53 protein-coding genes and 2 pseudogenes (1 of these 55 running past the window's edge) are annotated in these 57671 nt (G+C 46.4%); 37 read left to right on the top strand and 18 right to left on the bottom strand.

The genetic code is table 11. From position 1 onward, the window contains the following. The 13 genes from infB to ACYVR3_RS09445 form a co-directional block, all read left to right on the top strand. A protein-coding gene (gene infB, locus ACYVR3_RS09505; RefSeq protein ID WP_461244042.1) for a translation initiation factor IF-2 crosses the window boundary here: on the top strand, nt 1-1176 show its 3' portion. It extends 1263 nt beyond the left edge of the window; only the last 1176 of its 2439 coding nucleotides appear in the window; the start codon falls outside the window, past its left edge; it ends in the stop codon at nt 1174-1176. A gap of 34 nt (nt 1177-1210) precedes the next feature. Further along, a complete protein-coding gene (rbfA, locus tag ACYVR3_RS09500; protein ID WP_461244041.1) occupies nt 1211-1570 on the top strand; it encodes a 30S ribosome-binding factor RbfA in 360 nt (119 codons plus the stop codon). Between the two features lie 110 nt (nt 1571-1680). Then, nucleotides 1681-2580, top strand: coding sequence for a tRNA pseudouridine(55) synthase TruB (gene truB / locus ACYVR3_RS09495; protein WP_461244047.1), 900 nt, complete (start codon nt 1681-1683; stop codon nt 2578-2580). 17 nt (nt 2581-2597) lie between these two features. After that, complete coding sequence (gene ribF, locus ACYVR3_RS09490) at nt 2598-3563, top strand: riboflavin biosynthesis protein RibF (protein ID WP_461244040.1); 966 nt, start codon at nt 2598-2600, stop codon at nt 3561-3563. Between the two features lie 106 nt (nt 3564-3669). Further along, nucleotides 3670-4713 carry a heat-inducible transcriptional repressor HrcA gene (gene hrcA, locus ACYVR3_RS09485; protein ID WP_054733588.1) on the top strand — a complete coding sequence of 348 codons (1044 nt, stop codon included), beginning with the start codon at nt 3670-3672 and terminating at the stop codon, nt 4711-4713. Nucleotides 4714-4729: 16 nt separating this feature from the next. Continuing rightward, the gene (grpE, locus tag ACYVR3_RS09480; RefSeq protein ID WP_054733591.1) at nt 4730-5365 is read left to right on the top strand and encodes a nucleotide exchange factor GrpE; all 636 of its coding nucleotides are present in this window, start codon (nt 4730-4732) and stop codon (nt 5363-5365) included. A gap of 46 nt (nt 5366-5411) precedes the next feature. Beyond that, nucleotides 5412-7292: a molecular chaperone DnaK gene (dnaK, locus tag ACYVR3_RS09475; protein ID WP_054733593.1), complete on the top strand. Its 1881-nt coding sequence runs from the start codon at nt 5412-5414 to the stop codon at nt 7290-7292. A gap of 137 nt (nt 7293-7429) precedes the next feature. Next, nucleotides 7430-8584: a molecular chaperone DnaJ gene (gene dnaJ, locus ACYVR3_RS09470; RefSeq protein ID WP_054733596.1), complete on the top strand. Its 1155-nt coding sequence runs from the start codon at nt 7430-7432 to the stop codon at nt 8582-8584. A 435-nt stretch (nt 8585-9019) separates the two neighbouring features. Next, nucleotides 9020-10858, top strand: coding sequence for a translation elongation factor 4 (lepA, locus tag ACYVR3_RS09465; RefSeq protein ID WP_461244039.1), 1839 nt, complete (start codon nt 9020-9022; stop codon nt 10856-10858). Nucleotides 10859-11139: 281 nt separating this feature from the next. Then, nucleotides 11140-12510 carry an APC family permease gene (locus ACYVR3_RS09460; RefSeq protein WP_461244038.1) on the top strand — a complete coding sequence of 457 codons (1371 nt, stop codon included), beginning with the start codon at nt 11140-11142 and terminating at the stop codon, nt 12508-12510. Nucleotides 12511-12714: 204 nt separating this feature from the next. Next, nucleotides 12715-13686, top strand: a complete 972-nt coding sequence (locus ACYVR3_RS09455; RefSeq protein WP_461244037.1) for an alcohol dehydrogenase catalytic domain-containing protein — start codon at nt 12715-12717, stop codon at nt 13684-13686. A gap of 226 nt (nt 13687-13912) precedes the next feature. Continuing rightward, entirely contained in the window at nt 13913-14452 is a 540-nt protein-coding gene (locus tag ACYVR3_RS09450) for a hypothetical protein (protein WP_461244036.1), read from the top strand. A gap of 44 nt (nt 14453-14496) precedes the next feature. Beyond that, nucleotides 14497-15036 carry a hypothetical protein gene (locus tag ACYVR3_RS09445; protein ID WP_461244035.1) on the top strand — a complete coding sequence of 180 codons (540 nt, stop codon included), beginning with the start codon at nt 14497-14499 and terminating at the stop codon, nt 15034-15036. 145 nt (nt 15037-15181) lie between these two features. Here ACYVR3_RS09445 and ACYVR3_RS09440 read toward each other — a convergent pair whose 3' ends face one another. The 4 genes from ACYVR3_RS09440 to ACYVR3_RS09425 form a co-directional block, all read right to left on the bottom strand. Next, nucleotides 15182-15538: a hypothetical protein gene (locus ACYVR3_RS09440; protein WP_461244034.1), complete on the bottom strand. Its 357-nt coding sequence runs from the start codon at nt 15536-15538 to the stop codon at nt 15182-15184. 501 nt (nt 15539-16039) lie between these two features. Next, complete coding sequence (locus ACYVR3_RS09435; RefSeq protein ID WP_461244033.1) at nt 16040-16483, bottom strand: hypothetical protein; 444 nt, start codon at nt 16481-16483, stop codon at nt 16040-16042. A gap of 75 nt (nt 16484-16558) precedes the next feature. Beyond that, a complete protein-coding gene (locus ACYVR3_RS09430; protein WP_054736637.1) occupies nt 16559-16810 on the bottom strand; it encodes a hypothetical protein in 252 nt (83 codons plus the stop codon). Nucleotides 16811-16846: 36 nt separating this feature from the next. Beyond that, nucleotides 16847-18160: a DNA/RNA non-specific endonuclease gene (locus ACYVR3_RS09425; RefSeq protein WP_461244032.1), complete on the bottom strand. Its 1314-nt coding sequence runs from the start codon at nt 18158-18160 to the stop codon at nt 16847-16849. Nucleotides 18161-18616: 456 nt separating this feature from the next. On the opposite strand from ACYVR3_RS09425, the gene ACYVR3_RS09420 reads away from it, so the two are divergent. Beyond that, nucleotides 18617-19912: an LPXTG cell wall anchor domain-containing protein gene (locus ACYVR3_RS09420; protein WP_461244031.1), complete on the top strand. Its 1296-nt coding sequence runs from the start codon at nt 18617-18619 to the stop codon at nt 19910-19912. Between the two features lie 52 nt (nt 19913-19964). Here the strand turns inward: ACYVR3_RS09420 and ACYVR3_RS09415 are convergent, their stop codons facing one another. The 3 genes from ACYVR3_RS09415 to ACYVR3_RS09405 all read right to left on the bottom strand — a co-directional run bounded on the left by ACYVR3_RS09415 (nt 19965) and on the right by ACYVR3_RS09405 (nt 21800). Further along, a complete protein-coding gene (locus ACYVR3_RS09415) occupies nt 19965-20165 on the bottom strand; it encodes a hypothetical protein (RefSeq protein ID WP_461244030.1) in 201 nt (66 codons plus the stop codon). 26 nt (nt 20166-20191) lie between these two features. Further along, the gene (locus tag ACYVR3_RS09410; RefSeq protein WP_461244029.1) at nt 20192-21067 is read right to left on the bottom strand and encodes a DegV family protein; all 876 of its coding nucleotides are present in this window, start codon (nt 21065-21067) and stop codon (nt 20192-20194) included. Between the two features lie 145 nt (nt 21068-21212). Continuing rightward, nucleotides 21213-21800 carry a TetR/AcrR family transcriptional regulator gene (locus ACYVR3_RS09405; RefSeq protein WP_461244028.1) on the bottom strand — a complete coding sequence of 196 codons (588 nt, stop codon included), beginning with the start codon at nt 21798-21800 and terminating at the stop codon, nt 21213-21215. A gap of 348 nt (nt 21801-22148) precedes the next feature. Here ACYVR3_RS09405 and ACYVR3_RS09400 point away from each other — a divergent pair, with 348 nt between their 5' ends. Further along, entirely contained in the window at nt 22149-23099 is a 951-nt protein-coding gene (locus ACYVR3_RS09400) for a zinc-binding dehydrogenase (RefSeq protein WP_461244027.1), read from the top strand. A gap of 170 nt (nt 23100-23269) precedes the next feature. On the opposite strand, the gene ACYVR3_RS09395 is transcribed toward ACYVR3_RS09400, so the two are convergent. Then, on the bottom strand, nt 23270-24214 hold the full coding sequence (locus ACYVR3_RS09395; RefSeq protein WP_461244026.1) for a LysR family transcriptional regulator: 945 nt from the start codon (nt 24212-24214) through the stop codon (nt 23270-23272). Nucleotides 24215-24355: 141 nt separating this feature from the next. Here ACYVR3_RS09395 and ACYVR3_RS09390 point away from each other — a divergent pair, with 141 nt between their 5' ends. Continuing rightward, on the top strand, nt 24356-25321 hold the full coding sequence (locus tag ACYVR3_RS09390) for an NAD(P)H-dependent flavin oxidoreductase (protein ID WP_461244025.1): 966 nt from the start codon (nt 24356-24358) through the stop codon (nt 25319-25321). Between the two features lie 184 nt (nt 25322-25505). Here ACYVR3_RS09390 and ACYVR3_RS09385 read toward each other — a convergent pair whose 3' ends face one another. From ACYVR3_RS09385 to ACYVR3_RS09375, 3 genes are all read right to left on the bottom strand, one after another. After that, nucleotides 25506-25766 carry a hypothetical protein gene (locus ACYVR3_RS09385; protein ID WP_461244024.1) on the bottom strand — a complete coding sequence of 87 codons (261 nt, stop codon included), beginning with the start codon at nt 25764-25766 and terminating at the stop codon, nt 25506-25508. Nucleotides 25767-25810: 44 nt separating this feature from the next. Beyond that, nucleotides 25811-26872, bottom strand: a complete 1062-nt coding sequence (locus ACYVR3_RS09380) for a baeRF6 domain-containing protein (RefSeq protein ID WP_461244023.1) — start codon at nt 26870-26872, stop codon at nt 25811-25813. A gap of 101 nt (nt 26873-26973) precedes the next feature. Further along, entirely contained in the window at nt 26974-27885 is a 912-nt protein-coding gene (locus ACYVR3_RS09375; RefSeq protein ID WP_057151750.1) for a magnesium transporter CorA family protein, read from the bottom strand. 322 nt (nt 27886-28207) lie between these two features. Between ACYVR3_RS09375 and ACYVR3_RS09370 the strand changes: the two genes are divergently transcribed. From ACYVR3_RS09370 to ACYVR3_RS09340, 7 genes are all read left to right on the top strand, one after another. Further along, the gene (locus tag ACYVR3_RS09370) at nt 28208-28528 is read left to right on the top strand and encodes a hypothetical protein (RefSeq protein WP_082405095.1); all 321 of its coding nucleotides are present in this window, start codon (nt 28208-28210) and stop codon (nt 28526-28528) included. 43 nt (nt 28529-28571) lie between these two features. Beyond that, nucleotides 28572-29531, top strand: coding sequence for a 50S ribosomal protein L11 methyltransferase (gene prmA / locus ACYVR3_RS09365; protein ID WP_057151751.1), 960 nt, complete (start codon nt 28572-28574; stop codon nt 29529-29531). Then, nucleotides 29531-30265, top strand: coding sequence for a 16S rRNA (uracil(1498)-N(3))-methyltransferase (locus ACYVR3_RS09360; protein WP_461244022.1), 735 nt, complete (start codon nt 29531-29533; stop codon nt 30263-30265). The genes prmA and ACYVR3_RS09360 overlap by 1 nt, the downstream gene beginning before the upstream one ends. A 341-nt stretch (nt 30266-30606) precedes the next feature. After that, on the top strand, nt 30607-30921 hold the full coding sequence (locus ACYVR3_RS09355; RefSeq protein ID WP_461244021.1) for a hypothetical protein: 315 nt from the start codon (nt 30607-30609) through the stop codon (nt 30919-30921). Nucleotides 30922-30951: 30 nt separating this feature from the next. Further along, nucleotides 30952-33189, top strand: coding sequence for a RelA/SpoT family protein (locus ACYVR3_RS09350; protein WP_461244020.1), 2238 nt, complete (start codon nt 30952-30954; stop codon nt 33187-33189). Between the two features lie 86 nt (nt 33190-33275). Further along, nucleotides 33276-33722, top strand: coding sequence for a D-aminoacyl-tRNA deacylase (gene dtd / locus ACYVR3_RS09345; protein ID WP_054736660.1), 447 nt, complete (start codon nt 33276-33278; stop codon nt 33720-33722). A 16-nt stretch (nt 33723-33738) separates the two neighbouring features. Beyond that, nucleotides 33739-34386, top strand: coding sequence for an HAD-IA family hydrolase (locus ACYVR3_RS09340; protein ID WP_461244019.1), 648 nt, complete (start codon nt 33739-33741; stop codon nt 34384-34386). Here ACYVR3_RS09340 and ACYVR3_RS09335 read toward each other — a convergent pair. Continuing rightward, nucleotides 34383-35219: a fructosamine kinase family protein gene (locus tag ACYVR3_RS09335; protein WP_461244018.1), complete on the bottom strand. Its 837-nt coding sequence runs from the start codon at nt 35217-35219 to the stop codon at nt 34383-34385. The two genes, ACYVR3_RS09340 and ACYVR3_RS09335, sit on opposite strands and share 4 nt — an antisense overlap. A 179-nt stretch (nt 35220-35398) precedes the next feature. Here ACYVR3_RS09335 and ACYVR3_RS09330 point away from each other — a divergent pair, with 179 nt between their 5' ends. The 12 genes and pseudogenes from ACYVR3_RS09330 (at nt 35399) to pbp4 (ending at nt 51305) form a co-directional block, all read left to right on the top strand. Beyond that, complete coding sequence (locus ACYVR3_RS09330) at nt 35399-36106, top strand: DUF1281 family ferredoxin-like fold protein (RefSeq protein WP_461244017.1); 708 nt, start codon at nt 35399-35401, stop codon at nt 36104-36106. A 1006-nt stretch (nt 36107-37112) separates the two neighbouring features. Next, nucleotides 37113-37961: an N-acetylmuramoyl-L-alanine amidase gene (locus tag ACYVR3_RS09325; RefSeq protein WP_461244016.1), complete on the top strand. Its 849-nt coding sequence runs from the start codon at nt 37113-37115 to the stop codon at nt 37959-37961. A 305-nt stretch (nt 37962-38266) separates the two neighbouring features. Continuing rightward, nucleotides 38267-39553, top strand: coding sequence for a histidine--tRNA ligase (gene hisS, locus ACYVR3_RS09320; RefSeq protein WP_461244015.1), 1287 nt, complete (start codon nt 38267-38269; stop codon nt 39551-39553). Nucleotides 39554-39580: 27 nt separating this feature from the next. Continuing rightward, nucleotides 39581-41362, top strand: coding sequence for an aspartate--tRNA ligase (gene aspS / locus ACYVR3_RS09315; protein ID WP_057152203.1), 1782 nt, complete (start codon nt 39581-39583; stop codon nt 41360-41362). Between the two features lie 544 nt (nt 41363-41906). Next, nucleotides 41907-43115 (top strand): hydantoinase/carbamoylase family amidase, encoded by a 1209-nt coding sequence (locus tag ACYVR3_RS09310; RefSeq protein ID WP_461244014.1) that lies wholly within the window; start codon nt 41907-41909, stop codon nt 43113-43115. A gap of 68 nt (nt 43116-43183) precedes the next feature. Beyond that, complete coding sequence (gene msrA / locus ACYVR3_RS09305; RefSeq protein WP_461244013.1) at nt 43184-43708, top strand: peptide-methionine (S)-S-oxide reductase MsrA; 525 nt, start codon at nt 43184-43186, stop codon at nt 43706-43708. Nucleotides 43709-43843: 135 nt separating this feature from the next. Further along, nucleotides 43844-44719 (top strand): YitT family protein, encoded by an 876-nt coding sequence (locus ACYVR3_RS09300; protein WP_054732974.1) that lies wholly within the window; start codon nt 43844-43846, stop codon nt 44717-44719. 298 nt (nt 44720-45017) lie between these two features. Further along, nucleotides 45018-46139: a CDP-glycerol glycerophosphotransferase family protein gene (locus ACYVR3_RS09295; RefSeq protein ID WP_461244046.1), complete on the top strand. Its 1122-nt coding sequence runs from the start codon at nt 45018-45020 to the stop codon at nt 46137-46139. Between the two features lie 23 nt (nt 46140-46162). Continuing rightward, nucleotides 46163-46969 (top strand): annotated as a pseudogene (locus tag ACYVR3_RS09290) (ABC transporter permease). Between the two features lie 15 nt (nt 46970-46984). Next, complete coding sequence (locus ACYVR3_RS09285) at nt 46985-48211, top strand: CDP-glycerol glycerophosphotransferase family protein (RefSeq protein ID WP_461244012.1); 1227 nt, start codon at nt 46985-46987, stop codon at nt 48209-48211. Further along, nucleotides 48208-49137: a deoxyribonuclease IV gene (locus ACYVR3_RS09280; RefSeq protein WP_461244011.1), complete on the top strand. Its 930-nt coding sequence runs from the start codon at nt 48208-48210 to the stop codon at nt 49135-49137. Before ACYVR3_RS09285 ends, ACYVR3_RS09280 begins: the two co-directional genes overlap by 4 nt. A gap of 206 nt (nt 49138-49343) precedes the next feature. Beyond that, on the top strand, nt 49344-51305 hold the full coding sequence (gene pbp4 / locus ACYVR3_RS09275; RefSeq protein ID WP_461244010.1) for a penicillin-binding protein PBP4(5): 1962 nt from the start codon (nt 49344-49346) through the stop codon (nt 51303-51305). 92 nt (nt 51306-51397) lie between these two features. Here the strand turns inward: pbp4 and ACYVR3_RS09270 are convergent, their stop codons facing one another. The 3 genes and pseudogenes from ACYVR3_RS09270 to ACYVR3_RS09260 form a co-directional block, all read right to left on the bottom strand. After that, on the bottom strand, nt 51398-51691 hold the full coding sequence (locus ACYVR3_RS09270) for a GNAT family N-acetyltransferase (protein ID WP_461244045.1): 294 nt from the start codon (nt 51689-51691) through the stop codon (nt 51398-51400). 45 nt (nt 51692-51736) lie between these two features. Next, nucleotides 51737-52261, bottom strand: a pseudogene (locus ACYVR3_RS09265) (NADPH-dependent FMN reductase); the annotation flags it as partial. Nucleotides 52262-52441: 180 nt separating this feature from the next. Continuing rightward, nucleotides 52442-53281 carry a pyruvate, water dikinase regulatory protein gene (locus ACYVR3_RS09260; RefSeq protein WP_054732977.1) on the bottom strand — a complete coding sequence of 280 codons (840 nt, stop codon included), beginning with the start codon at nt 53279-53281 and terminating at the stop codon, nt 52442-52444. Nucleotides 53282-53553: 272 nt separating this feature from the next. Between ACYVR3_RS09260 and rpsU the strand changes: the two genes are divergently transcribed. Next, nucleotides 53554-53739, top strand: a complete 186-nt coding sequence (gene rpsU, locus ACYVR3_RS09255; protein WP_054655423.1) for a 30S ribosomal protein S21 — start codon at nt 53554-53556, stop codon at nt 53737-53739. 140 nt (nt 53740-53879) lie between these two features. Next, nucleotides 53880-54326: a GatB/YqeY domain-containing protein gene (locus ACYVR3_RS09250; RefSeq protein ID WP_054732980.1), complete on the top strand. Its 447-nt coding sequence runs from the start codon at nt 53880-53882 to the stop codon at nt 54324-54326. A gap of 65 nt (nt 54327-54391) precedes the next feature. Here the strand turns inward: ACYVR3_RS09250 and ACYVR3_RS09245 are convergent, their stop codons facing one another. The 3 genes from ACYVR3_RS09245 to ACYVR3_RS09235 all read right to left on the bottom strand — a co-directional run bounded on the left by ACYVR3_RS09245 (nt 54392) and on the right by ACYVR3_RS09235 (nt 57393). Beyond that, complete coding sequence (locus ACYVR3_RS09245) at nt 54392-54832, bottom strand: hypothetical protein (RefSeq protein WP_461244009.1); 441 nt, start codon at nt 54830-54832, stop codon at nt 54392-54394. Between the two features lie 248 nt (nt 54833-55080). Continuing rightward, complete coding sequence (locus ACYVR3_RS09240) at nt 55081-56100, bottom strand: lactonase family protein (protein WP_461244008.1); 1020 nt, start codon at nt 56098-56100, stop codon at nt 55081-55083. A gap of 12 nt (nt 56101-56112) precedes the next feature. Beyond that, on the bottom strand, nt 56113-57393 hold the full coding sequence (locus ACYVR3_RS09235; RefSeq protein WP_461244007.1) for an SLC13 family permease: 1281 nt from the start codon (nt 57391-57393) through the stop codon (nt 56113-56115). Between the last annotated feature and the right edge of the window lie 278 nt (nt 57394-57671).

Below are 57671 nucleotides of genomic sequence, written 5' to 3'. Positions count from 1 at the left end.
AACAAGATCGATAAACCAGGGGCTAACCCGAACCACGTTATGGAACAATTGACCGAATACGGTTTGATTCCTGAAGACTGGGGCGGCGACACCATCTTCGTTCAGATTTCGGCGAAGTTTGGCAAGAACATCGATGAACTGCTCGACATGATCTTACTTCAATCCGAAGTGTTGGAATTGAAGGCTAACCCACAACAAAACGCTGCTGGGTCAGTCATCGAAGCCAAGTTGGATCAAGGTAAGGGTTCCGTTGCAACCTTGTTAGTCCAACAAGGGACGATGCACGTTGGGGATCCAATCGTGGTTGGGAACACCTTCGGGAAAGTCCGGACCATGGAAAACGAACTTGGTAAAGAAATCAAGGTCGCAACGCCATCAACCCCAGTTGAAATTACCGGGTTAAGTGACGTGCCAGAAGCCGGCGATCGGTTCGTGGTCTTTGACGACGAAAAGACGGCGCGGGCAGCTGGTGAAGAACGGGCTAAGAACGCCTTAATGGAAGAACGACGCTCAAAGAACACCGTTACGCTGGACAACCTCTTTGATACCATGAAAGAGGGCGAAATCAAGGAAGTTGAAGTTATTATCAAGGCTGACGTCCAAGGTTCCGTTGAAGCATTGGCTAACAGTTTGAACAAGATCGAAGTTGAAGGCGTTCGGGTGAACATCATCCATACTGCCGTTGGGGCCATTAACGAAAGTGATGTGACCTTGGCCGAAGCAAGTAACGCCATCATCATCGGGTTCAACGTTCGCCCAACGCCACAAGCTAAAGCGCAAGCCGAACAAGACCAAGTCGACATTCGGTTGCACCGGGTCATTTACAACGCAATTGATGAAATCGAACACGCGATGAAGGGTAAGTTGGAACCAACTTACGAAGAAGAAGTGATCGGTCAAGTTGAAGTTCGTGAAATCTTCAAGGCATCTAAGATTGGGACGATTGCCGGTGGGATGGTCATTGAAGGCCACGTTTCCAACGACAGTGACGTTCGTTTGATCCGCGATAGCGTCGTGATTTATGAAGGTAAGCTCGGTAGCTTGAAGCGGTTCAAGGATGACGTTAAGGATGTTAAGCAAGGCCATGAGCTTGGGTTAACAATCGAAAACTACAACGACATCAAGGTAGGCGACGTGATCGAAGCCTACGTCATGAAAGAAGTGCCAATCGAGTAAGCCGGTTGGTTATTAAACTGAAGGTGGTGAAACCATGGCACATTATCGTGTAGGACGACTGGAACAAGAGATTCAAAGGGAAGTTAACGATATCTTATTGAAGCGGGTTCGTGATCCTCGAGTTCAAGGTATCACAGTTACCGGGGTCACTGTCACTGGTGACCTTCAGCAGGCAACGATTTACTACAGTATCTTATCTGATCTCGCTTCGGATGGTGAAAAGGCCGAAGCTGGCTTAACTAAGGCAACTGGCCTGATTCGAAGTGAATTAGGGTCGCGTTTAAACATTTACAAGGCACCTGAACTATTCTTCGAACGAGACGAATCAGTTAAATACGGGAGTCACATTGACGAGTTGTTGAACAAGTTACATCAACAAGAATCAGATCGTTAATTAATCATCAGGGCTGAGGACAAGACGCAAGTTTTGACTCAGCCTTTTTGTGTTCAAGCTATGATATACTTGAGCGTGAGACTTTAATCAGAATGGAGCGGTTAGTCATGATGGATGGCATTATCCCACTATATAAAGAACGTGGACTTTCAAGTCACGACTGTGTGAACCACTTGCGCAAATTATTGCACATGAAAAAAATTGGACACTCGGGGACGCTGGATCCGACCGTTGACGGGGTCTTGCCGATCTGTGTTGGCAGTGCCACGAAAGTCGTTGATTATTTAATGACGCACCGAAAAGTGTATCGGGGGAGTGTGACGTTAGGCTACGCCACTGAAACGGAAGATCTGGAAGGTGCAGAAGTGGCCCGAAAAGCTATCGAAGAGCCGTTTACGGATGATCAGATCGATGCGGTGCTCCAGAGCATGGTTGGCGAATTAAAGCAGATTCCGCCAATGTTTTCGGCCGTTAAGGTTAATGGCCGGAAGTTGTACCAGTATGCCTTGGCCGGTGAAGAAGTTGAACGACCAGTTCGGGTTGTTCAAATCAACGATTTTCGGCGGTTAGGGGCCAGTCGTTACGATGCAGCTGCTCAAACTCAGACGGTCGATTTTGAAGTGAGTTGTTCGAAGGGGACTTACGTACGGACCTTGGCAGTCGAAGTTGGGGAGCAACTCGGGGTGCCTGCAGTAATGTCGTCACTAACGCGCCACGAAAGCGGGGGCTTTACCCTCGAGGAAGCCTTTTCTCTAGACCAAGTTCGGGAAATGTATGCTAACGATGATTTTAGCTTTTTGTATCCGCTGGATCGCGCACTCCCCGATTATCCGCAGGTTGAGTTGACCGATGAGGTTTGGGAAGTTGTCCAGCATGGTGTCTGGCTATTGCAAGACGAAGTGGGCTTGGATGCGCCAATCATTGCGTTACGTTATCAGAATCAAACCAAGTGTTTGTATAAGTTAGTGGATCATAAATACAAACCACTCAAAATGTTTAGTACAAAGTAGAAAGTTGGGACGAGATTATGCAAGTCATTCAGATTCACCATCCGATGGCGCCGGACCAACCCTTGGACCAACCAGTCGTGTTGGCCATGGGCTTCTTTGACGGCGTTCACCGGGGGCATCAAGCCGTGATTAACCGGGCGAGAGCCATTGCGCAGGAACGGGGCATCGCGTTAGCTGTGTTAACGTACGACCACCATCCAGCGCTCGTATATCAACCGATGACGGCAACGAGTAACCGCTATTTAACGGTAAACACGCGTAAAATGGCGTTGTTTGAACAGTTAGGCGTTGAAATCGTCTATCAGGTCAGCTTTACTAGCCAGTTTGCGGCTTTAAAACCACAGGAATTCGTTGACCAGTATTTGGTTAAATTCCACCCAGAAGTTGTTGTGGCTGGGTTCGACCACACTTATGGGCCGAAGGATGTTGCCACGATGGACCGGTTAGCAGAATTTGCTCAGGGCCGGTTTGAAATCGAAACCGTGGGTAAGGCTGAGGATCAGGATAAAAAGATCAGTTCAACTCGCATTCGTCGGAATTTGGACGACGGTGACATTCAAACGGTTAATGAGTTATTGGGGTACCGGTACCGGACTAGTGGCACCGTGATGCATGGTGAGGCCCGTGGGCGGACATTAGGGTTCCCAACGGCCAATGTGAGTCAGGAACCGCATTATTGGTTGCCAGGTATCGGCGTGTACGTTACCCGGCTAAAAATTGGTGATAAGTGGCATTTGGCGATGACCTCGGTTGGCCACAACGTAACGTTTGGTGAAGGCCGTCCCGTGACGGTGGAGGCTAATCTGCTTAATTTTCATGAAGCCATTTATGGTGAAGTCGTGGATGTTGAGTGGTTGTATAAGCTACGTGGCGAAGTTAAATTTGAATCAGTTGAGGACTTAATTGCGCAACTTAAGCAGGATGCGATGGCAACACAACGGTATTTTGACGCCCATAAAAACGACAAATTAGCACTCGATTAATTTAATTGCTAAAAATTGCGGCGGAATACTTGACTTAAAAAACCGACTTTGATACATTATATATGTGTCTTAGCACTTGGATAACATGAGTGCTAAAAAAGAGGTGATGATCACGTTAACGGATAGACAGAAGATGATTTTAAAGGCGATTGTCCGCGACTACACGAGTAGCGGGGTACCGGTAGGGTCTAAGGCCCTAGCTAGTCAACTCCCAATGCGCGTGAGTTCGGCGACCGTCCGGAATGAAATGGCGGCATTGGAAGAACTCGGTTTGATTACCAAGACGCACTCTTCTTCTGGTCGGATCCCTTCAGTGAAGGGGTATCGTTACTATGTCGATCATTTAGTTCAACCAGATCCAATCAAGTCTAACGATATTGATTTAATCAAGTCATCGTTAGACGGCCAGTTCCTCAAAATTGATGAGATCATTGAAACATCGGCTAAGATTTTGTCCAACCTGACTTCCTATACAGCCTTTACGTTGAAACCAGAACTAAAGGAGAGCCGCTTAAGCGGATTTCGGTTAGTGCCGCTGGGACAACGCCAAGTGATGGCAGTGCTGGTGACGGATAACGGCGACGTTGAGTCACAGACGTTCAACATTACGCCGGATGTTACCGGAGAGCAGTTGGAGTCGGTGGTTCGGCTCATTAATGATCAACTGGTGGGCAAGCCACTGAACGAAGTGCTACAGGATCTTCAAACGAAGATTCCGTTGCAGGTCGTTCAGTATCTTCAAAGTCCAGATGGCTTCTTGAAGATTTTTGGCAACGTCCTTACCAAAGCCGCGCAGGAGCGTTTCTACGTTGGCGGACGGTTGAATCTATTGAACTTTTCGGATAGTAGCGACGTTGATGAACTCAAATCGCTGTATACGTTGATGGATCGAACGGATGACATGGCCAGTGTGCTGGGTCAGCCGTCGGATCACATTCAAGTGAAGATCGGCAATGAGATCACAAACGACATCTTGAAGGATTACAGTTTAATTACTGCAACCTACGAGGTTGGCCCGCATGGTAAGGGTGTTATCGCCCTGCTTGGACCGACCCGGATGCCGTACTCACGAATGATCGGGTTAGTAGGGGCCTTTCGACAGGAACTTGCGAAGCGGTTAATTGATTATTATCGATATTTTGATCAGTAGTAAAGGGGTGTTATGTGTGGCTCAAGACGAAGCAAACAAACAGTCGAAAGAAGCAGCAAAGGCCAGTGATTCAGCCGCAACTGAAGCTGAATCAACTGCAAAAGCTGATGCAACTCAAGCGGATCCTTCAGCACAAGCAACGGCGTCAGATTCGACGACCGATGCCACTAAACCGGCTGATGATGCGCTTCAAGCAGCGTTAACTCAAGTAGCTGATTTGAAGCAACAGTTAGACAAAACTTCAGATCAGTACTTGCGAGCAGAAGCTGAGATCAAGAACATCCAGGCGCGTAACAAGAAGGATCAAGCGGCGTTATCAAAGTATGATGGGCAACAATTAGCTCATGATATTTTGCCAGTCCTTGATAACCTTGAACGCGCAATGGCAATCTCCGTTGAAGGTGAACAGGGCGAATCCCTCAAGAAGGGGATCGAGATGGTGCAACAGCATTTGACCGAAGCCCTCACCCGCAACGGTGTCAGTGAGATCAAGGCTGAAGGCGAGAAGTTCGATCCGAACTTCCACCAAGCTGTTCAAACTGTTCCGGCCGAAAACGATGACCAACAAGACCACGTTGCACAGGTCTTGCAAAAGGGTTATCAGTTTAAGGATCGGGTATTGCGGCCAGCAATGGTCGTTGTTGCCCAGTAGCAACCAATCAAAAAAGCATAAATTCTAAGAAGAAGGTAAATCATACATGGCAAGTAATAAGATTATCGGTATTGACTTAGGGACGACGAACTCTGCAGTAGCTGTTCTTGAAGGTAGCGAACCTAAAATCATTCCAAACCCAGAAGGTGGTCGGACAACGCCATCAGTTGTTGCATTTAAAGATGGCAAACCATCAGTTGGTGAAGTTGCTAAGCGTCAAGCAATCACGAACCCGAACACGGTTTCTTCAATTAAGAGTCACATGGGCGAAGCCGGTTACAAGGTTAACATTGAAGGCAAGGATTACACGCCACAACAAATCTCAGCAATGATCTTACAGTACATCAAAGGTTTCGCTGAAGATTACATTGGCGACGAAGTCACCCAAGCGGTTATCACCGTGCCAGCTTACTTTGATGACGCTCAACGTCAAGCGACTAAGGATGCCGGTAAGATTGCTGGTTTGGACGTTAAGCGGATCATCAACGAACCAACTGCTTCATCATTAGCATACGGCTTGGACAAGCAAGATTCTGACGAAAAGATCTTGGTTTATGACCTTGGTGGTGGGACCTTTGACGTTTCCGTTCTTGACTTAGGCGACGGCGTCTTCGAAGTGCTCTCAACCAACGGTGATACGCACCTTGGTGGGGATGACTTTGATAAGACCATCATGAACTGGTTGATCGATCAATTTAAGTCAGCTAACGGCATCGACTTGTCAAAGGACAAGATGGCGATGCAACGGTTGAAGGAAGCTGCTGAAAAGGCCAAGAAGGACTTGTCAGGGGTTACCGAAGCCCAAATCAGCTTGCCATTTATCTCTGCTGGTGAAGCCGGCCCATTGCATTTGGAAGAAACGTTAACGCGTGCCAAATTCAACGAATTGACTTCTGACTTAGTTGAACGTACTCGGATCCCAGTTGAAAACGCCTTGAAGGATGCCGGCTTATCAGCTAGCGACTTAGACGTTGTCATCTTAAACGGTGGTTCAACTCGGATTCCAGCCGTTCAAGAAGCCGTTAAGAAGTGGACTGGTAAGGAACCAAGCCACTCAATCAACCCTGATGAAGCCGTTGCCTTAGGTGCCGCTGTTCAAGGTGGGGTCTTAACTGGTGATGTGAAGGACGTTGTGCTCTTGGACGTTACCCCATTGTCATTGGGTATCGAAACCATGGGTGGTGTCTTCACTAAGTTGATTGATCGCAACACGACGATTCCAACCAGCAAGTCACAAGTCTTCAGTACGGCTGCTGATAACCAACCAGCCGTTGATATCCACGTCTTGCAAGGTGAACGGCCAATGGCTGCTGACAACAAGACTTTGGGTAACTTCCAATTAACTGACATTCCTGCCGCACCTCGTGGGGTTCCTCAAATCGAAGTGACCTTCGACATTGACCGGAACGGGATCGTTAACGTTTCCGCTAAGGACAAGGGGACTGGTAAGGAACAAAAGATTACCATCGAAAACAAGGGCTTATCCGACGAAGAAATCGATAAGATGATGAAGGAAGCTCAAGCCAACGAAGAAGCCGACAAGGAACGTAAAGAAGCGGCCGATTTGAAGAACGAAGTTGACCAATTGTTATTCACGGTTGATAAGACCTTGGACGAAGTTAAGGGCAAAGTTTCCGACGACGAAATCCAAAAGGCTAAGGATGCTCGTGATGCCTTGAAGAAGGCCCAAGAGGACAACAACGTTGAAGAAATGAAGACGAAGAAGGACGATTTGAACAAGATCGTTCAAGACCTTTCCGTTAAGCTCTATCAACAAGCGCAACAAGAACAAGCTGCTAACGGCGCTGACGGTGCCGCTGCTGGGGCCGATGGCCAAGCAACTGGTGACAGCAAAGATAGCAAGGATGACGGTCAAACCTTTGACGGTGATTTCTCAGAAGTAGACGACGATAAGGACAAGAAGTAATCGTCCCTACGAATCAACGAACAGGAAGTCAAGGCTCAATCGTGGGCTTTGGCTTTTTGTTTCAGGAAATTTATGCTATCCTAATTAAGACTTGCAACGATTAAAATAAATGGCGTCAAGCGCAATGGAGGTTGAATATGGCTGGCAAGGATTATTATGAAGTGTTAGGGATCGCGAAAGACGCCTCCCAAGCCGACATCAAGAAGGCCTACCGGAAGTTATCAAAGAAGTATCACCCCGATATCAACAAAGCACCCGGGGCGGAAGCGAAGTTTAAGGAAGTTACGGAAGCTTATGAAGTCCTAAGTGACGAACAGAAGCGGTCAAACTACGACCAATACGGTTCTGCCGATGGCCCAGCCGGCTTTGGTGGCGGCGGTGCCGGTGGTGGTTACAGTGACTTTGGTGGCGGCGGTGGCTTCGGCGGTGGTTTCGAAGACATCTTCAGTCAATTCTTCGGTGGCGGAGGCGGCGGTGGCCGTCAGAACCCAAACGCGCCACGGCCTGGACGTGATCTGCAATACCAGATGACGTTGAAGTTCGAAGAAGCGATCTTTGGGAAGAAGACCAAGATCAAGTACAACCGGGAAGCGCAATGTCACACCTGTCATGGTTCCGGTGCTAAGCCGGGGACCACGCCAGAAACCTGCCACAATTGTGGTGGCTCTGGTTACGTGATGAGTGAAACCAACACGCCACTTGGCCGGATGCGGAGCCAACAAGTTTGTCCCGTCTGCCAAGGTACTGGTAAGGAAATCAAGTCGAAGTGCCCAACTTGTGGTGGTTCAGGCCACGAAGAAGAACGGCACGAAGTTGAAGTCAACGTCCCAGCTGGGGTCGATGATGGTCAACAAATGCGTCTTCAAGGTCAAGGTGAAGCCGGCGCTAATGGCGGCTCATACGGTGACTTATTCATTATCTTCAGTGTCCAACCAAGCAAGGTCTTCCAGCGAAATGGTGCCGATATCTACTTGGATAAGGACATCAGCTTCGTTCAAGCTGCAATGGGTGATGAAATCAAAGTCCAAACCGTTCACGGTGATGTGAAGCTGAAGGTGCCAGCTGGTACCCAAACTGGTTCCGTCTTCCGCTTGAAGGGTAAGGGTGCCCCAAGATTACGTGGTAACGGTAACGGTGATCAACGGGTAACCGTCAACATTGTTACCCCTAAGAACCTCAATAAGGCCCAACGGACCGCATTAAAGGATTTTGCGGAAGCTAGCGGTGATAAGGTGGTTCAAGGGAGCAAAAGTAATTTTTTTGACAAGATGAAAGATGCGTTTGATAACTAGATTGTAATTGAACGGGTCAATGACTGTGTCTAAATGAATAGCGCCTAGATTCCTGATTGGGGAATTTAGGCGCTGTTTTTGGTGCTGATTATTAACGCCAGTCACGAAAAAATCAACGATTAATAAACCCATATTAACCACTTAAATACGCTAATTAGCCGTACTTTTTTGAGAGTTGTAAGCGAATTTTTCGGGAAAATCACTAAAATGTTGACTTTTACTTTGCTTTTTTGACAAACTTCGGTTATACTAGCTTCTGCTTAGAAGTGAACTTCTAATTTTTCAAATCTTTCCCCCAGATCATGACCAGGTCTGGGGGTTTTTGTTTATCTTGCGTGATAGAAATGCCGTTAAACCAGCGTAATCAATTGTACATTGCTAGCTGGCTTGGTATAATGATAGGATATGAACTTCGTAGAAAAGGCAGGGATTTAAATGGATCTTGAACAAATGAAAGAACACCAACGGTATATCCGGAACTTCTCGATTGTGGCTCACATTGATCACGGTAAGTCGACTTTAGCTGACCGCATTTTGGAACTGACGGATACGGTGTCAAAGCGTGATATGCAAGATCAACTATTGGATAATATGGACCTGGAACGGGAACGTGGCATCACGATTAAGTTGAACGCCGTGGAATTAACGTATGATGCCAAGGATGGGCACACTTACGAATTTCACTTGATCGACACCCCAGGGCACGTGGACTTTTCTTATGAAGTGTCACGAAGCTTGGCAGCCTGTGAAGGCGCGGTGTTAGTCGTGGATGCTGCGCAAGGGGTCGAAGCCCAAACGTTGGCTAACGTTTACTTGGCCCTTGATGATAATTTGGAAATTTTGCCAATTATCAACAAGATTGATTTGCCATCCGCTGAACCAGAAAAAGTGCGCAAAGAAATTGAAGATGTAATCGGCATCGATGCATCAGAAGCTGTCTTGGCCAGCGCCAAGCAAGGTATCGGCATCCAAGACTTGTTGGAACAAATCGTCCACCAAGTTCCCGCACCAGATGGCGACCTCGAAGCACCATTACGAGCATTGGTCTTTGATTCAATTTACGATGATTACCGTGGCGTTGTGTTAAGCGTCCGGGTATTTGAAGGCACCGTTAAACCGGGCGATAAGATTCGGCTGATGAACAGTGGCTCTGAGTATGAAGTCACTGAAGTTGGGGTGAACTCACCAGGCCCAATCAAGCGCGATATGCTGATGGCGGGTGAAGTTGGTTACATCACGGCCAGCATCAAGGATATTACCGATACCCGAGTGGGTGATACGGTCACCAACGCCGCTCGGCCAGCTGAAAAGGCCCTCCCAGGTTATCGGGAAATGGCGCCAATGGTTTACGCTGGGTTGTATCCAACTGATAACGCTAAATACCAAGATTTGCGTGAAGCGTTGGAGAAGTTGAAGTTAAATGATGCTGCTTTGGAGTTCGAACCCGAATCTTCCCAAGCGTTAGGGTTTGGGTTCCGTTGTGGGTTCTTGGGCATGCTCCACATGGACGTGGTTCAGGAACGACTAGAACGCGAATTTAACCTTGATCTGATTACCACCGCACCTTCCGTTACTTACCGGGCCAACTTGGTTGATGGTACTGTGAAGGAAGTGGAAAACCCATCTGAGATGCCAGAAGTGGCTTCATTAAAGAGCATTGAAGAACCTTATGTCAAGGCCACGGTTATGGCGCCTAACGATTACGTTGGTGCTGTGATGGAACTGTGTCAACGTCGACGGGGCCAATTTGTGACGATGGAATATCTGGATGATTATCGGGTCAACGTCATCTACAAGATGCCGCTGTCTGAAATCATCTTTGACTTCTTCGATAAACTAAAGTCAAACACCAAGGGTTACGCTTCGTTGGATTACGAGTTGGACGATTACCAACAAAGTGATCTGGTTAAAATCGATATCCTGTTGAACGGTGACAAGGTCGATGCTTTGAGCTTTATCTCTCACCGTCAATTCGCCGAGAAGCGGGGTCGTGAGATTGCTGTGAAGCTTAAGGGCATCATCCCACGTCAAAACTTTGAAATTCCAATTCAAGCCGCAATTGGGGCCAAGGTGATCGCACGGACCAACATCCGTGCTTACCGGAAGGACGTTACCGCTAAGATCCATACTGGTGATCCTGACCGTCGTGCGAAGTTGCTGGATAAGCAAAAGCGTGGGAAGGAACGGATGAAGTCGGTTGGGACGGTGGATGTGCCACAAGAAGCCTTCATGGCCGTTCTGCAGACTGATGAGGATGATAACGGCGGTAAATAGGCGTTTATAGTCGGTTTAACCTGTGAAATTTTTGAGAATTTTCTGATTTTCACACTTCTTTCACACGGCAAAAACCACCTTTTCTGGAAATTATGATAACATTTACCGACTACTATCTTAAACTTAAAGAAGACTCACGTTGATAATTAACGTGGGTCTTTTTGATTTACCGCATAAATACTACTAGAGCAGCCATTTCAAAACTAGTAATTATCAAGCACCTAATGACAGAATGATTAACTTATCGTACAATAGGCTTAATTCGAAAAGGAGTGGTGGCCATGCAACAACCCGAAGAACAGTCAAACTCCCCACAACCACACCTAAAAAAGGTGATTGGGGTCTTTGGTGGTAGCAATATTTTAATTGGGATCATGATTGGTTCCGGCATTTTCTATATTGGGTCGTACGTGTTGGAACGGTCCGGAATGTCGATGGGGCTGGCTTTACTGGCCTGGTTGATTGGCGGGATTGTAACGTTGTTGGGAAGCCTGTGTTTCGCTGAATTAGGCGCGATGAATCCCGCAACTGGTGGGATCTACGTTTATTTATCGGAAGCGTACTCACCAATGGTTGGGTACATGTTTAACTTTCAGAGCATGCTGATTGGCGGTCCGGGGTCCATTGCGGCCATTGCGATTGCGTTGCCGTTAGCGCTGAAATCGCTGATTCCGATGAACGGCGTGGTGGTTAAATTGGTGGCAATTGGGCTGATTGTGATCTTTACGCTAATTAACTATTTTGGGGTGGATACCGGTGAACTGGTCCAAAATATTTTTAACGTCCTGAAAGTGTTGCCATTGATTCTAATTATTGTACTGGGCGTTTTCTGGGGCCACTACACACCACGGTGGTCGGTGGTGCAACAGCCTAAAGGCGGGAGTGCCGTTGATTTTATTCAAATGATTGCCTTTGCTGTGATCGCCTCGCTGTGGGCGTACGAGGGGTGGACAAACCTGAATACCGTTGCTGGTGAGATGAAGGAACCGCAAAAGAATTTGCCACGGGCACTGATTTTATCAGTCGGGTTCACTACCGTCGTGTACGTTTTGTTCAACTTGGCCATTTATCGGGCACTACCGTTTGGTCAGATCAACCACGCCATTCAGCACGGCCAGTTGTATTTAGGAACGGCGGTTGCTGAACGATTCTTGGGTCAGTTTGGGACGATTTTGGTAGCGGTTACGATGGCGTTGGCGATGATCAGCTCACTAAATGGGATGATTCTGGCGTTCTCGCGTTACTACTATGCGGCGGCTCAAGACCGGTTGCTGTGGAAGCCATTTGCCCACGTTCATGCTAAATTCCGAACCCCGGATGTGAGTTTGTTTGCCCAAATGTTGATCTCAATCGTGTTAGTTTTGACCCGTGAACTGGATCAATTAACCTCGTTAGTGGTCTTCTCGGGTGCAGTCTTTAACATGCTGTCGATTTTGGCCGTTCCGATGATGCGGCGGCGTCAACCAGATACGCCACGGCCGTACCGAGTTTGGGCTTATCCTTGGACGGTGATTATTGCCACGTTGGCTTTCTTGATAATTCTGGGGAACAACTTTATTGATGATCCGTTGACTTCGGTACTCGGATTAGCAGTGCCAGCTTTGGGGGCGGTTGTTTATTTAGGTTTCCGGCGGTATTATCGGGTGCATTAATGGTTTAGAAAAAATAGCTATTGGGATAATTGATGATGATCAAAATCAGGATTAGACTTCTTAAGAATTTAGGAATTCTAATTCTGATTTTTGTGTCGGGTTCGAAGATCATCAATTTTGGGTGTATCATAAAAGAAAAATCGTCATCAAATCAAAGCCCGTTTGGCATCGTAAACGTACTTTATCCAGAAAGGGAGTACAATCATGAAAGCAATTGTTCTGACAAAACCAGGCAACGCCGATGTTCTAAACTACACTACAGTACCAACGCCAACCGTCAAACCTGGCTGGTCGCTCATTAAAGTGAAAGGTTTCGGAATCAACCGCTCTGAGATTTTTACGCGAAATGGCTGGTCACCATCAGTTAAGTTGCCCCGAATCTTAGGGATTGAGGGTGTCGGCGAGATTGCTGAAACGACGGATGAGACCCGGTTACCCAAAGGGCAAAAAGTGGTCACACTGATGGGTGGCATGGGCCGTAATTTTGATGGGAGTTACGCAGAATTCATGCTGATTCCCAATCAAAACATTTATCCGGTCACAACGGACTTAAGCTGGTCGGACTTGGCCGCGATCCCTGAAACGTATTTTACAGCGTATGGGTCACTGCTCAACTTGAAGTTAACGGCGACGGATACCTTGTTGGTTCGGGGGGCAACCAGTGGTGTTGGTGTGGCGGCTGTTCAACTCGCTAAGGCAATGGCACCGGGAATTACTGTGACAGCAACAACCCGAAACCTAGCGAAGACTGACCGATTGATGGCTGCGGGCTTCGACGCTGTGATTGAAGACCGAAACAATCAATTGCAAACTAACCAACGCTTCAGTAAAATTCTTGAATTGGTCGGTCCGCTGACCATGGTTGATTCGATGAAAGTGCTGACCGAGAGTGGAATCGTTTGTATCACGGGTGAGCTTGGTGGTGTTTGGAGCGTCAAGGATTTTGATCCAATCGCGATGATGACTTCTGGCGCCTACATGACGGTCTTTAGTTCGGATGGGACGTATAATTCGGACGGGGTTTCTGAAGCCAAGTTTAATCAGCTCCTACAAGTCATTGAACAGCATCATTTAAGTGTTTCACCGGTGAAGACTTTCGATTTGGCACATACCGCTGATGCGCAGGCTTACCTTGATGGTTCGGATAGTTTTGGTAAGGTGGTTGTTTTGCCGTAAATTTCTGAGGGAAATGATGAGGTATTTTCAGGTGAATTGCACTGATTCAATTTGGCGTTGAAAGTTAACTACTTAAATAAAACGGGATTGAAATGCTGATGTGTTTAAGCAGTTCAATCCTGTTTTTGGTATGACTGGTTCAATCATTAACGGTTCATCATCCTTGAAATAATCATATAATAATTAAATTTAACTAATGCTATACTGAAATCAAGGGGGCATTAGGATGATTAAGAGATTTAAGGTGCTATTATTTTTGATGGGTTTATTAATTGGCGGTGGTACAATGATTGCTGCTACTGGCACGACTGCTCAAGCCAAAACGTCGCTACGCTATTTTCCGACCGCATTACGGCGAACTTGGTATCATTACGAGGATGGTCACTATAGCCGAATAACTTTTGGGTATAAGCACATGCGAACGACCGATTATTACGATGGTAGCTGGCATCAATATACTACCAAGATTCATGTGCGGAACCTCAACGCAACTCATGTGAGTCATCATCCATCGTGGGTGTTTGCGACCCTGTTGTATGCACATAAGATGCATTGGGTTAATTTGTACGGTTGGAACCAAGGTGCTGGCGATGGTGAGTATTATGGCGTCAAGATTCGTCATTATCGCGGTTACCGCATTCGGACATTAAGCACCGGTGGTGGGGCGTCATTATGGACGAGTGACCATTATTATGCGACTAGAAAAGTTGCCCGAAATTTGGGGACGCATCACTTTAGCGGCGTGCTGTATTATCCGGATTTTTAGTCTGATCAAAGAACTATATTTAAAAATTACTTCAGGAGAGCGATATGAGAAAAGCAGGACAAGTGTTGGGTGTGATCGCTATCGGATTAGGCTTAGGTTTAATTAGTAGTCAGTCAAATGCCGAAGCTGCGTCAACGAATACGACGCCAAAATCAATTCGGGGCATTTGGTATGCGCCACTAAGTAAGAAAAGTTACACGACGATGCAAGTCACAGCGCATGCAGTTAACTATTGGACGGTGAACAGTAAGGGGCATAGAATTAGTGCCAAACACGTGATGCTGTCGAATAGCGCCAAATATCGACACAGTTATAAACGCCTGAGTGTCAAGAAAACAACGGCTTTTTCTAATTCACGGTATTGGTGGCAGATGGTTGATGCCAGTTCTCAACCTGCCGGCGGATTTACGGATGGTTTGGCGTTTTGGACTTATCGTGCAACGGTTCATCATAAAAAGTATCGAGTACTTGGAACGTACCAACGACAATCGTACATTGCAGCATACAGTAAGGTTCGAACGCAACATGATTTTTCTTATACTGCGACGCCAAAGCAGTTTAATTCGTTGGGGATTCGGAAGTGAACCTGCTTTTTGAATTGAAGGCTAATCAAATAAAAACGATCTCTAGAAAAATTCTGGAGATCGTTTTTATCGTATATAAAAGCATAAATTGTTAAAGAAAACAATTTATGCTTTTAGGTGTATTCTTTTTAGTGAAAGTGACGAATTAACGATAAAGCCAAGAGCTAGTTGCCTTATCTACTGTCCAAAAATATCGTGCTGTATTCCTCATGCCATGACCTTTAACAATCCATGCCCAGCTGAGGCCATTGTAACGAGCGTAGATTTTAGTGCCGCGACGCAATGTCCGAGAACCAATGGCGTTAGATTTGTATTCGGGGAAAACGAGATGAATGTGGTATGCTTTGGTGTTCTTTCTTACGCGAACAGGGTGATAATTAATCCAGTAACGTGAATCCGGTTTGGGAAGAGATTGTGCGGATGCAAGCGTGGGGTTAATGGTTAACACGATACCCATTGATAATGCGATAATTCCGGATAATAAACATTTAGATACTTTCATGGTAGTGCCTTCTTAGTTATTAAAATAGGTAGTTATTTATAGTACCAGTTACTTTTGGCGATTAGAAAGAAAGTCCTAGGGTTATGATAATAGACATTCTTTGATTTAACGATCCAGCCACCAGTGCTCATAAGCCAGTGAGATGCATATACGCGAGAACCTTTATGAATATATTTGTAAAAGGTCCATCGGTTATTAGCTTCACAGTTTCCGGTTCGAATTTTATAAACGCGAACGGTTTTTTTAGCAGTTACTAGGTGAGTAGCTTCACGTGCATAATCATTGCCGTTTAGATAGTAACTTGCACTGGCAGTTGTGGATGTGGTAGCCAAGCCGGTAAACATTGAAAATATCGTAATTCCTAAAATGATGCTAATGTGTTTCAAATTCATTGATAACACTTCCAAAAAGTTATTTATAGTTGTTTTTTCGGCATGAATGGCTTCATGTCATGGAGTAGTTATGATGCCGAAGGGGTCATTGAAAACGAAAAAAGACTGATTATTTAAAATGGCTGGCTGGGTAATAGTATGCCGCATAATAATCATAAGGTGGAAGTGGTTGGTACAATAATAAGGCCTTTGAATGATTATGAGTTGTTCGCTTCCAATATGGCCATTCATCACTTGCGTATTGGCCAATATTATAATAGCCCTTACTGTTTCGCTTAGTTACAAATAGTTCGCTATGTCCCATTGCGTAACGAGGAAATTTTGCACCAGAAATCTTTGTCCAGGAGCCATCTTCATTAGGAAAATCGTAGTGATACTTCGTAAAAATCACCCGATCGTAACTACCATCCGAGTTTCTGTGGTACCACTTGCCACGCAATGATACTGGAATTGTTGTGTATGTTTTTGCAGTTGCGTTAACAGTTAAGGTTGTTAAACTAGCACCGAGTGATAGTGCGGTAAGTCCAATCAGTACCGTTTTTTTAAGCGTCATTTCTTAATCTCCCTACAAAATTGAATTGATAAATCCACAGTTACCGTGTTAATAACTTTTTGACACTAACATGGATCAATACCGATCCCCACTAATCCGACAATGCGTATAATGATGCGCCTTAGCATAATGCAACGTTACGTGCCGGACATGATTTTTAGCCCGGTACAAGCCACGACAGTTTCGGTTAAAATGATACCGTTTCCCATAATTTGGTGCGATCCACACCCGCGCAGCTGCGTCAGTGTGAACGGCGGGAATGGTTTCGATGGTGCCTGCGAATGAAAGGGCGGCGAGGCCGACCATTAAAGCTGATTTGATTTTCAAGATAGTGATGCTCCTTAGCTTAAGTTTAGATCGTTATTACGGCCGCGCGTACTGATTACCACGACTAGCCTGCGTTGCGCCGCTTGCGGTAGCTTGGGATTGCGACTCGTACTGGTAGTTACCGGGGTTAGTGACCCGTGAATAGTACTTGTTACTATCAGAAACGTAGACCATGCCAGCTGCGGCAACGTGCCATTGGCCTTCGGTTGTTGCACCGGCAGACTGTTGTGTCGTTGAGGTCGTGTTATGGGTCGAATGAGTTGTTGTCGGATGGCTGTAACTCGATGCGGTTGAACGGTTACTTTGAGCGTTAGTTGTGGTACTCGTAATCGGTTTGGCGTTACTACTACCGGTGTTATAACTGATCTTAATGCCCTCAACGTCGTTAATGACCACAATTTCGGTGTTCACTGTGCCGTCTGAGGACTTGATGTCAACGATCGAACCACGCGGAATCTGTTCGCTACCCTGATAAAGTGGGGTGGTTTCGTAGGCAATCGTGTTTGTGGTATTTGGATGAGCATCCCAGTAATCTTCCGCAGTTTCTTCCGCATAGCGCATACCACCAGATTGGTTAGCACCAACGTTTTGTGGCCGGGTGCCAGTGGTGAAGTTGTACTCAGAGGTGTATGACTTGCTACCTAATAAACTGTCACTGATCGAATGACTTCGGTTGTATAGATAACCGTGATAGGTCCGACCAGTCAAACTATAATTAATCGCCACACGTGGATTTGACGCTGGCCAAGCAGGCGGTTCTAATGGATCACCTTGGCGTGAGCCTTGTGACGACTGGAACTCCGAGTAGGTTAACAACGCTCGAGCGGTTCCGGTACGGCCCTGACTATCAGCGGTAAAATGATAATCACCGGCATGATAATTGCTAAACCCAGTTAAGTGCGCCTTACCGTTCGTCCAATAATAGTTGCTGGTTGGCCCGGCAGATTCACTGTTGGTATAGCTAACTAGTTTAGCCAAAATACTTGCGTGCCGCTGTTGCGTATCAGTTGATGATCGTGACACCGATTGATGATGAGTTGTCGTGGTCGTCGCAACGGTTTTGTGGTGCGTCACCGGCTTTGATGACGAAGGCGATGCAGCTGGTTTACTATGCCGTTTAACTGTTGTTGATTCGGCAGTTTGGGCGTTTGAAGCAGTATGATGATTGGTTGTACCGCTACCGATAAATAATAGAGCGGTCAAAATCCATAAAATGGCAGTCAGTGAACCGAGCCGCATCCCGCGTACGTGCTTTGGCTGCTGTTGAAGTTTAGTGAGTAACCACCAGCCCGTTGCACCGATTCCGGCAATTAGGCAAATGATGGCCAGAAGTGCTAAAAATGTCGACATAAGACTTATTTCCCCTCAATTAGTCAGCTTTTTAGGTCGTCAGAATTTTGGACCGCGCTCCTTTCCCCAAATAATTGGTGGTTGACGTGTAAGCAATGATTTGATGCAATTAAACCATGTAATATCCAGTATTGTATATAAACCTGATCGTGGTTTGCGAAGCTTAACAGATGCACAAGCTCAAACAAAGTGCCAACCAATAACTATTTTAGGAGATTCCTCAGTCGAACACAATATTAGCTGACTATTTTTTTAGAATAAGTTTGAGTCTGAATCTGAATCAGTGTTCACGGTGTCTTTTAACCGATGGCCGTCGCCAAATCTGAATTAGCTAATGAAACCGGGTAATTGGGATGATGTCGGATTACTCGTGCGGTGATTGACTTTTCAAATTAACTTCGTTACATTTGAAGTTGTACACACGGGGAGCAACAATTTTTATTTGGAGGAACTGACATGAAAAAGAATAGTAAAGTCGTTGAGCGGTTATTGATTTCGACGTTGGTACTTGGTGGATTAGTTGTCACGGGGGCAACTGGTGCATCAGCAGACGGAACAGCTAGTTCAGCTGCTGATACGACAAGTAGTCAACCGGCCGCCTCGCAAACTGCGGGGAAGACGGCGGCCAACCAGACGTCGACAACAACGGTTGCTGCTAGCACGAGCAGTGATAGTAGCTCGGCGACCAGCCAAACTAGTGCCGCACCGACTACGGTGTCTAGCGAAAGTAGTGCGACCGGATCATCTGAGTCACAAACCAGTTCAACTGCAACCAGAGATACTCAGCAACAAGCTGACACATCGTTGACGACTGCAACCAAGGTCACTAGTACGATTACGGACACTGCTGGTAACAAATTACCACAGAGTGCCCAGAATCAACTGAAGGATAGTTTGAATCAAGTGACGGTCAGCGATAAGGGAAAATACTCCCTTGCTGATGTGATGCCGGATAAGTTAACGACAACCGATAACGATTATCAATTGAACGGCATTACCATTACGACAACGGCCGGTGCGCAACAACATACTTATCAGATTACTTACAACGCGGATGGCACCGCTAATATCACTATGAGTGATTTAACGAACCCGGATGCTAATCAAACAATTAACAATGTATCAAAAGCCAACGTTGATCTAATTTTGGCAAATGGTCAATTAACGGGCTACGGCCAACCAGGAACAGCGCTTCAAATTGCTTACCTGTATACGTTGCTTGCCAAAACGACTGACCCAACGACGCCAACTGATTCAAATTCAGGGCAGCAAACTGGAATCGTCGATGATTCACCAGTTGCAAGTCGGACTCAGGTTGATGCAACCAGCACCACGTTGCCAACCGAGACGAAGACCAGTACGGATAACGATACGGTTTTACCAACAACCACAACTAAGCCGGCTAAGACGAAAACGTCGACCACGAGTACCGAGAAGGATAATGATACTGTGGTAACCGAAACTGATGGCACCCAAGGCACAGGTAAAGCGACTCGTGCCGAGTTAGTCACCAATGGTCGGGGTGTGGCATCGGTCTCAACACCGATGACGACTCATCGCGCAACCGTTTCGGGTGTTGCTAGCAATGATGTGACAGCGAATGATGCAACTGATAATATGGTAACGACATCAGATGCAACGTTGCCACAAACTAGTGAGCATGAAACGACAGTTGCCCCAGTATTAGGGGCTGTTCTGTTAACCATTGCGAGCTGGCTGGGATTGAGCGCAAAGAAGCATCGTGAAAATTAAAACATTCAGTAAAAAACTTTCACCAGCAATGTGCCGGTGAAAGTTTTTTGGGTTATTGATCTGATAACCGAGGCAACACCTGTTGCTGAACAAACGTGACAAGTTGTTGATACTCGGCTTGATTTTTAGGTGTGGGAAACTGAGTTAAATCTAGTTTCGGTTGCTTCAGCTCTTGTCGAAGCGTCGTCACGAACTTTTGGCGGGTCATAAACGACGTATCGCCGTGAGTGCCGCCCATGCTGTAGAAATGCAAATTTGATCATCCTTTTTTGTTAATCCCTAGTTATCTAGTGGCCACTTTTCCCAGTCATAATCCCATAGGAGTGCCATGGTGCCAGCGCCAACATGAACGCCAATGACCGGGCCAATTTCGCTATGATCAATGGTGATATCCGGAAATTCAGCTTGCAGGTCCTTGGACCAAGCAGCCTGTAATTCCGCATTATCAGCGTCGATGATCGTTAATCGAAGCGGATAGTTGGTTGTGTTGACCGCCTGTTGGAATTTACGTTTAATCGCTTGATAGGCGCGGCGCATCGTGCGCTCCTTTTCGATTGCGACGATTTCGGCTTGATCGTTGAAGGTAAGAATTGGTTTGATGCGAAGGAGGCCGCCGACTAAACTGGAAGCATTTGATAACCGGCCCGTTCGAACTAAATGAGAAAGATCGTCTACCACGAAGTAGGCGTCGATCGTATCTCGAAAGTGGGTGAGCTGTTCAATGATTTCATCGGGAGCCATTCCTTGTGCCACTAGTTTAGCAGCTAATAGGACTAAGTTAGCTTCCCCCGCAGACGCAATTCTCGAATCAAAGGGGTATACCTTAATGTTGGTCACGTTGGGTAGGTAAGTGGTGAGGTTATCGTAAAAACTCGTGATGCCGGATGATAAATGAATACTGATGACGGCATCGTAGCCTTCGTCAGCCAATTGGTCATACATCGTCTGCATCTGGCCTAACGTGACCTGAGTGGTAGTCGGTAATGCCTTTTCGGTTTTTAAGCGCCGGTAAAATTCGGCGGTCGTAATGTCAACATTGTCTAAATACGGTTGACGGTCAAAAATCACGGTAATTGGAACAACGTGAATGTGATAATCGGCAACGTCTTGTGGGTCTAAATAACTTGCTGAATCGGTAACAACTGCGATTCTCATATGGTAAGGCAAACCTCCTCTTTGGTAGCCAGTTTAGCTGTTATGAGCATAACAAAGGTGGGGGAAGTTCGCAAGAGCGGGAAAGGAAGGACGTGATTAGATTTTTTTAATGCGTGTTTACGTGATCATTTGATGGCAGTCAACCTTAGCTGATCGACAGCATATCGTTTAAAGTGATTCGATTTGCTTGCGGAATATCAAAGACCGTTTCCAAAGAGGCGACAAAATTAGTTGGCCGATCAAAATCGCCGTTTCGAATCGCCCAGTAGACGTTATACCCAGTAAACATCATTGAGGCGGCGATAAAGAGTTGAAGTGGGGCGCTTTGATTGCGAATCTGGTGCGCCTTTTGAGCAGCCGTAATTAGCGAGACACAAACTTGCTTAAAGCGGTCATCAAAATCAAACGTCCCTTGATTATTGCCAAGGTTAGTAATAAATAACTGGCTGGTTAAGTCAGCGCCAATAGCGGTGCTTGCCGACATCAGTGCCGTGAATGACGCAACGAGTTGTTGCCAGTAGTTATCAATGTGTTCAGGTTGTTCGTTGATAATTTGATCCACCGCGTGTTCATAGTAGTGAATCAGCAATTCACCTTTTGATGAGAAATGGTAATAAAATGCGGGCTTGGTGAGGTGACAAGCATCGCAGATATCCGTAACGCTCACGTTTTCGTAGGATTTTTGTTGAAATAAAGTGTAGGCGGTATTTAAAATTTGCTGTTTAGTATCCATCGCTGAGCGCTCCTAAAGTTGATTAATCAAGTCATTGGATGTATTAGCGTTAGTTTAGCATACCTTTCACAAAACAAAAAATGATTGCGCTTACATTACCAAAGTGGTATTCTTTACTCGAGTAAAGAATGTGAACAAATTAACTTTTGATAAATATTTTGACTTAATTAGTCATCATTACGGCAAGTAAATCAAGTTGAGGTAATAATCAAATCATTGATTTACCAGTAAATATGACTGAGATGTTCAGATTGCCAAATAGGGTTACTAAAATAATTGATAATAAACCATTTATCACAAAGTTAATCATTGGCATTTTTAATTAACATTATCTAAGGAGGAATCGTCATGAAAGGTTGGCAATTTACAGAAACTGATGCACCGTTAACGTTGGTTGAACAGGTGAACCCAGAACCAGCACCGGATGAAGTTATTTTAGCAGTTAAGGCTGCGGGACTTTGTCATACGGACGTTGGCATCCTGCATGATCCAAGTTGGGCACCAATGGTCAATGCGCCAGTGATTTTAGGCCATGAGGTTGCTGGAATTATCACTAAGGTTGGGCAAAATGTGACGGCGTATCACGTTGGCGACCGGGTGGGTGTTTCACCACAAAACCCCGAAACCGGTCAAACGATTGGGGCCTTTCGTGACGGTGGTTATTCGGATCAAGTAGCGGTGCCTGAAGTGCAACTAGTGCCACTTCCAGATTCGGTGTCCTATATTCAAGGCGCCGCGGCGACCGATGCTGGGATGTCATCTTATCATCCACTATTCGTTGTTGGCGGTGCTAAAAAAGGCATGAAAGTCGGGATTATCGGTGCCGGTGGTTTAGGGCAATTTGCGGCCAATATGGCGGTGATTGCAGGTTGTGAAGTTTCCGTTGCCGATACAAAAGCGTCAGCCCGTGAATGGGCTAAGAGCGTGGGCGTTCAGCATGTGCATGCCGAAATCGCGGATATGAAAGCTGATGACCTAGAGCTGATTATTGACTTTGCCGGTTTTGATACGACGACTAATGACGCCATTCACGCGGTTAAAGCTGGCGGAACCGTTGTTTTGGTTGGTATGGGAATTCTGCATAGTACCATCGACACGGGGGATTTGATCTTCAGAAACATTACGTTGGTTGGTAATAGTGGTGGGACCCCTGAGGATATCGCAGATGTTTATCGGTATTTTGAAACCGGTAAATTGGCGCCAGAATTGACCTTAACGGACTTTGACCATATTCCAGAAGGCCTTGTGAGCCTTGAAAATGGTGAAGTTAGCGGCCGGTTGATTGCGGCGCGTGATTAGTCATGTGTGACCAGTTTCAAGCTGGTTGGTCCATTAGCAACGGTCAACGATGCGGTCGCTAAATTGGTGTTGGTTTAAAAGTTATTGGAGACGACAAAAGACACTGCTGACATCATTTAAGCAGTGTTTTTTATTGTGCCAATTGAATCAGTTGGAATCGGCGGTTTGCGTTAATTTGTGGTAGCGTCAGCCGTTAACTTACCGGTGTGTTGCTCAAAGTAAGCCTGTAGTTGACCAACAAGTGCAACGATATCTCGATCAGCAGTCACCCGATAACTAATCGCGTTAGCAATGCTAATAAACTTTTCCGGGAGTGGAATTAAGTTGTAGTTACCCTGTCCAAAGGTTTGTTCCGCTAATTCAGCGGTGGTGATCGTACCGGATTCCGGAATTTTTTCAGCTGCACGTAAGGCTTCTGGTGCGCTTGGAACAGTAATGGTTTGGATTAAGTTGATGCCCTCCTTTTGGAAACTTAATTGGACGTAGTTTTGAAAAGCAGGGTAACCTGAAAAACCAATGAACCGGTAATTGTTAAAGGCGGTTAAATCGCTAAAATGAAACGGTAAAAGTATTTTGTCATGTTTAAAAACTCGACAGTTTTTAGAAATGAACAAGAATAATTGTTGAACCGGTAACGTCACGGTTTTAAAGTGCGCATCGGTTGACCGTTTGCCAATGATGAGGTCAATTGTTTCATCGATGGCGTTGTTATCGGAGTGCTCGTTTGTCGCCATAATGACGTTGAATTTTTGATTCGGGTGCTGTAAATGATAATCGGAAAGGGCATCGCTGGCGAGGCTGCTTAAGAAGGGATTGGTAATTAGGATGTTTAAAGCCGGTTTTTCTTGATTAAGTGAAGCCCCTAACTGTTTTTCGAGGTGATCTTCGTCGTCAATAATCGTTTGAAGGCCCTTCAACATAATGTCGCCAGCGTTCGTGAGGTGAATCGGTTTTGTTTTCCGGGTGATCAACGTTGTTTGATACTCTTTTTCAGCCGCTTTTAATACTTTGCTAATGTAGGGCTGGCTCAGATAAAGCCGGTCAGCGATATCGGAGATGGTTTGGGAATAAACCGCTGTTTTTAGGATGCTTAGGAGCGTGCGTTGTTTGTTCATGTGGACACCTCTAATTTCAATAGTATTCCTAAATGGTTATAGTTGACGATTTTATAACTATTAGAATTATCGTTAAGTCGCTTATATAATAGCACTTGTAAGCAACTATCGAAATATAAAATCAGTATGGAGGTTATAACTATGCCAAATCGAGTGACGGAAATTCTGGGAATCGAAAAGCCAATTATTCAAGGGCCATTACTGTGGCTAACGGACGCTAAGTTAGTGGCCGCGGTTAGTAACGCAGGCGGCTTAGGGACGTTAGGGTTTAACGCCGGTCAAACAACGGTGACGCGCGATGTTGACGAAACGGTTGAACGGATGCGCCGGGAGATTCGGAAAGTTCGCGATTTAACGGATAAGCCGTTTGGACTCAACTTTTCGGGTAGTGAAGACCAGTCGGACCCATTTGCGAAGCCGATGTTTGATTTAATGGTTGAAGAACAAGTTCCAGTGGCCGTTATTGCGGGAAACGTCGCACCAACTTGGTTTAAGGCCTTTCACGAGCATCATATCAAAGTTGTTTATCGGGCATTAACGCCAACTGTTGAAGACACTAAACAAGCGGAAGCTGCCGGGGCAGATATCATTGTTGCCACGGGTTTTGATGAGGGTGGTACCATCCCAGAAAAGGTGATTGGGACTTTTTCCATTGTGCCAATGATCGTTGACGCTGCTGAACACGTTCCCGTGATGGCGGCAGGCGGTATCACGGATGCGCGGACCGCCAAAGCAGCTTATGCGTTAGGGGCAGAGGGCTTATATATCGGAACGGCATTTTTGCTTTCAGAAGAAAGTCGGTTAGCCGATAACGTTAAGCAACAAGCAATTGCATCGAATGCCGATGACTTATTACTGTATCGGGACCAACCCGCATATTACCGGTCACTACCAGGCAAGATGGCTGATCAGTTACTTGAGATGAGTAACGCTGGCGTAAGTGAAGATAAGATTTATGAAGCTCATCATGGTTATCAAGCGATGCACGATGGTATGTTGATGGGCGATTTGGATGCCGGAATCGCATCATTTGGTTTGGGAATTTCACAAATCAATAAACTTGAACCGGTTGCTGACATTATGGATCGGTTAAACGTGAAACCGTAATTTTTAGGTTTCAGATTTATCAATCAGGCGTCTCGTAACTTCGATTGGAAGTTATGAGGTGCCTGATTTTAGATGGTGAACAACTTTAGTTAACTTAGTTACTAGCGAACGAAAACGTCCCGCCAACAAGTGCTTAAATTCCAACTTGTTGGCGGGACATTTTTACGATTTAAATGAATTAAACCTATTCTGCTGGATGATCTGCATCATCGGTTTTGAGAACCAAGTTAAAGGCTTCGTAGATCACCTGATTCAGATAAGCATTGTTTACCTTCAACATCTCACTAAACGAGGTCACGATTGCAGTAATCGTATCATCGTCCAATGAGGTGGCCTTCAACTGCTTCACGGTGTTGGCGAGGGCGTCATTTAATTGATTGCCCTTTTTCTCACCAGCAATTGAAATGGCGTGTTGAAATTCTTGAAAGAGTTCTTGACGGTCCATTGTTTCAGTCCTTACATCAAAAAATAGTTAGAGCGCTTACAAAATCAGTAGCGCGTTACAGCCGTTAAGGTTGCCAGTTCGGTACCTTCGTCACGGATGACGATGATTTGGCAACTTTGTTGAAGTGCCGTTTGTAAGACTTGGTTGAGGTCGTGATACCACTGATCAGGGCGGTCAGCATCACCGTTGGCCAAATTGACGATTAAATGAGTAACCTTTTTTTCAGTGAGCGCCTGGTTAACCTGATCGATTTCAGTTACCGTCTTGCCTTGGGCTAATTTGTTGACGGTCGCGAATAACTGAGCCTTTTCTTGATCAGCAATTTCGGTCAACAACGTCTGCTCGAAATTAGCGGTGGCCTTTTCGCTCAACGCACGCGGAATTTCAATTGAGGCGAGGTTGAGTTGGCTGCCAGCAGCTTGACGGAAGGCCGCTAAGTTGTTAGGTAAGCCGGTTAAGATAATTGGTTGGTCGCCAATTTCAGTACTGTCATCAAGATAACTGACGATCGCGTGATAGTAACGTTCTTGGTCAACGGCTTTTTCGTGACTGGTATCGTTGTGTCCGTGATACTGAGTCTGACCAGCGCTGGTACTGAAGTTCAAGTCACCACCACGAAGATCAGTGCCCAACGCATCGGTCAACTCACTTGGAAAATCTTTGAGGGTTAACTTCGTGAGATGTTGATCAGCAAGGGCATAAACCGCACAACTGGTTTGACTCAGCTGTAGCAAGGTGTAACTGGGATTAGCCTGTTCCTTTAAGATTGAGAGGAAGTCGGGACCGTTAATGATGCTGCTTTGAACGGTCTGAACACTGTTTCTTGGCAGATAGCTAATTTCGTCACCGGCTAACGGGGCGAAAATGCTGATGCCGTGGTACGGTAGCGCCGCATCCAATAACGCATTGACCTGCGTTTCGATAGCTGCGGGATCTGCGTCGGGGTAGTCCTGCTTTGCCTGATTCAGGGTCTGCAGGGCGTTCTTTAACTTCAATTGCTCGTCACGTTGATACTTTAACCGATCCAAGCTTAAGTTAAGGGTCATTACCGGAGTCTCTGTTGAAAATTGAGTTGCAAGTTCTTTAAGCGTTACTTGTTTTGCCATAGACTGCCACACTCCTTTTTAATGATACCTTAAGTATACCGCATCTTTGTGAAAAATAGGGCATGGAATGGTCTAATTCTCGTTGTGAGTGGTAAAAATGCTTAGAGCTTTTTATGGAACTTAATGGTCAACAGTAACCAGACAATCAAGGCCAGTGAAACGGCGACCACAATTAGCCAAGCATCGTGGAATTTTTCGAGGGGCAGGGGCACGTTCATACCGAAAAAACCAGTGACGATGGTCGGCACCGCCATGGTGAGTGACCAAATCGTCAGAAACTTCATCGTGTCGTTTAGGTTGTTATTAATGATCCCATTAAAGGTTTCAGTAATGCGGTCTACCACTTGCGATTCGTTTTCAATCATGTGTTCGACCTGATCGTTTTCAATGGTCACGTCTTCTAACAGGTCGCGTTCGTAACTGGAGGCGTTCACCCCAAGGTACGTTCTGGGAATCCGCAAAAAGAGTTCGTTATTGGATTTGATCGCACTATAAAAGAAGGTCAGCGTTTGGCCAAGATAGGAGAGGGTTACCAAATTGTTGTTTTTGGCGTTGCGACTCAACATTTTGTCCAGTTGGTTACGTTGCTTGGTGACCTGCTTAAGGATTGGGATGTAACTATCAATCAGCGCAAACAATGATTCCAACACAAACGTAGTGGTTGACGTTGTTTCTGGGTCCTGACTGGTTTGATAAAAGGCATTGCTAACAAAGTTGAGGTTACTTTCATTAAAGGTGAACAGCAACCCCCGGTGAATCAAAAAGCCGACTGGTCGAGTGATGTAACGGTTGGCTTGCGTATTTTGGAGCTTATACGGCACTAAAACAACCATCAGTTGCTGATTATTAGCGGGATCATGGACGTAGTTGGCGGTTTCATCTTTATCGGTAACGTAGGTGATGATGTCGTCAGTAATGCCGTAATCGTCCATCAAGGTTTGTTGTTCTTTTTCGGTTAGTGAGTAAGTTTCAACCCAGTCAAAGCCGGCTAGGTGTTTTACAGGTTTGATCATTGGTCGTCCTCCGAAGCAAATTGACGGTTTCAAGCCCCGAAATCGTCGTCTAAGTCCAGCATACGCCGTTTGGTCAAATTTGGCGACAATTGATGGCGAAAAGTCGTGAGATTTGGCTTGATATTAGTCTGAACACTTAAAATTAACGATTGCATGAAAAAATAATGAGAAAAATTGTCGTCAAATAATTGACAAGGGGCGAAAAGTCCGGTAACATAATGTTTTTAATAGCGACGATGGTGTCTTTTTGTACTGATTTTGTCATGAATATGTTATGATAGAGGGTATAGATAGACGGGACCAAAATGACAAGTGTTGGGAGGTGGTTACCGTGCTAAGTCGAACAAAACAATATTTAAAGAGCCGGAACTATTCTTATGAAAAGTCGTACATCCGACCGCTAATGACGCCGGAAAGTGTGTATGTCTTTAAGTTTGGTCGGGAGGCGTTAAATAATCGGGTAATCATTCGCTACAGTCACACCTGGACTGGTCGACAACGAATCAATGAAATCGATTTACGACTCCACAAGCAGAAACATCCACGGATTTTCCGGACTGAAAGTGAATTATTAGACTACCTGGAATCGCGGCTGCCTCAGCGCGAACAACAGGAAGCTGATGACAAGAACGCATCCAAGTAGGGTGTGTTTTTTTGTAAGATGACTTAATTTTAGGAGGCACATGATGGACTGGACAGAATTAGCCGTACAAACCACGTCAGAGGCGGTTGAAGCCGTGACCAATATTTTGATGGAGCACGGTGCTTCAGGGGTACAGATCGACGACGAAAAGGATTTTGAAAAACTACAAAACATGGATTGGTCACAGATGGGTGAAATCGTTAACGTTGACGAAATTCCCCACGTTGAAAGTGGCGCAACGATTACGGCGTACTTCCCGGCAACGGTGTTCGTGCCTGAAATCGTGCCAGCAATTCAGCAGGCGGTGGCTGGGCTAAGCAAGTTCGGTTTGGATGCGGGACCCGCTAAGGTAACCACGGCGGCCGTCGATGATACCGACTGGTCAACTGCGTGGCAAAAATACTACCATCCGGTTCAAGTAACTCGCTTTTTGACAGTCGTGCCAAGTTGGGAGGATTATCAACCCCAATCGGCGGATGAACGCATCTTGCGGTTAGATCCCGGTCAGGCCTTTGGCACAGGTACGCACCCAACGACTAAACTGTGTTTACAAGCGCTGGAAACGGTGATTCGCGGTGGTGAAAGCATGATTGACGTTGGGACTGGTTCTGGCGTGCTGAGTATCGCCGCCAAGCAACTTGGCGTTGACACGATTCGGGCGTACGATTTAGATCAAGTGGCAGTCGATTCTGCTAAGAAGAACCTTGATTTAAACCCAATTGCGGCCGACGTTCAGGTTGCGCCAAATAACCTATTAAACGGGATTACAGAAGGAGCCGATGTGATCGTTGCCAACATCTTGGCAGAGGTGATCATCCCACTGATTCCGCAAGCTTGGGCTTTGTTACCGGTTCATGGTTATTTCCTGACTTCGGGCATCATTAAAGAAAAAGCACCTGAAATTATCGCAGCGCAAAAGGCTGCTGGTTTTAAAATCCTACAAACGCTCACAATGGGTGACTGGTATGGGGTTATTGCACAGAAACCGGGGGAAGACGATTAATGCAACGGTACTTTGTTGAAAATCAGTTAACTGCGGGCACCACGTTTGCATTAGATGCCACGGTATCGAAACACTGGATTCAGGTGCTGCGCGCTGAACCGGGCGCTCAAGCGGAGTTTGTGGACGCTACTGAGCACGTGTTTTTGGGTGAACTGCTAGCTGATGAACGAGTTCAAGTGCTTGAAAAACTGGCGGTTAACGTCGAATTACCCGTTCACGTCACGATTTTGTCTGGCCTACCTAAGCAGGATAAAGCAGAGTGGATCGTTCAAAAAGCAACCGAAATGGGTGCCTTTGACATTGCGTTTTTCGGTGCTGATTGGTCAGTAGCGAAGTGGCAACCCAATAAAGTTGCTAAGAAGTTGGCCCGACTCCAAAAAATTGCGCAAGGCGCCAGTGAACAATCACACCGGACGCACGTGCCCACGGTTCGGTTCTTTAATACGTTGAAGCAGGCAGTGGCTGAAGTTGAGACGGATCACTTAGTTGTGGCTTACGAAGAAGCGGCTAAGCAGGGTGAACAGGCTAATTTAGTTCAACTGATGAACCAAACGCAGCCGGGTGATCGTCTGACAGCCGTGTTTGGGCCGGAAGGTGGCATTTCACCGGCTGAAATGACGTTGTTAACTGAACGGTCGGCAACGGTTGCGGGCTTGGGACCACGGATTTTACGGACGGAAACGGCGCCGTTGTATTTTTTGGCGGCGGTGTCGACGTTGTTGGAACTTTCTTGATAGGGTAGTTGTTTTTTAACGGCTTGGATTATGGTGCTTAACTGTACCGAGTAGTTTTTGCAACGTGCATTGAGGCAACGAGATTTTCGGCTTAGTTGAAGATTAGTTGTTCCGAGGCCTGATTCCTATGAAGTTGCGATTTCGTCACTTTTTTCCTGTACCACGCCGAAATGCGCATCGGAGAAGCAGAAGGTTATGTGTAAGGTAACTCAGGTAAAAGCCCTGAACTTCGGGCTTTTACCTGAGTTACCTTACACGCCACCCCTTAGGCGCTTCTCCTCGCGCTCTAAAAATGCTAAAATAGTACCCATGTATTTTTCAACAAGAAAGTGGTGGTTGTCGTGGCAATTTTAAAACGGTTCGGCTGGCCTTACTGGGCAGTTGGCTTAGTGATGGGGTTGTTCGTGCCGATTTTACTTCAGCAGGTCACCATTGATCCAGTCTGGCATTCAGGCGTGATCTTTGGTTTGGTCAACTCGGTGTTAGCCGGGGTGGTCGGTCACTTGGTGAAGCACCGCGGTGAAGCGGGTTGGTTGATTTTGGTTTTACCCGTGATCTTTGCGGTTGGTATCTGGGTGTCAGGCCCAGCGTATGCCATTTATTTTGCGATCAGTTACCTGTGTATTAGCTACTTAGCCTACGGGCTGACCCGGTAACCGAATCGGTATTAAGGGGGATGTGATCAAATGTCAAGGGATCAAACGTGGACGGCAGAAGGCGTGATCGACGCCGTTTCGTCATATATGAATAAGGATCACGTGGCGATCGTGGAGCGGGCGTACCGGTTTGCATCAATTGCGCATCGTGATCAACGCCGGCAATCGGGCGAAGCATACATCATGCACCCGATTCAAGTAGCTGGTATTTTAGCGAATTTAAAAATGGATCCAACAACTGTGGCTTCTGGTTTCTTGCACGATATCGTGGAAGATACTGGCGTCACATTAGATGATGTTCGGGAACTATTTGGCCCAGACATCGCCATGATCGTTGATGGCGTGACGAAGTTAGGGAAAATTAAGTATAAGTCAAATAAACAGCGGTTGGCTGAAAACCACCGGAAGCTCTTGTTGGCAATGTCAAAGGATATTCGGGTGATGATCGTTAAACTGGCTGACCGGTTGCATAATATGCGGACCTTACAGCATTTGCGGCCGGATAAACAACGCCGGATCGCGAACGAAACGTTGGAAATTTACGCGCCGTTAGCTGACCGGTTAGGGATCAGTACGATCAAGTGGGAACTAGAAGACGTATCATTACGTTATCTGAATCCGCAACAGTACTACCGAATCGTGCACTTAATGAACTCACGGCGCGATCAACGAGAAGCCTACATTGCTGAAGCAATCGGTGATATCAAGACCGCCATTAGCGACTTAAACATTGACCCTGAAATTTACGGGCGACCAAAGCACATTTACTCGATTTACCGCAAAATGCGAGACCAACACAAGCAATTTAGTCAAATCTACGACCTGCTAGCTATTCGGGTGATCGTGGATAACATTAAGGACTGTTACGCGGTGTTAGGTGCGATCCATACACAATGGAAGCCAATGCCGGGTCGGTTCAAAGACTATATTGCAATGCCAAAGCCTAACATGTACCAATCACTGCATACTACGGTGATCGGTCCTGAAGGGCGCCCACTAGAAGTTCAGATTCGGACGGCAGAAATGCACCGGGTCGCTGAATTTGGGGTTGCGGCGCACTGGGCTTACAAGGAAGGCAAGACGGATAAAGTCGAAACCACCAACACCGGCAACAAACTCAATTGGTTTAAACAAATCATTGAATTACAAGAAGACACCGATGATGCATCCGACTTCATGGACAGCGTCAAAGGCGAACTGTTTGGCGACCACGTCTACGCCTTTACGCCAAAGGGAGACGTGTTAGAGTTACCAAAGGGTGCGGGTCCATTGGATATGGCCTACTCGATTCACACTGAAGTTGGAAATCATACCACTGGTGCGACGATCAACGGTAAAATCGTGCCCCTTGATTACGAAATTAAAAACGGCGATATCGTGGACATTAAGACCTCTTCGAACTCTGCTGGGCCAAACCGTGACTGGCTAAAGCTGGTTTCCACCCGGCGAGCACGAAACAAGATCAAACAGTTCTTCCGGTTGAAGGATCGGGAGAAAAACGTTGACCTTGGCCGGAGCATCATTGAACGGCAACTGCGCGAGTTTAAGTACGATCCTAAAGCACTGATGACGAAGGACCAACTGCAAAAAGTGGTTGATAAGTTGCATTATCAGCACATTGATGACTTATTTGCGGCAGTTGGCTTTGGTGACCTGCAACCAGTTGGGGTAGCCAATCGGTTAACCGAAGATGTGCGTCACGAACAAGAAGAACTACGGCAACGTCAAGAAGAACGCGAACTGCTGGAAGAACATCAATCGATTACCAACAGTGAAAATGAATCAGATACCCAACGAAAACGGAAACTCAAGGCTTCTGAAGGGGTGATCATTGAGGGCGTTGACAACTTGCTGGTTCGGTTGAGCCACTGTTGTGCGCCAGTTCCAGGTGATCCAATCGTCGGTTACATTACCAAAGGTCGGGGCGTTTCGGTTCACCGCAAAGCTTGTCCAAACGTTGCTCAGGCGGAAGCAAATGGCGAACGCTTGATCGATGTTTACTGGGAAAACCCTGAAGAAACCACTTCGTTATATAATGCGGACCTGGAAGTTCAAGGGTATAACCGAAACGGGCTTTTGAACGAAGTGCTGAAGATCGTGAACAACACGACCAAGCAGTTGAACCTGGTTAACGGGCGAGTTGACCATAATAAGATGGTCACCATTTCGATTTCGTTAGGGGTTCGTAACGCGACACAGTTGCAACGCATCATGGATAACCTGAAGAACGTTCAGGACGTCTACGTTGTGAAGCGGCCCTTTAGATAAAACCAATTGAATCAAAAAACGGCTGCTGCCAATTTGGCCACAGTCGTTTTAACGTACATAAATTAAATTAGTGGAGGAATATCGTTATTCGAGTTGTTTTACAGCGGGTCACATCGGCACAGGTTGCCATCGAAGAACAGGTAGTCGGTCAAATCAAGCAGGGGTACTTACTGTTGGTTGGGGCTGAAGATACGGACGGCGATGAAGAAGTCGCTTACCTCGTGCACAAAATTAGTAAGCTCCGAATCTTTTCAGATGAGCAGGGGAAGATGAACCTGTCGATCCAAGATATTGGTGGCAGCATCCTCTCAGTCTCTCAATTTACGCTGTATGCTGATACGCGAAAGGGCAACCGGCCAAGTTTCACCAAGGCGGGCAATCCAGAACACGCCAACGCCATTTACGAGCAGTTCAACGCACAATTGCGCGATGCCGGTTTGACGGTTGAAACGGGCGAATTTGGCGCTGATATGCAGGTGAGCTTAGTTAACGATGGCCCCGTAACGATTATCTTTGATACGGACAATAAGTAGTTCAGGAGGAATGACGATGCGGTACCAAACTTATTTTTGGGATTTTGATGGCACGCTATTTGATACGTATCCCATCATGGTTGACGCGTTTATGCAGGCGCTCCAACGCCAGCACGTTTCAGAAATTGAAATGGATGAAGTTGAGTACTACGAAGTGATGCGTCGGCACTCGTTGGGAACAGCTGTCCAACAGTTCAGTTCGATGTACGGGGTGGATGCAACGCGCTTGGAACAGGACTATCGACGAATCGAAGCCACGATGATTGAAAATGCCCGGTCGTTTGACGGCATTTCGGCCCTATTACGGTCAATTCAGGCACAGGGCGGGCAACACTTTTTACTGACCCATCGTGATAAAAGTGCGTTAACGTTATTGGCCCAAGATGACCTAAAAGACCTGTTCACTGGGTTTGTGACCAGTGAACAGGCCTATGCTCGAAAACCTGATCCGGAGTCGCTCACGGCGTTGATCACGCAGTACCAAGTTGACCGCCCAACGGCAATCATGATCGGTGATCGTAACTTAGACGTTGAAGCAGGGCACCGGGCTGGGATTGCTGGCGCGTTATTTGATCCTGGTCGGTTGATTAATAGCGCAGTCAGCAAACCTGAAATCAGTGTCACCAATGTTATCGGGCTTCGTGACGCGCTGTTAACCGACTAATAAGCGGCTAGAATTCGGTCAACGGCACCGCCGTAACTTTCGCCAAATAGGTTCAGGTGTGCCATTAAGTAGTAAAGCTGATACCACGGTAACCGGTCTTCAGTACCCGGAGTTAGCGGGTAAACTTCTTGATACCCCGCATAAAAATCGGCATCAAAGCCACCGAAAATCGTGGTCATTGCGAGATCAAATTCACGGTCGCCGTACAACACATCGGGGTCGATCAAAGCGGGTTTGCCATCGGCAGTGAACAGGTAGTTTCCGGCCCATAAATCCCCGTGCAACAGACTAGCGGTTGCAGAATGAGTGCGATAAAAATCCAGAATTAGGTGACAGAGTTGGTCAAAATGCGCTTGGCGACTCGCCGACCAGAGGCCATGCTGTGCAGCGCGTTCCGCCAACGGTTCAAGTCGCTGGTGAACGTAAAAATCACCCCAGTTGGCTTGCCAAGTGTTATGCTTCGGTAATTTACCCACGACATCGTGGTCAAACCCAAACTGAGTCGCATGGATTTGGTGAACGTGAGCCACCAAATGGCCGAGGTCGCGCTGACTGCCTGTGCCGGTAGTGAGCCAGGATAGAATCAGATAGGCGTTGTCGTCTAAGGTTCCTGACGCAATTACCTCAGGAACGAGGGCGGCTTGACCAAGTAGCTGAAGGCCTTCGATTTCGTGCGTGTAAAACGCTTCAGTTTGATGAGGCTGGACGAGAACAAAATACGGGCCAGTCGGTGTTGTTACCCGGTAAGCTTCGTTGATATCGCCACCGCTAACCGGGGTGACGGTTTGAATCGGTTTAATTGGTAATTGGTTAAACCAAGATTGTGTTGGCAAAGTGGATCATCAACCTTTCATGAAAATTGAAGTCGCCTGTATCTTAGGTGTTTGGGTGGGGAACGTCAAGTAATGCGGTTTTTGGTTGAATTGATTACAATACTATTATGCAAAAGTGTATAATTAAAGAAACTGTTAGATGAATTGTCAAACAATTGCGCAAGGATAAGGAGACCAACATGGCACAATTTATTTATAATCGACTTTCAGAACTGGATGATCGGCTATATCGGACGCTACAGCAGTGGATCGTGAGTGCTGGTGAGTTAGATTTTAACCAGATTGTACCGTTGCCGACCCATCTAAGTACCGAAGAGCCTAATCGGGCGATGCAGGCATTAGCGGTTTACCTCCGATCATTGCCGGAGGCCGAACGATTGGCATTAACCAAACAGCTAAGTGAACGGTATAAATCACAGGGCATTTCGGCAGCTCAAAATTATCAGGATCGGGTTCGAGAGATCCTAGCCTATTCGGATGAGGCGTTGCGACAACTTGATCGACAATTGACTGAAATTTATCGCAACCTACCACTTGTGCAACTCGCCCACGTTGGGGTTGACCTCTCTCAAGCAACCGCGGTTAAGGCGGGTCAACGCTATGCCGAAAACATCATGCAGTACGGGGCGATGACGGCACTTGACTGGAAAATGCTGCACTGGGGAACCCGGTGGGGCGCATTGATGACCCGGTACGATGCCCGACAGCACGTCATTTATTTTAAAACTGCGCAAACGGCACCGCTGCCGGTGATGCAGGCGCTAGCCGACCGGTTTAACTGCGACTTTTTGTTGACGTACACGGATGAAGAAGTTGGCAGTGAACTGGACTATCAGGCCGTTAACTTTGACGGCGACCGAGCCAAGCAGGTTCGGTTTGGCGACTAGACTAATGGAATATTAAAGCTGAATGAGGTCTGCCGGTAATGGCGACCTTTTTTGTTTACGCTTGTGTCCAGCGTAAGCATCTTTGGTCTTAGTTTGTGAAGCGCAGTGATTTGCGTGAGCTGTCGATTCCGGTAAACGGCTAGGTTCCTGCTGTGGGGCCGGTCTGAGCCAAAGGGCGGTCTCAAACCTCGAAGTTAAGCCTCGCCAAAACCCGTGCGAGTCTTAACTTCGTCCCCGATGATTGGCGGTTGTCGGAAGAACACCAACAACCACCAATCATCGCGACACAGCATCCACCTAGCCGCTTACCGAAATCTTACATTGGCGCAATTCGCACTATAGTAGCACATCTCAAGCGCTTGAACGATTAGTTACAGTATTGTAGCGACTGAGGTTGAGCCACCCAACGTCAAAATTAGTCATCAGTTAACGCTCACCAGCACGATGGACAAACGTCAATCTATTTTCTGAACGATGACTCAATGCGCTTGAACGTATTGTTGACTCGATGCGGTAACGTTGCTATTCAACGGTTACTGAGATGTTCGCGATTGTCATCGTACGACAGTTTGCCCCTTCATGATAGATTTTCGGGAGTGCGGTAACCGATGCCGAAAACCCGCAAACAAGAGGTCGGTCTGAAAATTGGGCCTCAGCCATGAAATTTTACTTGGCTGGCGTTTCTTGCCAGACTAGTAAAAGGCCGTATTCTGAGACGCGGGCTTCCGGCTCAGAATCGTGCCCATGGCGTTCCAGCGCCCAAATTTTCAGACCGACCGGCTGTGCCCACAATGTCAACCATGATTACCGCGCCAAAGTAGCCAAACTTCACAAACTAAACATGCTTACGCTGGACACAAACGACAATTAAAGCTGTGACTGTCCAACATTAACCGAACGTTAAACTAAAAACACTAATGATTTTGTAATAATTGGTGACTGGCAATTGTCAAGTCCCAGTGCTATCTCGTATAATGGTGAGAAAACGTGAAAACGAGGCAGACTGTTGAAAGATTTAAAAAAATACTGGGTGCCGATGACCATCGCCGCAATTGTTGTGCTGTTGGTGGGTATCACCCTGTTTCAAACTGTTCGTAAAGATCGGCTCACTGCACCGATCGATAATATTAACGTCCGAACGGGACCTAACATTAACTATCAAAAAAAGGCCACTTTAAAAAAGGGCCAAGCGGTCTACATTGTTAAAAAGCAGGATAACTGGTATAAGATTCGTTACGATGATCACCACTTTGGCTGGGTCGCCAGTTGGCTGATCAACCAAACACAGTCGGTAAAAACGGCGACTAATTTATCCGATGCCACCATTGTCCTGGATCCTGGTCATGGTGGGAGTGACGCCGGTGCGTTGTCAATCGATCAAAAGCATGATGAAAAAACCTATACGCTGCAGATTGCCAAGCAAGTCCAACGCCAGTTAGAAGCAAAGGGCGCGCACGTCATCATGACGAGAACGGGTGATCAAACGGTATCACTGGGGGCACGGCCTGAGATGGCCACTGACCGCCATGCGGATGCCTTTATCAGTTTCCACTTTGATTCCAGTCCCAGCAATAATCTGGGTTCTGGCTTCACCACGTACTACTACCACGCAGACACATCGCTTAAACTAGCGAAAGCCGTCAATCACAGTCTGACTGGGTTACCGTTAACTAATCGGGGAATCGCGGTGGGAAACTTTGAAGTTATTCGGGATAACTTACGGCCAGCGTTACTGCTGGAGATGGGCTATATCAACACAGCTAAGGATTTCAAATCGATTCAAAATCCCAGCTATCAAAAGCGGGTTGCCGCCGATGTGACTCGCGGGTTAGCCAACTACTTTGCCGCGAAGTAATTGACCGGTTTGCGAATCTGCTTGACTTTTAGTTAGGAACTGGTTAATCTAGTCTATAGTCAAATATTGAAACACCGATGACGAAGATCAGTAGTGACACGCCGACTTTTAGAGAGTTTCCGTTAGCTGAAAGGAAACAGCAGGGGGCGTCACGAAGACACTTTTGAGGTGAATAATGCAGATTATTCGTGTCCAACGTTATGGATGAGTAAATTTAAGGTGGTACCGTGCCAAGCACCCTTGTGAAAACAAGGGTGCTTTTTATTTTTTTCACGGTGGAACCGATAATCAGAAAGGAAGTTACTATGCGTTACCAACGACCAAAGGGAACGGCGGACATTCTTCCCGGCGCAAGCCAACACTGGCAGTACGTCGAAAATATCGCCCGCGATGTGTTCCGGAAATACCGTTTCGAAGAGATTCGGACGCCGTTATTTGAAAACTTCGAGGTCTTCTCCCGAACTTCTGGGGATACTTCGGATATTGTGACCAAGGAAATGTACGATTTCAAGGATAAAGGAGATCGTCACATTAGTTTGCGGCCTGAAGGGACTGCGGGGGTTGTGCGGGCGTTTGTTGAAAACAAACTGTACGGCCCAGAAGTTCAAAAGCCTTTCAAGACCTACTACATGGGTCAAATGTACCGTTACGAACGGCCACAATCTGGTCGGTTACGGGAATTCCACCAAATTGGGGTGGAAGCTTTCGGTAGTGACGAACCCGCACTGGATGTTGAAGTGATCGCAATGGGCATGGACCTATTTAAGCACTTCGGCATCAACAATCTGCGTCTCGCCATTAACACGTTAGGTGATAAGGAAACCCGGGAGAATTACCGGCAAGCGCTGATCGACTTCCTGGAACCTCACTTTGACGAATTGAGCGAAGATTCACAGGTTCGTTTGCACAAGAACCCATTGCGGGTCCTTGATAGTAAGGATAAGCAGGACCAAAAGTTTGTGGCGGATGCGCCATCGATCTTGGACTACTTGACCGATGATGCCAAAGCCCACTTTGAAACGGTGAAGGCGTTGTTGACCGCCCTTGGTATCGACTATGAAGTTGATTCAACCATGGTACGTGGGTTAGATTACTACAACCACACCATCTTCGAATTCATGGTGGATTCAAAGGCGTTAGGTCACGGCTACACCACGGTTTGTGCCGGTGGTCGGTACAACGGTCTGGTTGAAGAACTGGGTGGTCCAGAAGTTTCTGGGGTCGGCTTTGGCCTCGGAATGGAACGGCTGATCTTGTTGATGGAAGCGGAAGGGGTCGAATTCCCTGATACGCGGAAATTGGACGCTTACGTGGTTGGTATCGGCGATGCTGCCGATGCTGCAACGCTGAAAGTGGTTCAAGCCTTGCGTTCACAAGATTTTGCGGCTGATCGCGATTACCTTGCGCGTAAGCCAAAGGCCCAATTTAAGACGGCTGACCGGTTAAACGCGGCTTATACGCTGACCCTTGGGGAAGCCGAATTAGCTGCTAACACAATTCACGTTAAAAACATGGCAACCGGGAACGAAGTCAGTGCATCACTCGATGATGTGTTAACTGACTTTGCGAACGTGATTGCCAGCACTAACTAAAAACTAATTTAGAGGAGACACACAACTATGAAGCGAACAACATACGCTGGCCTAGTTGACGAACAATATCTTGATCAAGACGTTGTTTTAAAGGGCTGGGTTCAAAAGCGCCGGGACTTAGGCGGTTTGATTTTTATTGATTTACGGGACCGCGAAGGCATCGTTCAACTCGTGTTCAGTGAAGAATACGATAAGGACGCCTTGGCCGTTGCCGATCAACTTCGGAACGAATACGTCATCGAAATCAAGGGTCACGTTGTGATGCGTGCCGAACACGAAATCAACGACAAGATGAAGACTGGGAAGATCGAAGTTCGAGTAACCGACATCAACTTGTTGAACAAGGCGAAGAACCCACCATTCTACATCCAAGACGACATCAACGTCTCAGACGAACTTCGCTTGAAGTACCGTTACTTAGACCTTCGTCGCCCAGAAATGCAACGCGGCTTGATGATTCGTAACCGGATCACCCAAGCAGTCCACAGTTATTTCGATTCAGAAGGGTTCATTGATATTGAAACCCCTGATTTGACCAAATCCACGCCAGAAGGCGCCCGGGACTACTTGGTGCCTTCACGGGTTTACCCAGGTCACTTCTACGCCTTACCACAATCACCACAATTGTTTAAGCAATTGTTGATGGGTGCCGGCTTTGACCGTTACTACCAAATCGCACGTTGTTTCCGTGACGAAGATTTGCGTGGGGACCGTCAACCAGAATTTACCCAAATCGATATGGAAACCTCATTCTTAGACGCCGAAGAAATCCAAGACTTAACTGAAGGCTTAATTGCTAAAGTGATGAAGGAAACGTTGGACGTTGACGTGAAGTTGCCATTCGAACGATTAGACTGGGACGACTCAATGGCGCGCTTTGGGACCGACCAACCGGACGTACGTTTCGGCATGGAATTGAAGGACTTGGGCGACTTAGTTGACGACCTTGGCTTCAACGTGTTCTCAAACGTGTTAGCTGACGGCGGCCAAGTCAAGGCCATCGCCGTACCAGGTGGGGCTGACAAGTACTCACGTAAAGACATCGACAAATTCGTTGAACACATCGATCGTTTTGGTGCTAAGGGCTTACCTTGGTTGAAGGTCACTGAAGACAACTTCACTGGCCCAATCGCCAAGTTCTTTAAGGACAATGCTGACCTGTACAAGGCCATCACTGAACGGACTGGCGCAAAGCCTGGCGACATGCTGTTGTTTGCTTGTGATTCAAAGCGGGTCGTTGCCCAAACCTTGGATTACTTACGTCGCACGATTGCCAAGGACTTAGACTTGATCGACGAATCCAAGTTTGCGTTCCTCTGGGTCGTTAACTGGCCACTGTTCGACTACGACGTTGACTTGAAGCGTTGGGTCCCAGCGCACCACCCATTCACCATGCCAAAGGCTGGCGACGAACACTACTTGGACGAAGGCGAAGATCCACACAAGGCTTACGCCCAAAGTTACGACATCATCTTGAACGGTCTCGAATTGGGCGGTGGCTCGATTCGGATCCACGACCGTGAGTTACAAATGAAGATGTTGAAGGCCCTTGGCTTTACAAAGGAACGGGCCGAAGATCAATTCGGTTACCTGCTAAATGCCTTAGATTACGGTTTCCCACCTCATGGTGGTCTCGCAATCGGCTTGGACCGGTTTGCCCGCTTGTTAGCTAAGCGTGGTAACATCCGCGATGTCATTGCCTTCCCTAAGAACTCGAAGGCCGTTGAACCATTGACTTCAGCACCAACTGAAGTGTCTGATAAGCAACTGCAAGACTTGAGCTTGTTTGTGAACAAGACTGAAGACTAAATTTGATATCTTGAACGGTACCTGCTTAACGGTGGGTGCCGTTTTTTGTTGTCGTTTGTGTCTAGCGTAAGTGTTGAGTGCGATTTGGGTGCAGGCTGTTTGTCGTCGCTTCGCTCGCCAAAACCGCATTGAAAAGCGCTCGTTCAGGCTGCAAAATTCGGCGCCACTTAAACTGTCATCTCCAGGGTTCCTGAAGTTGTAGAAACTTGTCAACCACGCGCCTTCTGGCCACCACGCCGAATGGTGCTGCGCGAGACTGAGAGCTGCATGTAGGGGCACTTCGATAAAACCGCCAGGCCCGGGCGCTTTCACCGAAGTGCCCCTACATACCGCTCTCAACCCGTCTCGCTCCGCACACTATCGCTGGACATAAGCGATAACAAATTGATAGTTGCAAAACTACTCTGAATAATTTTTGTTATGTTAAGTAGAGAGTGCAATCAGGTTACTGAATTGAAATTAAGTTTCAAAAACAACAGTTGAACCGAATTGTACTAAGCGGTAATCTAAAGAAGATTAAAAATAACTAAGGGCGTGATGCGGAATGTCAGGTCAACGGTCGGTTACAGAAAGTATAGAAGCGTTAAGTCAGTTCGGACAATTGCCGGATGGCTCAGTAACGCGGTTAGTTTACGATGATGCTTGGGTTGCGGCGATGACTTGGTGGTTGCGTCAAGGACAACAGCAGGGGATGCAGGCAACGATTGACAGTTATGGCAACGGTTTTTTAACCTATCCGGGCAGTCAGTCGGGAACGGTTGCTGTTGGATCGCATATTGATTCGGTCCAACATGCCGGTCACTATGATGGCGCATATGGCATCGTTGCTGCCCAACTCGCGATGACGCGGTTGGTGGCACGATTAGGTCAGCCGCAGCGAACGATGATGGCAATTGCGTTTAGCGAGGAAGAGGGTAGTCGTTTTCCGGTTAGCTTTACTGGGTCACGGCATTATTCGGGGGTTGCCGAAACGGATGGCGCATTAACGGATGCAAAAGGCGTGACCTTTAACGATGCCCGGCAACAGGCGGTTCAATCACTAACTGAACACTTTAATCGAACTGAACAGGCGCTTCCCGATGAATTTATGGAACTCCACATTGAACAAGGCCCGCTACTTGAGTCAACCCATGACGATATTGGGGTGGTCTCGACAATCTGCGAGTTAGAGGAGTTTGTCGTTACGCTTACGGGTGAAGCCAATCATGCGGGGACAACACCGATGCATCTTCGTCACGATGCGTTAATGGCTGCTGTTCAGGTCATCAGTCAATTGGACGAGCAAGCGCATCAGGTTGGTGAACCGTTCGTCTTCACAGTTGGTCAGCTTGAGGTCAGTCCAGGATCATCTAACGTGATTCCGGGACAAGTGCGATTTACGATCGATATTCGGCACCCGCAACGACGAGTCGTTGATGAATTTGAACAAGTGATTCGACAACTGTTAGCGGATGTAAATGAGGTTCGGGTTGACTTGAAGCGGGTGACGGCTAGTTATCCAGAAGTTCGAATGGATCCTCGATTAATGGGTCAATTTGAACAAATCTGTCAGCAACGCGGGTTGGCGTACCGGGTCATGCCATCCGGGGCGGCTCACGATACTCAGATGATGAACGCCAAGGTGCCAACCGCGATGCTGTTTGTACCGAGTCATAAGGGCATTAGCCATTCGGTTGCGGAGTATACCTCACCCGAAGCACTGGAAAATGGGGTTCAGGTGTTAATGGCGCAACTGTATCAAGAGTGCTACTAGTGGTGAAATTCTGGTAGTTCTCGGTTAATTACGGTATGATAGAATCATTAACTTTAGAGGTGATTAGAATGAGTGAATCGCGTGAAACGGCAATTTTTGCGGGTGGGTGTTTTTGGTGCATGGTCAAACCCTTTGATACCCAACCCGGCATTGAGAAAGTAATCTCAGGGTATACGGGTGGCACCGTGCCTAATCCAACCTATGATCAAGTGAAGCGCCATGAAACGGGGCATACCGAAGCAGTTAAAATCATTTTTGACCCAACGATTATGTCATATAAACGATTGGTTGAAATTTACTGGCAACAAACTGACCCAACCGATGCGATGGGCCAATTCCAAGACCGGGGCGATAACTACCGGCCAGTGATTTTTGTGAAGGATGCTGCTCAACGTCAAGTTGCGGAAGCCTCCAAGAAGCAGCTTGAAGAAAGTGGTCGGTTTGACGCCCCAATCGTGACGACGATTGAGGACGCCCAACCATTTTATGAAGCTGAGGAAGAACACCAAGAATTTTATCGCAAGAATCCGGAACGCTTTGCGATGGAAGAGGCTGCTGGTCGGGATAGTTTTGTTAAAAGTCACTGGCAGTAACCGGTTCCATGATAATAGAACGCTAAAAATTGTGGTTTAGTCGGCGACCTTAGAGGAGTTGTGATAGACTAATTTAAGGTAACGAGTAACGGGGAGTGACGTAATGTCACTTTCGTAAAGATTAAAGGAGATATTATGGATGACGTACAGCGCTTGATCAAGCGCCACCAGTCAATTGGTAAACTATCGACTGCTTTTATTTACGCAATTTTAGTGTCTGTTGCAATGAACTTTTTCTGGACACCGGGTCACATTTATTCATCGGGGATCACCGGGTTAGCCCAATTGGTGACCACGATAACGGAACGCCAATCGCCAATTGTGATTTCAACGGCCTTGGGGCTGTTCCTATTGAACGTGCCATTATTTATCCTAGCTTGGCGTCAGATCAGCCATAATTTTACGGTGTATACGGTGATCACGGTTTTCTTGGCTAGTTTGATGATCAAGATGATTCATCCAGTTCACTTGACGACTGATCCGATTATCTGTGCAATTTTCGGGGGCGCCGTGAACGGTTTCGGGACCGGTTTAGCTTTGAAGAACGGGATCTCTACCGGGGGCCTTGATATCTTAGGTATCGTGATTCGCCGTAAAACCGGGCGTTCGATTGGGACGATCAACATTGCTTTTAACTCACTGATCATTATTGCGGCCGGTTTTCTGTACGGCTGGCCCTACGCTTTTTATTCCGCAATTGGCTTAGTGGTGAACGCGCGGGTCATGGACATGACCTATACGCGGCAGCAATTGATGCAGGTCATGATTATTACCGACCGACCGAAAACGGTGATCGATTCGATTCAAAATCATATTCGGCGGGGGATTACGATCGTTCACGATGCGGAAGGGGCTTATCACCATGACACCAAGACGATTTTGTTCACGGTGATTTCGCGCTATGAGATGCCTGATTTAGAGGAAGCCATGTCAGAGGCAGATTCTAAAGCATTCGTGAGTGTTTCAGAAATTTATAAGGTACTGGGCCACTTTTATGAGCCTAAACTATAAAAACTTAGCGGTTGACCTAAATGATGGTCGGCCGTTTTTTTGAGACAAGCGCTATTAAATCGTGATGCGACGCGCTTTTGAAGCATGCAATCTATTCAGGCGATAATGCGGATTATGCCCTGAACATGAAGTTAACGTCACACAACTAGATTATAATTTCCTAAAGAGCCTCAAGTCCCGTTACCCGTGTGGTATAATACCATGTTGTGCCCGTTTCACTTGTGGAAACGAGTAGAATGAAAATCAGTGAAATTGGTGATTTGTATTGAAAGTAATCTATATCTGGTTGGTACGGTTCATGTCGATGTTAACGTATTTCGGCCGTACCAAAAGACGCCCCGTTATTTACCTCATGAGTTTTGGCAATAATCTAGGATTTATTCTGAAATTGGCGAAACAATTAGGACAACGCCAGCATTTGATTGTCTTTTACCGACCCAACGTGGCGGTTGAGGCAGCGCAGTTGGCGGCTAACGGGGTCGAGGTAGTACCCTTTAGCGATAATTTACACTTTGTCGCGACGGGGGTGCCAGTGTTAATGCGGGCGCAGTTAATTTTTTGCGATAACTACTATGCCTTTTTAGGTGGCTTACTGCACCCACGGCACGCTAAAATCGTGCAACTCTGGCACGCAAATGGCGCCATTAAACAGTTTGGTTGGGGGGATCCTCAAACGAAGTTGCGGTCTTCAGCTGATCAACGTCGGTTTCAACGCGTTTATGATCAGTTTGATGACTATGTGGTGGCGTCAGAAGCGATGGGAACGGTTTTTCAAGAGAGTTACCGGGTACCGGCGACTCGAATGCAGTTACTTGGGTATCCGCGATCAGACCGGTTTTTGTCAAAAGAATGGCGAGATGCAGCAATTGATCGCATTGACCAAGTGGCGCCTGATTTACGGCACCACCGGGTCATTTTGTACGCGCCAACTTACCGTGAAGACCGAACGTTTGAGTTGTCATCGGCGCTCAAACAGGCGTTGATGGCGGATGACAAGGCCGTCGTCGTGGTAAAACTTCATCCAGTGATGCAGCAAGCTGAACAACAATTTCAGCAAACCGCTAATTCCCGAGTTCGGTTTTACCCGCAGTTATCAACAACGGACCTCTTAACCGTTGCGGAGACGCTGATCACGGACTATTCGTCGGTTGCTTTTGACTATAGTTTGTTACCCACTGCCCATAGTTTGCTATTCTACATGTCAGATTTAGAGGACTATCAACACAATCCGGGGATCCAGCCCAACTTCTTGCGCTGGTTACCCGCGGCACCGTTACGGACGCCAGCTGAACTCAAGCAGGCGATTCTGGCGGACCAGGCCACTGACGTTTCAAAATTTAATCGCTATTGGAATACCTATAATGATGGTCACGCAACGCAACGCGTGGTAGCCCATTACGACCGGTATTTGAACGAGTAGTGAACTTGAAGGAGTGTTAACCTTTGAAAGAGGTCATAACCTTATTTAAAGAGCAGTTTCACAGTTTGGGGATCATTTTCCGGATTTCGAGTTATGAAGACCGGGCAAGTTATCAAAGCCATTATCTCGGGATGGTTTGGGAATACCTTTACCCGTTGATTCAAATTTGTATCTACTGGTTAGTGTTCGGGGTCGGGTTAAAGCACGGTCAAAGTAACGGTGTTGATTACCTGCCTTGGATGATGATTGGGATCACGCCTTGGTTCTTCATGAACCGAGCTACCTTGGATGCGTCAAAGAGTATCTACCAGCGGGTCGGCATGGTGTCAAAGATGAAGTTCCCGGTATCGGCTTTACCAACGATTAAAATCGTGTCTAACCTGAGCTCGTTTTGGACGATGTTAGTGATTTCAGTTGTCGTGAGTCTATTATACGGGATTCGGCCAAGCATCTACTGGTTTGAATCCATCTACTACTTTATCTGCATGCTTGTGTTCTTACTGGCGTTCGGGATCTTTAACTCAGCCGTTTCCGTTTTGATTCGAGATTACCACGTGCTCTTACAATCCGTGATGCGGATGCTGTTTTAATTATCTGGCGTCCTGTTTAACTTTGAATCAGGCGCCTTTCCACCAATCGTTACGCGAATCTTACAACTGAACCCATTCTTCTACGTGGTTTCCGGCTTCCGGGAATCATTGATGGGGCAAGGTTGGTTCTGGCAACGGCCAACGTTGACCTTGGAATTTTGGTTATTCGTGCTGTTCTTCCTGCTCGTTGGGTCGCACCTGCACTACAAATTCCGGTCACGGTTCGTTGATTTAATTTAATTTAGGAGGAGAACGATGTCAATCAAACAACTGAAGCGTCAAGTGATTCAGGGATTGAAGATCGTGATCCGTTATGGACTCATCGTGTTGAACGATGGGTTTATTTGTATCCCGACAAATCCGAAGTTAGTCATGTTTGAAAGCTTTAACGGTAACGATGTCAACGATAACCCGGCCGCAATTTACCGAGAATTGGTGGCAGAACACCCAGAAATGGTTGAAACAGCGTACTTTGGTGTCAAGCCACGGCACTATCGACGTCTGCAACAACAGTATCCGGATATTCAACTGGTAAAGCGGTTTTCGTTGAAGTGGGTGTGGCTAATGGCCCATGCCCGGTACTGGGTCCTGAACTCCCGGTTACCCAATTGGTGGCGAAAGAACCGGGGTACTACGTATATTCAAACTTGGCACGGCACACCGCTGAAACGGTTGGGCGCTGACATTGAACACGTGGCGATTCCCGGCACCACTACTGAAAACTACGCCAAACAATTTACGCAAGAGGCCAGTCGTTGGGACTACTTGATTGCGCCAAATGCTTATTCACGTGAAATTTTTAAATCTGCATTTCGGTTCAACAACCACTTCTTAGCCGTGGGGTATCCTCGAAATGACGTGTTATACCGGGATAATCGCCCGGAAGTGGTGTCGCAGTTGAAAGCCAAATTGGTGGGCGATGCCAGCGCCACGGTGATGACTTATGCGCCAACTTGGCGGGATGATGACGCGATTAAAACGGGGCAATACCATTTCCAATTACCGTTTGATCTGGCAACCTTTTTCAACCATGTGAGTGCGGAAACGGTGTTGGTGATCCGGCCACACTACCTCGTTAAAGACCATATTGATATTCGGGGGTTCGAAGACCGGGTTAAAATTTTAGCGGACGTTGATATTGCCCAGCTGTACTTGATCACCGACTTACTGATCACCGATTATTCGTCCGTGATGTTTGACTTTGCGAACCTAGACCGACCAATGTTGTTTTATGCGTATGACTTATCCCATTATCGGGATCAACTGCGGGGCTTTTACTTTGATTATCAGGCTGAGATTCCGGGACCGTTGGCAACGGATGAGGCGCAGATGATGCAGGCGTTGGACCAATTTGCGCAAGCCGGTGATTTTGCGGCTTATCGACCAAAGTTAGCGGCCTTTCAACAAAAATACTGTGAGTGGGAAACGGGTACGGCAGCCAAACAAGTGGTTGCCGTCATGAATGGGGGATTTCAAAAATGACATTATTAATTGGGTCACACGTCAGCATGAAGGGTAAGGAGATGCTCCTTGGTTCAGCCAAGGAAGCAGCGAGTTATGGTGAAAACGTGATGATGGTGTATACGGGGGCACCACAAAATACCCGTCGCAAGCCAATTGACGAGTTAAACATTGATGCGGGTCAGGCGTACATGAAGGCGCACGGTATTGAACAAGTTGTTGTTCATGCACCTTATGTTGTCAACTTAGGGAACACAATCAAACCCGAAAATTTCCCGTTTGCCGTTGATTTCTTACGCGAAGAAGTTAAACGCGCCCAAGCGCTCGGTGCAACGCAAATCGTACTTCATCCGGGAGCCCACGTTGGTGCTGGTCCAGATGCGGCCATCGCGCAAATCGCAAAAGGGTTAAACGAAATTATTACCCCGGATCAAACGGTTAAGATTGCGTTGGAAACTATGGCGGGTAAGGGGACCGAAGTGGGGATCACCTTTGAACAACTTGCTCAGATCATTGAACAAGTTGACGATAATGAAAAGCTGTCGGTTTGTTTTGATACCTGTCACACGAACGATGCAGGTTATGATATTGTTGGTGATTTTGACGGTGTTTTGAAGCATTTTGATGACGTGGTTGGCTTGGACCGGCTTCAGGTGGTTCACCTGAATGATTCTAAGAATCCGCAAGGGAGTCACAAAGACCGGCACGAACTCCTCGGACTAGGGACGATTGGGTTTGAGGCGCTGAATGCCGTTGCCCATCATCCAGCGTTGACCAGCGTGCCTAAAATCATGGAAACGCCGTGGGTCATTCCTGATCCTGAAAACAAGAAAAAGAAGTTACCGCCATACGGTTACGAAGTGGCGATGTTGCGGCAACAACGATTTAATCCAAATATTGAAGCGAATGTAATTGCGCAAGCAGCCTTTGATGAAGGGTTGTCGTAAGCGTTTGTGAGTGCCGGCTAGTTCTCTGTTTGACGTGAGACTGGCCGGTTTTTGAGTTTTACTGAATGAAAATTGGTCGGCGTAAGCATTGAAGCACACAGCCAATTCGGTAAGTGGAATTTATCGAAAAATATTACGCTAACCGGGATCTAAAAGCAGTATAATAACTGCAATTAACGATAACTTATAAAATCGAGGATAAGCAGATGAATAAGAAACTCGCCATCATCACTGGAGCGGGCGTTGTCATTTTAGCCATTGCGGGTGGGGTGACGTACGACCACTATCGAACTGAACACGCGGTTAAGCAAACCGCAACGCGCTACGTCACGGCATTTGCAAACCAAAAATCAACGCAATTAGCACAACAAGTTGATACCAAGCACTTGAAGGGCTATACAGCTAAATCACTAGCAACGCGAAATACCGCTGCCTTTACGCGGATGGGCGTCAGCAAAATCAAGATTGCCAATCAAACCGTCAAAAAGCAGTCTAGCGACACGTACAGTTTGCGGTTCACTGCGGCCATTACCACTAAAATTGGGCAGTTAAAGCCGCAACACTACCACACCACCATTGTTAAAGATGGCCAGCAGTGGCGAGTACGCTGGTCACCGAAAATGATTTTGCCCAGCATGTCAGGTAAGGACGTCATTCAGCTTCGAACGGTGACGGCCACGCGGGGGCAGATTTATGACCGGAACCACCAACTCTTGGCGAAGAATGGAAAACGGGTTCAGGCAGGTATCATTCCTGGTAATTTAGGTAGTGGCGCCAAACGAAATCAAAATTTACAAAAGATCGCTACAGCTTGGAACGTAAAACTCGCAACCCTCAAAACGTTGGTCAACCAATCTTGGGTTACGCCGAAAACGTTGGTGCCAGTTAAAGTAGTCACCAAGACACCGACATTAGCGGGGGTTGATTATCAAACCGTTGATTCACGCACCTATCCGCTCGGGTCAGCCGCTGCCCAGTTAATTGGGTACGTTGGTCAAGTGACGGCGGATGACATTAAAAAGAATCCACAACTGACGAGTGCCGATGTAATCGGTAAAGCGGGGGTGGAGCAAACCTATAATAAGCGTCTTTCAGGGACCGATGGCGGGGTGCTCTATCTGCAAAATGGGGATGAAACGACCACCTTATTACAGACCCAAGCCCGGCCAGGCAAGGACTTAACGTTAACGATTGATGCTACTCAGCAAAAGAAAGCTTATCAACAACTTGGCAGTAAAGCGGGTAGTGTTGTCACGATGAATCCAAATAACGGACAACTGCTTGTTTTGGCAAGTAGCCCGAGTTACGATCCGAATAAATTCGTGAACGGCATTTCGCAAACCGACTACGATCAGTACGCCAATGATAAAAACTTACCGTTCGTGAGTCGGTTTACCCAACGGTACGCGCCGGGTTCGACGTTTAAAATGCTAACGGCGGCGATTGCGCTACAGAATAGAACGATTACGTCTAAAACAACGAAATCAATCAATGGCTTGAAGTGGCAAAAGGATGCCAGTTGGGGGAGCTATCAAGTCACGCGGACGGTTGCGGATAGTCGTGAGAACATGACACAGGCGTTGGTGAACTCCGATAATATCTGGTTTGCTCAAGTTGCGTTGAAGATGGGGGCGAGTGCTTATTTGAAAGGGCTTGATCCATTATTCAAGACGCAGAGTAGCTTACCGCTCACGATGACCAAAGCACAGATTTCTAATTCTGGGAAGCTTGATCGCGATACCTTACTGGCGGATACGGCGTATGGTCAAGGACAACTCTTGCTGTCGCCGATTCAACAGGCAACCATGTATTCGGCCATTGCTAACCACGGTATCATGCAGCAGCCAACCTTGATTAAGGGGGTTAAGGCCAAACGAACGCGAGTCTTTGCAGCACAGGATGCGGCTAAGGTTGAAACGGCTTTAACCCACGTTGTTTCTGATGCGACTGGTACCGCTCACGGCTTAGCGTTGTCTGGCCACACCATTGCGGCCAAGACTGGAACGGCGGAATTGAAGCAAACACAAGATACCAACGGTAAGACGAACGGGTTCTTAGCGGTGATGGATGCTGACAAAAACACGTATTTGACGGTGAGTTTGATGGAAAATTCCGATAGTGGGACGTTAGTAACGGCGATGAAACCGTACGTTAAAACGTTGTATTAGTAATAATTTGAAAATGAATAAAGCACGTTGCAGCTTCAGTTGAGAAGTTGCAACGTGCTTTTTTGGTTATTAAGGCTTAAAGTTGCTTGTGCTTAACGCAACAAGTTAGCGTATTCTGGATTCTTTTCAAAGAACGCCTTAGCATATGAGCACTCTGGCACGATCTTCAAATCATAAACCTGCGCAAAGGTGATGACGCGCGCAATGAGTTGACGGGCGATGCCCTTGCCACGGAATTGACCGTCAACCACGGTGCTTTTAATGACAATTGTGGTGTCGTCTTGATACTCAAATTTAACTTCGGCAACAATTTGATCATTATCGTCTTTGTGGAAAAAGTGACCGGGTTCTAATTGCAGTGACAGGGGATCCGTACTTTCTTCCAAAACGTTGTTTACACTGTCAGCCAGTGACGTCAACGTTAATACCCGAACCAGAGCCCGGATGCCGGATTGCAGGTAGTCTAAGGTGCCTTGATTTTTCACTAAATCGTGTTCATCAAACATCGTGTTGGTATGACCGATATACATTTCAGGCCGTTGAACCGGGATGATGTTTAAGGTAGTGAAGGTTTGGCGAAGGTGATGGTTGGCACCATAGCCGCCAGCTGATCCAATTGAATTAGAGACAACTAGCGCTGGTTTGCCGTAAAAATGATTGCCTGGCCGTGAGCCGATATCCATGGCGTTTTTAAGCACGCCTGGAATGGAGCGGTTATATTCTGGGGTTACGATTACCATGGCATCGATGGCATCGACTTGTTCCCGGAAAGTCACCCAAGCTGCTGGCGTTGGTCCCTCAACGTCAAGGTCGTCGTTAAATAAGGGCAGTTGGCTGATGTCAAGCATTACTGGTTGCATGTCGCAAGGTAATAGTGTTGCCAGCGTCTTCGCTAATTTTTTAGAGTAGGACCCGCGACGCAAACTCCCAACTAAAAAGCCAATTTTTTTCAAAATCATCACTCCTACGTTAGATTTATGATGGCTACAATGAATCAGAAATCGAATTAATTAACCGCTTTCATTTTACTCGATTTAAGCTGATTTGAGTAGGCTTCGCTGGAATTTAACAAAAATTCGCTAAGGAACCATAAAAAATAGCAGTTGCTCAACAAACAACTGCTACTTAATGTGAGATTAGTCACGAATGGTGTCAACTTCTGCTGGTTCAAGGTTAAGACTTTCGAGAATCAAGGTTGCCGTTTCCTCGATGGACTTGTTGGCAACGTTGATCTTTAGGCAACCGATCTTCTTGTAAATCTCATCGGCATATTCCAGTTCTTGCTTGATTTTTTCGGTGTCAGAGTAAGCACTCTCGGCTGGTAAACCGTATGAGATCATCCGTTGTTGCCGGATGCGCCGAAGTACTTTGGGACTATTGGTGAGACCGATGATGTTTTTAGGGTTGACCTGCCAGATTTCATCGGGCAACTGTGACTTTGGCGAGAGTGGTAAGTTGGCCACCTTGATTCCCCGGTTGGCTAAGAAAAGCGACAACGGCGTCTTAGATGTCCGGGAAACGCCTAGAATCACAAGATCAGCCTTCAACAAACCAGCTGGATCTTTACCATCATCGTAAGCCACCGCGAATTCCATGGCGCTGATGCGGTCAAAGTACGTATCGGTCAGGTTATGGTTCATGCTTGGAATCGAGGCGGGTTTGACGCCACTGCGGTTTGCCAAAACGGCCATCGCTGGTTGGATACAATCAAATGATTGCAGGTTGTGCTTAGCCGCAAAGTCGGCAACCTGTTCGCTGAGCGGATGCGTCACAAGCGTGTAGTAAAGGACGGCGTTGTTCTTCGCAGCGAGGTTTAAAATGCCGCTCAGAATCGATGCGGTTTGGATGAACGGAAACCGTTGATACTTCACTTTTAAATCGGGAAACTGAGCCACTGCCGTTTGCGCAACGGTTAGCGCAGTCTCACCGGATGAATCGGAAATCAGAAAAATTTCAATTTCAGGTGTCTCTGCCATAAAGCTGATGCCTCCATGAATTGCGTTTAACTTTATTCTACCATAGTCAACGATATTAGGCTGATTCTGACAGTGGGTTGCGGTGGTTTGACGATCAAAAGGCCATTATGCGAACGTCGTTAATAAAAGTTATAAAAAGTTGAGATAAAATGTGAACAGTTATTGACGGGGAGACCTTTGGTAGGTATAATTAAAAAGAACTGTTGGAACGAGTGCTTTTGTGTTGCTTGATTTCAGACGGTTACTACTTGAGCTCGGAGGGAGGGATTTACATGACAAAGACAGTCGTTCGCAAAAACGAGTCTCTTGACGATGCTCTTCGGCGCTTCAAACGAACCGTTTCAAAAAGCGGTACTTTACAAGAATACCGTAAACGTGAGTTTTATGAAAAGCCAAGTGTTAAGAAGAAATTAAAATCAGAAGCAGCAAGAAAACGTAAGAACAAGAAGCGTTTCTAATTGCTTTTAAAAAGTCCCTGTTTCGATGGGGACTTTTTTTGATGGCTTTGAACGATTGAAGCGTGAAGTGTCCTATTTGACCAAATACGGGTATAATAGGAGTGACAAGTCATCATGAAAATTTTGGGGAGGTTCCAACAATGTCATTATCAGATACATTAACTGAAGATTTGAAAACGGCCATGAAGGCCCACGATAAGGTTGCTTTGAACGTGATTCGAATGATCAAAGCATCTTTAACGAACGAACGGGTAAAGTTGGGTCATGACTTGACCGACGACGATGAGTTAACCGTTTTGTCACGGGAACTCAAGCAACGTAAAGAATCACGCGAAGAATTCGCCGCTGCCAACCGCCAAGACTTAGTTGACGGGTTGGATGCTGAAATCGCACTCGTTGAAAAGTACGCGCCAAAGCAATTGAGCGAAGACGAAGTGAAGCAAATCGTGACCGATACGGTTGCTGAAGTCGGCGCCAGCTCAATGGGCGACTTTGGTAAGGTCATGGGTGCCGTAATGCCTAAGTTAAAGGGTCGCGCTGATGGCGCTATCGTTAACAAGACGGTTAAGGCACTGTTGAGCAAGTAAGTTAGAATTAATTTTTAAAAGGCCCGGAACAACGACGGTTGATCGTTGCTCCGGGCCTTTTTGAATTAAAATGAACGTAATCGTTTTGGAATGGTGTAATGATGCTTCGTTTTAAAATGAGTGAATAGCATAGTGCCATCAACAATCATAACTCGGTGATATTTACCGTTAATTTTCATTTTACCACCACGGTAAACGCTGTTGCCGCCCTCAGAGCGAGAATCCATAATGCTCCAACTATGGTGAGCTCGATTGTAGCTATCGACTTCGAGATGATTACTGGTTATATATTGATGTCCGCCATATATATAATCATTATAGCGAAAAGTATGTGCGGTAATTTTTGCCCGTTGCCAACCACCGTTATAACAATACCAAGTTCCACGTAAATAAGACGGTGTCGTGTGATATACTTTTTGCTTAGCCTGAGCTGAAGTAGGACTGAAAGTAGACACTCCTAATGTTAGACTGAATGCTAAGATTCCTAAAACCAATTTACCTTGCAATGTAAAAACCTCCTCAGTAGATAGTTTTAGTATAATCTGGGGAGATTGGCGGGTAAAGATAGAATTTTCGGCCACTAATCTTTGTTTTAAATTATCGCTTTTGTTATCTCAAAAATCTATGATTTACTGAGATAGTTCAAAAAAATTAAATAAAGTGACGCCGCCAAACAACGTCAATCAACTAGAATTGCTTATCATTGATGACATCGGCTCCCAGAAAGACCTAGGCTACTCGGATATATGAGCTATTAATTAATTACTTTGACACAAACGGGTTCTGGCACTTTGATTTTGTCAATAACAGTTAAACGACCAGTTGTTTTATCAATTCTAAACGTTACCACAGAGTTACTTCTTTGATTACCAACAACGAGATATTGGCCATCTGGGGTTAAGCAAAAATCTCGTGGAAAAACGCCGTGACAACTGACAATATCAATTAATTGAAGGTGAGGGCCAGTACTGATTCGTTGAATTTGATAGATAACAATTGAATCATGACCGCGGTTTGAAGCGTACAAAAATTGACCATCGGCTGATAATTGAATGGCACCTCCACCGGTATTACCGATCCAGTCATCAGGGAGGGTACTAATAAGTTGTCGTTGAGTAAACGTGCCGGTATCCGATGAGTAGTGTAATACTGCCACTTGACTTGCTAGTTCACCTAATACATATGCATCGTTATCGGTATGTCGATCAAAGTAAAGTTGTCGGGGGCCAAAACCGGGACGTGTTCGGAAGCTGGCGACTTGCTTACCTAATTGACCTGTGCTCCTATCGAAATCGTAGGTCAGTATTTCATCTGTTCCCAGATCTAGTACTAACAGACGGCCATCAGGTGCTAAAGTCATAAAATGCACGTGACTGGTGGTTTGTTGTGGGAGGACGCTGCTTCCACTTCGCTGGAGCTGATCGGTCAGGGTGATTTGACCATCTCGAGTTAATTGATAGATTTGACCAACGCCAGTTTGATAGTTGCTGACTAAAACTAAATTATCTAGTACATGGACATGGACCGGAGTGGGACCACTGGTTGTAGCTTGGTCTAACGGTAGTAACGGTTTGTAATCTTCGAGTTTGTAATTAAAGACGCCGCCACGTTGGTCGATACGACCTACTGTCAGTAATTGTTGGTCAGTGGTGAGGTCGAAGTAGGTTGGTTCCTCTAAATGACTAATTTTGATTGGGTCCGTTAACTGACCCGTTTCCGGGTTTAGATTACTAGTAAATAAGCCTTTGGTGTAAGTTCCAAAAATGAGTTGCATTAAGTATGCCTCCTAATTAAACATTGCAGCGGCCAACAGCAGATTTAAAATGCTACTGATCCAGCCGAATGGTACACCAGTTTTCAAGAACTGTTTTACTTCCAACTGGTAGTTTTCAACGATCCATAAATTCCATGATTGTGTGATACAAGTAGAAATAGCAATCGAGACACCGGGTACTAGAATTACGGCAAAGGCAAAGTATTGATTAAAGAAACCAGTAGCTGCTAATACGGCGGCAGTGGCAGAACCGGCGCCCCAAACCATTAACGGTCCCCGGAATAGTGCCAGTGGCGCTAAGATACCGAATGCGATTGCTAAAACCCAAGGATTGTGAGGAACGATGGCTTGAAGAATTCCACTGAAGCGGGCCGTATTTTTTACGGCCGCGGCACTGAACATGGTTAGGAAAAGTAACATGATGATCAATCCTGAAATGTCGGTGATAGCTTGTTTGATAGTGTCATTGATAATTTTCATGGCACCTTTATAACTCTTTAGTTTGCCAGTAATTAATAGGACTAAGAAGATGGAAATCATTAAGGCCGGAATTGGCTGCCATTGAAAGGCTAAGTTCATGAAAACCGGAAAAATAGGTAAGATATACGCAATTTTTGGTACTCTTTTTTTGTCTGGTTCGGTAGACGTTACGGCTTCAGATGGTGCTTCGTTTTTATGAATTGACTTTGCATGTAAGAGAATAAAGACAACAACGACCAGCATTTGAATGAACATTGCGGAGAATCCGTAAGTCAGGTATTTGGCACCGTAAATGACTTTGGGAAAGAACAATTGCAGTTGTTTGATAATTACAATGTTGACGTACATGGGTGCGCCGATTGACATTACAAAGGCTGTAATAGCAACATTCTTAGATAATCCGAGAGATTCTAGAATTGGTAGCAGAATAACAGAGATTGCAATCACGGCGCCAACACCATAAGAACTCGTAAAAATAAAAGCGGTTACAAAACAAATTAGAATAGTCGCAGTGATTGGTCGTTTATAGCTCACCTTAACAGTTTGTTCACTGATTTCGCCCGCGATGCCTGTATCCACTAATACGCGACCAAACCATGAACCAAAAACAATGACCATGATCGTTGAACCATAATCCAATGCAGGTTGTGAGAAGATATTGTTAATGGCCTCTTTATACGGTATGCCCCCGATAACCGTCCATAGTAGCGCCATAACCAAAAAGCCAATCATGATGTTACCACCACGCATAACAAAAATGATGAAACCCACGAATGTGAGTAGTAATAATAACCCAATGATGGTGTTTAACATAGCTAGTCCTCCTTAACTGATATTTTTATCGTTAAGGAAACCGGTAAACCTAAAAGTGACTTCAGTATACAGGATAACTTTGCTCACTGTCAAACATAAATCTAAAAATTAATTATTTTGCTTGTTTGGTAGAGGTGGTTAGTTTGTCGAAAAGGCCACAATTGCTCGCGCTTTAAAAATATAAAAGTGCTGGATATATTGACCTGAATTATTCATACCTTTCAAAAAAGTCGTCAGTTTTCATGTTTTTCAAAAACTGACGGCTTTTGATCTTGCTT

The sequence above is a fragment of the Secundilactobacillus muriivasis genome (assembly GCF_054785195.1).
The sequence above is the reverse complement of the archived record's forward strand: the minus strand, read 5'-3'. Positions and strand labels throughout refer to the sequence as shown.

Bases quoted from the DNA above. Each gene is read 5' to 3' on its own strand.
- ribF (WP_461244040.1), top strand. From the start codon at position 2,598: ATGCAAGTCATTCAGATTCACCATCCGATGGCGCCGGACCAACCCTTG.
- ACYVR3_RS09420 (WP_461244031.1), top strand. From the start codon at position 18,617: ATGAAAAAGAATAGTAAAGTCGTTGAGCGGTTATTGATTTCGACGTTG.
- ACYVR3_RS09395 (WP_461244026.1), bottom strand. From the start codon at position 24,214: ATGAACAAACAACGCACGCTCCTAAGCATCCTAAAAACAGCGGTTTAT.
- ACYVR3_RS09405 (WP_461244028.1), bottom strand. From the start codon at position 21,800: ATGGATACTAAACAGCAAATTTTAAATACCGCCTACACTTTATTTCAA.
- pbp4 (WP_461244010.1), top strand. From the start codon at position 49,344: ATGAATAAGAAACTCGCCATCATCACTGGAGCGGGCGTTGTCATTTTA.
- ACYVR3_RS09460 (WP_461244038.1), top strand. From the start codon at position 11,140: ATGCAACAACCCGAAGAACAGTCAAACTCCCCACAACCACACCTAAAA.
- ACYVR3_RS09285 (WP_461244012.1), top strand. From the start codon at position 46,985: ATGTCAATCAAACAACTGAAGCGTCAAGTGATTCAGGGATTGAAGATC.
- ACYVR3_RS09425 (WP_461244032.1), bottom strand. From the start codon at position 18,160: ATGTCGACATTTTTAGCACTTCTGGCCATCATTTGCCTAATTGCCGGA.
- hrcA (WP_054733588.1), top strand. From the start codon at position 3,670: ATGATCACGTTAACGGATAGACAGAAGATGATTTTAAAGGCGATTGTC.
- ACYVR3_RS09330 (WP_461244017.1), top strand. From the start codon at position 35,399: ATGGCACAATTTATTTATAATCGACTTTCAGAACTGGATGATCGGCTA.
- aspS (WP_057152203.1), top strand. From the start codon at position 39,581: ATGAAGCGAACAACATACGCTGGCCTAGTTGACGAACAATATCTTGAT.
- rbfA (WP_461244041.1), top strand. From the start codon at position 1,211: ATGGCACATTATCGTGTAGGACGACTGGAACAAGAGATTCAAAGGGAA.
- lepA (WP_461244039.1), top strand. From the start codon at position 9,020: ATGGATCTTGAACAAATGAAAGAACACCAACGGTATATCCGGAACTTC.
- ACYVR3_RS09385 (WP_461244024.1), bottom strand. From the start codon at position 25,766: ATGGACCGTCAAGAACTCTTTCAAGAATTTCAACACGCCATTTCAATT.
- ACYVR3_RS09435 (WP_461244033.1), bottom strand. From the start codon at position 16,483: ATGACGCTTAAAAAAACGGTACTGATTGGACTTACCGCACTATCACTC.
- ACYVR3_RS09400 (WP_461244027.1), top strand. From the start codon at position 22,149: ATGAAAGGTTGGCAATTTACAGAAACTGATGCACCGTTAACGTTGGTT.
- prmA (WP_057151751.1), top strand. From the start codon at position 28,572: ATGGACTGGACAGAATTAGCCGTACAAACCACGTCAGAGGCGGTTGAA.
- ACYVR3_RS09380 (WP_461244023.1), bottom strand. From the start codon at position 26,872: ATGGCAAAACAAGTAACGCTTAAAGAACTTGCAACTCAATTTTCAACA.
- ACYVR3_RS09350 (WP_461244020.1), top strand. From the start codon at position 30,952: ATGTCAAGGGATCAAACGTGGACGGCAGAAGGCGTGATCGACGCCGTT.
- ACYVR3_RS09235 (WP_461244007.1), bottom strand. From the start codon at position 57,393: ATGTTAAACACCATCATTGGGTTATTATTACTACTCACATTCGTGGGT.
- ACYVR3_RS09295 (WP_461244046.1), top strand. From the start codon at position 45,018: ATGTCGATGTTAACGTATTTCGGCCGTACCAAAAGACGCCCCGTTATT.
- ACYVR3_RS09445 (WP_461244035.1), top strand. From the start codon at position 14,497: ATGAGAAAAGCAGGACAAGTGTTGGGTGTGATCGCTATCGGATTAGGC.
- msrA (WP_461244013.1), top strand. From the start codon at position 43,184: ATGAGTGAATCGCGTGAAACGGCAATTTTTGCGGGTGGGTGTTTTTGG.
- ACYVR3_RS09250 (WP_054732980.1), top strand. From the start codon at position 53,880: ATGTCATTATCAGATACATTAACTGAAGATTTGAAAACGGCCATGAAG.
- ACYVR3_RS09340 (WP_461244019.1), top strand. From the start codon at position 33,739: ATGCGGTACCAAACTTATTTTTGGGATTTTGATGGCACGCTATTTGAT.
- truB (WP_461244047.1), top strand. From the start codon at position 1,681: ATGGATGGCATTATCCCACTATATAAAGAACGTGGACTTTCAAGTCAC.
- hisS (WP_461244015.1), top strand. From the start codon at position 38,267: ATGCGTTACCAACGACCAAAGGGAACGGCGGACATTCTTCCCGGCGCA.
- ACYVR3_RS09450 (WP_461244036.1), top strand. From the start codon at position 13,913: ATGATTAAGAGATTTAAGGTGCTATTATTTTTGATGGGTTTATTAATT.
- ACYVR3_RS09260 (WP_054732977.1), bottom strand. From the start codon at position 53,281: ATGGCAGAGACACCTGAAATTGAAATTTTTCTGATTTCCGATTCATCC.
- ACYVR3_RS09240 (WP_461244008.1), bottom strand. From the start codon at position 56,100: ATGCAACTCATTTTTGGAACTTACACCAAAGGCTTATTTACTAGTAAT.
- dnaJ (WP_054733596.1), top strand. From the start codon at position 7,430: ATGGCTGGCAAGGATTATTATGAAGTGTTAGGGATCGCGAAAGACGCC.
- ACYVR3_RS09455 (WP_461244037.1), top strand. From the start codon at position 12,715: ATGAAAGCAATTGTTCTGACAAAACCAGGCAACGCCGATGTTCTAAAC.
- rpsU (WP_054655423.1), top strand. From the start codon at position 53,554: ATGACAAAGACAGTCGTTCGCAAAAACGAGTCTCTTGACGATGCTCTT.
- ACYVR3_RS09375 (WP_057151750.1), bottom strand. From the start codon at position 27,885: ATGATCAAACCTGTAAAACACCTAGCCGGCTTTGACTGGGTTGAAACT.
- ACYVR3_RS09310 (WP_461244014.1), top strand. From the start codon at position 41,907: ATGTCAGGTCAACGGTCGGTTACAGAAAGTATAGAAGCGTTAAGTCAG.
- ACYVR3_RS09360 (WP_461244022.1), top strand. From the start codon at position 29,531: ATGCAACGGTACTTTGTTGAAAATCAGTTAACTGCGGGCACCACGTTT.
- ACYVR3_RS09390 (WP_461244025.1), top strand. From the start codon at position 24,356: ATGCCAAATCGAGTGACGGAAATTCTGGGAATCGAAAAGCCAATTATT.
- ACYVR3_RS09440 (WP_461244034.1), bottom strand. From the start codon at position 15,538: ATGAAAGTATCTAAATGTTTATTATCCGGAATTATCGCATTATCAATG.
- ACYVR3_RS09410 (WP_461244029.1), bottom strand. From the start codon at position 21,067: ATGAGAATCGCAGTTGTTACCGATTCAGCAAGTTATTTAGACCCACAA.
- ACYVR3_RS09280 (WP_461244011.1), top strand. From the start codon at position 48,208: ATGACATTATTAATTGGGTCACACGTCAGCATGAAGGGTAAGGAGATG.
- ACYVR3_RS09300 (WP_054732974.1), top strand. From the start codon at position 43,844: ATGGATGACGTACAGCGCTTGATCAAGCGCCACCAGTCAATTGGTAAA.
- dnaK (WP_054733593.1), top strand. From the start codon at position 5,412: ATGGCAAGTAATAAGATTATCGGTATTGACTTAGGGACGACGAACTCT.